Annotated in this window: 37 protein-coding genes, 1 other RNA gene and 2 pseudogenes; 16 read left to right on the top strand and 24 right to left on the bottom strand. The window is 71.3% G+C overall.

Annotated features, from left to right (window positions below):
- The 3 genes and pseudogenes from QT381_RS14140 to kgd all read left to right on the top strand — a co-directional run.
- Nucleotides 1–3,529, top strand: a 3,529-nt coding sequence (locus tag QT381_RS14140) for a multifunctional oxoglutarate decarboxylase/oxoglutarate dehydrogenase thiamine pyrophosphate-binding subunit/dihydrolipoyllysine-residue succinyltransferase subunit (RefSeq protein ID WP_289249680.1), incomplete at its 5' end; no start/stop codon positions are given.
- A gap of 28 nt (nt 3,530–3,557) precedes the next feature.
- Nucleotides 3,558–5,102, top strand: a complete 1,545-nt coding sequence (locus tag QT381_RS14135; protein ID WP_289249679.1) for a hypothetical protein — start codon at nt 3,558–3,560, stop codon at nt 5,100–5,102.
- Nucleotides 5,103–5,166: 64 nt separating this feature from the next.
- Nucleotides 5,167–5,724 (top strand): annotated as a pseudogene (gene kgd, locus QT381_RS14130) (multifunctional oxoglutarate decarboxylase/oxoglutarate dehydrogenase thiamine pyrophosphate-binding subunit/dihydrolipoyllysine-residue succinyltransferase subunit); the annotation flags it as partial.
- Between the two features lie 15 nt (nt 5,725–5,739).
- Here the strand turns inward: kgd and QT381_RS14125 are convergent.
- The 6 genes from QT381_RS14125 to QT381_RS14100 form a co-directional block, all read right to left on the bottom strand.
- On the bottom strand, nt 5,740–6,837 hold the full coding sequence (locus tag QT381_RS14125; RefSeq protein WP_289249678.1) for an FtsX-like permease family protein: 1,098 nt from the start codon (nt 6,835–6,837) through the stop codon (nt 5,740–5,742).
- Nucleotides 6,834–7,475, bottom strand: coding sequence for an ABC transporter ATP-binding protein (locus QT381_RS14120; RefSeq protein WP_289249677.1), 642 nt, complete (start codon nt 7,473–7,475; stop codon nt 6,834–6,836). Before QT381_RS14120 ends, QT381_RS14125 begins: the two co-directional genes overlap by 4 nt.
- Nucleotides 7,472–8,554 carry a peptidoglycan-binding protein gene (locus QT381_RS14115; RefSeq protein ID WP_289249676.1) on the bottom strand — a complete coding sequence of 361 codons (1,083 nt, stop codon included), beginning with the start codon at nt 8,552–8,554 and terminating at the stop codon, nt 7,472–7,474. Before QT381_RS14115 ends, QT381_RS14120 begins: the two co-directional genes overlap by 4 nt.
- Before the next feature lie 8 nt (nt 8,555–8,562).
- Complete coding sequence (locus tag QT381_RS14110; RefSeq protein ID WP_289249675.1) at nt 8,563–8,916, bottom strand: hypothetical protein; 354 nt, start codon at nt 8,914–8,916, stop codon at nt 8,563–8,565.
- Between the two features lie 391 nt (nt 8,917–9,307).
- Nucleotides 9,308–9,550: a zf-HC2 domain-containing protein gene (locus QT381_RS14105; RefSeq protein ID WP_289249674.1), complete on the bottom strand. Its 243-nt coding sequence runs from the start codon at nt 9,548–9,550 to the stop codon at nt 9,308–9,310.
- Nucleotides 9,547–10,218 (bottom strand): sigma-70 family RNA polymerase sigma factor, encoded by a 672-nt coding sequence (locus QT381_RS14100; RefSeq protein WP_289249673.1) that lies wholly within the window; start codon nt 10,216–10,218, stop codon nt 9,547–9,549. Before QT381_RS14100 ends, QT381_RS14105 begins: the two co-directional genes overlap by 4 nt.
- A 120-nt stretch (nt 10,219–10,338) precedes the next feature.
- Between QT381_RS14100 and aroA the strand changes: the two genes are divergently transcribed.
- From aroA to QT381_RS14075, 5 genes are all read left to right on the top strand, one after another.
- Nucleotides 10,339–11,790: a 3-phosphoshikimate 1-carboxyvinyltransferase gene (aroA, locus tag QT381_RS14095; protein WP_289249672.1), complete on the top strand. Its 1,452-nt coding sequence runs from the start codon at nt 10,339–10,341 to the stop codon at nt 11,788–11,790.
- Nucleotides 11,791–11,794: 4 nt separating this feature from the next.
- Nucleotides 11,795–12,853 (top strand): ribosome small subunit-dependent GTPase A, encoded by a 1,059-nt coding sequence (gene rsgA / locus QT381_RS14090; protein ID WP_289249671.1) that lies wholly within the window; start codon nt 11,795–11,797, stop codon nt 12,851–12,853.
- 137 nt (nt 12,854–12,990) lie between these two features.
- The gene (locus tag QT381_RS14085) at nt 12,991–14,226 is read left to right on the top strand and encodes a hypothetical protein (RefSeq protein ID WP_289249670.1); all 1,236 of its coding nucleotides are present in this window, start codon (nt 12,991–12,993) and stop codon (nt 14,224–14,226) included.
- Nucleotides 14,223–17,249, top strand: a complete 3,027-nt coding sequence (locus tag QT381_RS14080; protein WP_289249669.1) for a leucine-rich repeat domain-containing protein — start codon at nt 14,223–14,225, stop codon at nt 17,247–17,249. Before QT381_RS14085 ends, QT381_RS14080 begins: the two co-directional genes overlap by 4 nt.
- Before the next feature lie 78 nt (nt 17,250–17,327).
- A complete protein-coding gene (locus tag QT381_RS14075; protein ID WP_289249668.1) occupies nt 17,328–18,137 on the top strand; it encodes an inositol monophosphatase family protein in 810 nt (269 codons plus the stop codon).
- Between the two features lie 4 nt (nt 18,138–18,141).
- On the opposite strand, the gene QT381_RS14070 is transcribed toward QT381_RS14075, so the two are convergent.
- Nucleotides 18,142–18,336, bottom strand: a complete 195-nt coding sequence (locus QT381_RS14070; RefSeq protein WP_289249667.1) for a Txe/YoeB family addiction module toxin — start codon at nt 18,334–18,336, stop codon at nt 18,142–18,144.
- Between the two features lie 308 nt (nt 18,337–18,644).
- On the opposite strand from QT381_RS14070, the gene QT381_RS14065 reads away from it, so the two are divergent.
- The 4 genes from QT381_RS14065 to QT381_RS14050 all read left to right on the top strand — a co-directional run bounded on the left by QT381_RS14065 (nt 18,645) and on the right by QT381_RS14050 (nt 24,788).
- Nucleotides 18,645–19,943 carry an MFS transporter gene (locus tag QT381_RS14065; RefSeq protein ID WP_289249666.1) on the top strand — a complete coding sequence of 433 codons (1,299 nt, stop codon included), beginning with the start codon at nt 18,645–18,647 and terminating at the stop codon, nt 19,941–19,943.
- A gap of 107 nt (nt 19,944–20,050) precedes the next feature.
- Nucleotides 20,051–22,273 (top strand): glycoside hydrolase domain-containing protein, encoded by a 2,223-nt coding sequence (locus QT381_RS14060; RefSeq protein WP_289249665.1) that lies wholly within the window; start codon nt 20,051–20,053, stop codon nt 22,271–22,273.
- Between the two features lie 59 nt (nt 22,274–22,332).
- Nucleotides 22,333–23,652, top strand: a complete 1,320-nt coding sequence (locus QT381_RS14055) for a glycosyltransferase family 4 protein (RefSeq protein ID WP_289249664.1) — start codon at nt 22,333–22,335, stop codon at nt 23,650–23,652.
- A gap of 110 nt (nt 23,653–23,762) precedes the next feature.
- Nucleotides 23,763–24,788 carry a TIGR03617 family F420-dependent LLM class oxidoreductase gene (locus QT381_RS14050; RefSeq protein WP_289249663.1) on the top strand — a complete coding sequence of 342 codons (1,026 nt, stop codon included), beginning with the start codon at nt 23,763–23,765 and terminating at the stop codon, nt 24,786–24,788.
- A gap of 537 nt (nt 24,789–25,325) precedes the next feature.
- Here the strand turns inward: QT381_RS14050 and QT381_RS14045 are convergent.
- The gene (locus QT381_RS14045; protein WP_289249662.1) at nt 25,326–25,748 is read right to left on the bottom strand and encodes a VOC family protein; all 423 of its coding nucleotides are present in this window, start codon (nt 25,746–25,748) and stop codon (nt 25,326–25,328) included.
- A 302-nt stretch (nt 25,749–26,050) separates the two neighbouring features.
- On the opposite strand from QT381_RS14045, the gene QT381_RS14040 reads away from it, so the two are divergent.
- A complete protein-coding gene (locus QT381_RS14040) occupies nt 26,051–27,151 on the top strand; it encodes a 3-deoxy-7-phosphoheptulonate synthase (protein ID WP_289249661.1) in 1,101 nt (366 codons plus the stop codon).
- Nucleotides 27,152–27,273: 122 nt separating this feature from the next.
- On the top strand, nt 27,274–27,969 hold the full coding sequence (locus QT381_RS14035; RefSeq protein ID WP_289249660.1) for an RraA family protein: 696 nt from the start codon (nt 27,274–27,276) through the stop codon (nt 27,967–27,969).
- Nucleotides 27,970–27,989: 20 nt separating this feature from the next.
- On the opposite strand, the gene pdxH is transcribed toward QT381_RS14035, so the two are convergent.
- From pdxH to ftsE, 6 genes are all read right to left on the bottom strand, one after another.
- Nucleotides 27,990–28,640, bottom strand: coding sequence for a pyridoxamine 5'-phosphate oxidase (gene pdxH, locus QT381_RS14030; protein ID WP_289249659.1), 651 nt, complete (start codon nt 28,638–28,640; stop codon nt 27,990–27,992).
- A 144-nt stretch (nt 28,641–28,784) separates the two neighbouring features.
- Nucleotides 28,785–29,160, bottom strand: a transfer-messenger RNA (tmRNA) gene (ssrA, locus tag QT381_RS14025).
- 201 nt (nt 29,161–29,361) lie between these two features.
- Nucleotides 29,362–29,928 carry an ABC transporter ATP-binding protein gene (locus QT381_RS14020; protein ID WP_289249681.1) on the bottom strand — a complete coding sequence of 189 codons (567 nt, stop codon included), beginning with the start codon at nt 29,926–29,928 and terminating at the stop codon, nt 29,362–29,364.
- Nucleotides 29,929–30,371: 443 nt separating this feature from the next.
- Nucleotides 30,372–30,848: an SsrA-binding protein SmpB gene (smpB, locus tag QT381_RS14015; protein ID WP_289249658.1), complete on the bottom strand. Its 477-nt coding sequence runs from the start codon at nt 30,846–30,848 to the stop codon at nt 30,372–30,374.
- Nucleotides 30,849–31,679: 831 nt separating this feature from the next.
- Nucleotides 31,680–32,603 (bottom strand): permease-like cell division protein FtsX, encoded by a 924-nt coding sequence (gene ftsX, locus QT381_RS14010; protein WP_289249657.1) that lies wholly within the window; start codon nt 32,601–32,603, stop codon nt 31,680–31,682.
- Nucleotides 32,600–33,340 carry a cell division ATP-binding protein FtsE gene (gene ftsE, locus QT381_RS14005; protein ID WP_289249656.1) on the bottom strand — a complete coding sequence of 247 codons (741 nt, stop codon included), beginning with the start codon at nt 33,338–33,340 and terminating at the stop codon, nt 32,600–32,602. Before ftsE ends, ftsX begins: the two co-directional genes overlap by 4 nt.
- Nucleotides 33,341–33,613: 273 nt before the next feature.
- On the opposite strand from ftsE, the gene QT381_RS14000 reads away from it, so the two are divergent.
- Nucleotides 33,614–34,444 carry an SDR family oxidoreductase gene (locus QT381_RS14000; RefSeq protein WP_289249655.1) on the top strand — a complete coding sequence of 277 codons (831 nt, stop codon included), beginning with the start codon at nt 33,614–33,616 and terminating at the stop codon, nt 34,442–34,444.
- A gap of 42 nt (nt 34,445–34,486) precedes the next feature.
- On the opposite strand, the gene prfB is transcribed toward QT381_RS14000, so the two are convergent.
- Nucleotides 34,487–35,593, bottom strand: a complete 1,107-nt coding sequence (gene prfB / locus QT381_RS13995) for a peptide chain release factor 2 (protein ID WP_289249654.1) — start codon at nt 35,591–35,593, stop codon at nt 34,487–34,489.
- A gap of 13 nt (nt 35,594–35,606) precedes the next feature.
- Nucleotides 35,607–35,852 carry a hypothetical protein gene (locus tag QT381_RS13990; RefSeq protein WP_289249653.1) on the bottom strand — a complete coding sequence of 82 codons (246 nt, stop codon included), beginning with the start codon at nt 35,850–35,852 and terminating at the stop codon, nt 35,607–35,609.
- On the opposite strand from QT381_RS13990, the gene QT381_RS13985 reads away from it, so the two are divergent.
- Nucleotides 35,851–37,068 (top strand): MFS transporter, encoded by a 1,218-nt coding sequence (locus tag QT381_RS13985; RefSeq protein ID WP_289249652.1) that lies wholly within the window; start codon nt 35,851–35,853, stop codon nt 37,066–37,068. The two genes, QT381_RS13990 and QT381_RS13985, sit on opposite strands and share 2 nt — an antisense overlap.
- 1 nt (nt 37,069) lies before the next feature.
- Here QT381_RS13985 and QT381_RS13980 read toward each other — a convergent pair whose 3' ends face one another.
- The 8 genes and pseudogenes from QT381_RS13980 to QT381_RS13950 form a co-directional block, all read right to left on the bottom strand.
- Nucleotides 37,070–38,431 carry a hypothetical protein gene (locus QT381_RS13980; protein ID WP_289249651.1) on the bottom strand — a complete coding sequence of 454 codons (1,362 nt, stop codon included), beginning with the start codon at nt 38,429–38,431 and terminating at the stop codon, nt 37,070–37,072.
- On the bottom strand, nt 38,428–38,571 hold the full coding sequence (locus tag QT381_RS15810) for a hypothetical protein (RefSeq protein ID WP_502877549.1): 144 nt from the start codon (nt 38,569–38,571) through the stop codon (nt 38,428–38,430). The genes QT381_RS13980 and QT381_RS15810 overlap by 4 nt, the downstream gene beginning before the upstream one ends.
- 178 nt (nt 38,572–38,749) lie before the next feature.
- Nucleotides 38,750–38,962: pseudogene (locus QT381_RS15805) on the bottom strand (sigma factor); the annotation flags it as partial.
- Between the two features lie 69 nt (nt 38,963–39,031).
- Nucleotides 39,032–39,532 carry a pilus assembly protein TadG-related protein gene (locus QT381_RS13970; RefSeq protein ID WP_289249649.1) on the bottom strand — a complete coding sequence of 167 codons (501 nt, stop codon included), beginning with the start codon at nt 39,530–39,532 and terminating at the stop codon, nt 39,032–39,034.
- Nucleotides 39,529–39,990 carry a hypothetical protein gene (locus tag QT381_RS13965; protein ID WP_289249648.1) on the bottom strand — a complete coding sequence of 154 codons (462 nt, stop codon included), beginning with the start codon at nt 39,988–39,990 and terminating at the stop codon, nt 39,529–39,531. The genes QT381_RS13970 and QT381_RS13965 overlap by 4 nt, the downstream gene beginning before the upstream one ends.
- Entirely contained in the window at nt 39,965–40,348 is a 384-nt protein-coding gene (locus tag QT381_RS13960) for a TadE/TadG family type IV pilus assembly protein (protein WP_289249647.1), read from the bottom strand. Before QT381_RS13960 ends, QT381_RS13965 begins: the two co-directional genes overlap by 26 nt.
- A 7-nt stretch (nt 40,349–40,355) precedes the next feature.
- Nucleotides 40,356–40,529, bottom strand: a complete 174-nt coding sequence (locus QT381_RS13955; RefSeq protein ID WP_289249646.1) for a hypothetical protein — start codon at nt 40,527–40,529, stop codon at nt 40,356–40,358.
- Between the two features lie 732 nt (nt 40,530–41,261).
- Nucleotides 41,262–41,681, bottom strand: a complete 420-nt coding sequence (locus QT381_RS13950; protein ID WP_289249645.1) for a hypothetical protein — start codon at nt 41,679–41,681, stop codon at nt 41,262–41,264.
- Nucleotides 41,682–41,882: the final 201 nt, after the last annotated feature.

The following is a 41,882-nucleotide window of genomic DNA, read 5'->3' as shown; positions in this document are numbered from 1 at the left end:
CGCGGCACCCGCGCCCCCCGCGGCACCCGCGCCCGCCGCCGCGCCGGCCCCCGCCGCGACCCAGCCCGTCGCGCGCACCACCTCGCGCGAGCCGAAGCCCGCGCCGATCCCCGCCGACGCGCCCGCGACCTCCCCGATCGCGACGACCCCGTCCGAGCGCGAGAACGTCGTCGCACAGCTCAAGGGCGCCGCGAAGGCGATCGCCACCAACATGGACGCGAGCCTCACGGTGCCGACCGCGACATCCGTGCGCACCATCCCGGCGAAGCTGCTCATCGACAACCGCATCGTGATCAACAACCACCTGCGCCGCGCCCGCGGCGGCAAGGTGTCGTTCACGCACCTGATCGCCTGGGCGATCGTCGAGACGCTCATCGAGTTCCCGAGCCAGAACGTGTACTACGACGAGGTCGACGGCAAACCGAGCGTCGTGACGCCCGCCCACATCAACCTCGGCATCGCGATCGACATCCCGCGCCCCGACGGCACGCGCTCGCTCGTCGTGCCGGGCATCAAGCGCGCCGAGTCGATGACGTTCGGCGAGTTCCTCGTCGCGTACGAGGACGTCGTGGCGCGCGGCCGCACCGGCAAGCTCACCGCCGCGGACTACGCCGGCAACACCATCTCGCTCACGAACCCGGGCGGCATCGGCACCGAGCACTCGGTGCCGCGCCTGATGAGGGGCGCGGGCACGATCGTCGGCGCCGGGGCGCTCGAATACCCGGCCGCGTTCCAGGGCGCGAGCGCGACGACCCTCGCCGATCTCGGCATCGGAAAGACGATCACGCTCACCTCGACCTACGACCACCGCGTCATCCAGGGCGCGGGGTCGGGCGAGTTCCTGAAGCGCATCCACGAGCGCCTGATCGGCGGCCACGGCTTCTACGAGCGGATCTTCGCGGCGCTGCGCATCCCGTACGCACCGATCCACTGGAACGCCGACATCAACGTCGACCTCGCGGACGCCGTGTCCAAGACCGCGCGCGTGCAGGAGCTCATCAACTCGTTCCGGGTGCGCGGCCACCTCATGGCCGACACCGACCCGCTCGAGTACAAGCAGCGCACGCACCCCGACCTCGAGATCGAGTCGCACGGCCTGACCTTCTGGGACCTCGACCGCGAGTTCGTGATCGGCGGCTTCGGCGGCAAGCGCCAGGCGCTGCTGCGCGACATCCTCGGCATCCTGCGCGACTCGTACTGCCGCACGGTCGGCATCGAGTACATGCACATCCAGGACCCGGAGCAGCGTCGCTGGTTCCAGGACCACCTCGAGCGCGCCTACGTGAAGCCGGGGCACGACGAGCAGCTGCGCATCCTCGGCAAGCTGAACGAGGCCGAGGCGTTCGAGACCTTCCTGCAGACGAAGTACGTCGGCCAGAAGCGGTTCAGCCTCGAGGGCGGGGAGTCGTTCATCGCGCTCCTCGACGCCCTGCTGCAGGGCGGAGCGGATGCCGGCCTCGAGACGGTCGGGATCGGCATGGCCCACCGCGGTCGCCTCAACGCGCTCACCAACATCGCGGGCAAGACGTACGGGCAGATCTTCCGCGAGTTCGAGGGCACCCAGGACCCGCGGACCGTGCAGGGCTCGGGCGACGTGAAGTACCACCTCGGCACCGAGGGCACGTTCACGGCCGCGAACGGCAAGCAGATCCCCGTCTACCTCGCGGCCAACCCGAGCCACCTCGAGGTCGTCGACGGCGTGCTCGAGGGCATCGTGCGCGGCAAGCAGGACCGCGGTCCGATCGGGTCCTACCGCGTGCTGCCGATCCAGGTGCACGGAGACGCGGCGATGGCCGGCCAGGGCATCGTCGTCGAGGTGATGCAGATGTCGCAACTGCGCGCGTACCGCACCGGCGGCACGGTGCACGTTAACATCAACAACCAGGTGGGCTTCACGACGACCCCGACGGATGCGCGCACGAGCGTGTACTCGACGGATGTCGCGAAGACCATCCAGGCGCCGATCTTCCACGTGAACGGCGACGACCCCGAGGCCGTCGTGCGCGTCGCGCAGCTCGCGTTCGCCTACCGTCAGGAGTTCCACCGCGACGTCGTCATCGACCTGATCTGCTACCGCCGGCGGGGCCACAACGAGGGCGACGACCCGTCGATGACGCAGCCGCTCATGACGAACCTCATCGACGCGAAGCGCAGCGTGCGCACGCTCTACACGGAGGCCCTCGTCGGCCGCGGCGACATCACGCAGGAGGAGTACGAGGCGGCGCACCGCGACTTCCAGGAGCGCCTCGAGCGCGCCTTCGCGGAGACCCACGCGGCGCAGACCGGCTCGATCCCGATCATCACGGCCGACGGCAACGCGCCGACCGACCTCGAGCGGCCCGGGTCGCAGCAGGACGACAGCGCGGGCGAGCCGGCGGTCACGGGCGTCGCCACGAGCGTCGTGCAGCGCATCGGCGACGCGTTCGACAACCCGCCCGAGGGCTTCACGGTGCACCCGAAGCTGCAGGCCCTGCTCCGGAAGCGTCTCGAGATGACGCGCTCGGGCGCGATCGACTGGGCGATGGGCGAACTGCTCGCGCTCGGATCGCTCGTGCTCGAGGGCACCCCGGTGCGCTTCGTCGGCCAGGACACCCGGCGCGGCACGTTCACGCAGCGTCACGCCGTGCTGCACGACCGCGTCAACGGCCAGGAGTGGCTGCCGCTGCAGAACCTCTCCGACACGCAGGCGCGGTTCTACATCTACGACTCGCTGCTCAGCGAGTACGCCGCCCTCGGCTTCGAGTACGGCTACTCGGTGGAACGCCCGGACACGCTCGTGCTCTGGGAGGCGCAGTTCGGCGACTTCGTCGACGGCGCCCAGTCGGTCATCGACACGTTCATCGCCTCGGGCGAGCAGAAGTGGGGCCAGCGCTCGAGCGTCGTGCTCGTGCTGCCGCACGGCTACGAGGGCCAGGGCCCGGATCACTCGTCGGCGCGCATCGAGCGCTTCCTGCAGCAGTGCGCCCAGAACAACATGACCGTCGCCCGCCCGTCGACGCCGGCCTCGTACTTCCACCTGCTGCGCCGCCAGGCCTACGCACGGCCGCGCCGTCCGCTCGTCGTGTTCAGCCCGAAGGCCATGCTGCGGCTGCGCGGGGCCACGAGCGACGTCGCCGACTTCACGGCCGGCCGGTTCGAGCCCGTCATCGACGACGCCACGGTGACCGATCCGCAGGCCGTGAAGCGCGTCGTGCTGACGAGCGGCAAGATCTACTACGACATCCGTGCCGAGGTCACCAAGCGCGAGCTGACGGATGTCGCGATCGTGCGCCTCGAGCAGTTCTATCCGCTGCCCGAGGCGGAGCTCACCGCGGCCCTCGACCGCTACCCCAACGCGAGCGTCGTGTGGACGCAGGACGAGCCGGAGAACCAGGGCGCCTGGCCGTACCTCGGCTTCGACGTCGCCCGGCAGATCCACCGAGAGCTCACGGTCGCGTCGCGTCCCGCCTCCGCCGCAACGGCCACGGGCTCGTCGAAGCGCAGCGCGACGCAGCAGGCCGAGCTCATCGCCCGGGCGCTCACCTACTGACCCGCCGCCGGCATCCGGGGAGCCACGCGTGACCGACGGCCCCCGCCGGGCGGCGCTGCGCGAGGCGGCCGCCGCGGCGATCGCGCTCGCCCTCGCCGCGCTGCTCGCCGGCCACCTGGCGCTGTCCGATCGGTCCTGGCTGATCTACGCCGACGGGGACTCGATGCTGCCCGCCCTCCTGCAGGCGTCGCTGCGCGTCGGGCAGCGCCAGGACTGGGCGCTCAGCGCGCCCCTGTTCATCCCCGAGGTCGCCGCGTACCGCGCGGTCGCGGCAGTGCACCTGCCGGTCGCGAGCACCCTGACGATCGCGGGGATCGTCAACTGGTCGGCGCTCTACGCGGCGCTTCGGTTCGTCGCCGGAGCGAGCCGGCGCGCGGCGGCGCCGTTCTGGGCGCTCGGCGGCTTCACCACGATCGTCTCGCTCGCGCTGCTCGAGCGGTCGTCCGATCGCAACAGCCTCGAGAGCGTCTCGCTGCTGAGCACGGGCACGTACTACAGCGCGACCATCGTCGGGATGGTGCTGATCATCGGGATCGTCGTGCGTCTCGTGCCGGCCGTCGCCGTTCGGCGCGGCATCGCGCTGCTCGCCGCGCTGTTCGCGCTGACCGCGTTCCTCACGCTCACGAACCCGCTCGTCGTGCCGTGGTGCGTCGCGCCGCTCGCGTTCGTGGGCCTGGGGCTCGCCGCCCGGCGGCTGCTGCCCTGGAGCGCCACGGGAATCGGGCTGGCCGTGCTCGCGATCGCCGTCGCGGCCGGTCTCGCCGCCCGCCTTCCGTTCGCGAGCATGCTCGTCGAGAGCACGGATGCGATCTACCGGCCGGCGCTCATCGGCGAGTCGGCCGGCTACTACGCCGGGCTCGTCGCCGCACTCGTCGGCTCCTGGCAGGGCGCCCTCGAGGCGCTGCTCGTGCTGGCCCTCGTCGCGAACGCCGCCGTCGGCTCCGTCGTCGCGCTCCGCCGCGGCCGGACGCCCGTCGCGCTCGTCGCCACGATCGCGTGGCTCGCGCCCGTGCTCACCGTCGGCGGAGCGATCGTGGCCGGCACCGTCGCGGCCCGCTACCTGCAGCCGGTGTTCTTCCTGCCGGTCGTGGCGCTCGTCGTCGCGGGCGTTCCGCTGCCCGGGCCCGCGCGCGGCTGGCGGCCGGTCGTCGCCGCGGCGAGCATCATCCCGCTGATCACCGCGATCGCCTTGCTGCCGCCCGGCGCGCGGCGACCGGGCGCCCTGACCGAGACGCTCGGGTCGATCCAGTGCGTCGCCGACTGGGTGACGAGCTCGCGTCGCATCGGCGCGGGCACGTTCTGGACGATCCGGGCGCCGAAGGCCTACCTGCCGGATCCGCGGCAGCTCGTGCAGACGGATGCGAGCCTCAACCCCTACGTCTGGCTCGTCGACCGCGCCGACTACGACGGCCTCCGGTCCGTCTCGTTCCTCGTCAGCAGCGCCGATGCGGCACCCCCGGAGCCTCCGCGGGGCGAGGCGGCGCTGCCGACGCCCGACGTCATCCGGTGCGGTCGCTACACGATCACCGACTACCGCGACGCGGTGCTCCGGCTGGGCGCCCCGCGCAGCTGAGGCATTCGCGAGCCCGTCGGGCGCTCCGCGATCCGTGCAATTGCCAAACGGATAATGATCGGTCAACATGACCGTCGCCCGCCCGTCGACGCCGGTCTCGTACTTCCACCTGCTGCGCCGCCAGGCCTACGCACGGCCGCGCCGTCCGCTCGTCGTGTTCAGCCCGAAGGCCATGCTGCGGCTGCGCGGGGCCACGAGCGACGTCGCCGACTTCACGGCCGGCCGGTTCGAGCCCGTCATCGACGACGCCACGGTGACCGATCCGCAGGCCGTGAAGCGCGTCGTGCTGACGAGCGGCAAGATCTACTACGACATCCGTGCCGAGGTCACCAAGCGCGAGCTGACGGATGTCGCGATCGTGCGCCTCGAGCAGTTCTATCCGCTGCCCGAGGCGGAGCTCACCGCGGCCCTCGACCGCTACCCCAACGCGAGCGTCGTGTGGACGCAGGACGAGCCGGAGAACCAGGGCGCCTGGCCGTACCTCGGCTTCGACGTCGCCCGGCAGATCCACCGAGAGCTCACGGTCGCGTCGCGTCCCGCCTCCGCCGCAACGGCCACGGGCTCGTCGAAGCGCAGCGCCCAAGAGCAGGCCGAGCTCATCGCCCGGGCGCTCACCTATTAGCCGCCCGCCCGTCCACTAGGGAACACGAAGCTCCCGAATCGGTTCGCGTCGCGCCGCTACGAGGGCCGGGAGAAGTGCCGCAATGACTGCGACCGCGATGGCGAAGACGCCGATCGCCACGATGAAATCCAGGTCAGGAGCCGGGTCGCCGAGGGCAGCGATGCTGATCGTCCCAGCGAGGGACCCGACGGCCGCACCGACGACCGCGGGCGCCGCCGTCTGGACGAGCACAACGGTGACGATGAGAGAACGCGTCGCTCCGAGCGCCCGTCGGCGCCCGTAGTCTCTTCGCCGGAGCATGACCAGACCGAACAAGATGGCGGCCACGAGCACACCGGTTAGCCCGCAGATGAGGAGCACAAGCGTTCGGCCGAACTGCCCGAGCTGCCCCTCGACGGCCGCTCGGAGGGCGGCGAGGGCAGCACTGGTTTTCATGCTCACGGCGGTCGGGTCGTCGACCGCGAGCACGGACTTCGTCGCCGCCGCCACAGGCTCGACGAGATCCGGGCGCGAGGCGATGACGACGAGGATGGAAACCGGACCCACACGGCTCGCCGGCTCGGGAATGAACACCGCGGGTTCGAGGAAGCTCAGATAGTCCGGGAGGTTCAGCTTTCCGACGACCGCTATGTCCCCACCCGTTTCCGACACCGCACCTCCGGCCGGCTCGATGAGACCGAGCTCGCCGAGCGCGTCCTCCGAAGCCCATGCCGTGCTTCCCGGATCGACCGATGTACCTATTCCGAGGTCGTCGAGTTCGCTGCCCCAAACGTTCCTCGTGGGTACCGGCGTGCCGTCGGGGAAGGCCGCGTTGGTCACGTCGGTCACCGAGCCGAAGGCGGCCGCCCATTGGATGCCGTCGAGATGCGCGATGCGGTCGAGCACGGTCGAGTCCAACCCCGCGGCGGCATCCGCACTGATCACTATGGCTCTCGTGCCCGCCGAGTCGATCGAGCGCAGCACCGCGTCCTCCGCGCCGACCGTGCGTCCCGTGGTGAGCAGTACGGCGGCGCACATGCCCGCGATCATGACGATCGTGACGACGGACGCCACGCGCTGAGACCATGCCGAGGCGAGCGATTCCCGCACAAGCGCGGCGATCTGCCAGCTCATAGTTCGATCGTCCGGTCGCACTGCGCAACGAGGGCTGGGTCGTGCGTGACGACGACGACCGCTGCTCCCGTGTTCGCGTGAGCGTGGAAGGCGTTGACAACCACTCGCGCGGATGCCGGGTCAAGGTTGCCCGTTGGCTCGTCTGCAAGAAGCACTCGTGGCTCGCCCAGCAACGCTCGGCACAGGGCGATGCGCTGCGCCTGCCCGCCGGATACCTGTCCGGGCTTCGCATCGGCCCTGACAGCCACCCCGAACTGCTCCAGGAGCTCACGCCCTCGGACAAGCGCCGCATGGCGAGACTGGCCGCGGTAGAGCGCCGTCTCGGTCACGTTGTCGATGACCGTCCTGGTCGCGTCGAGAGCGGCGTCTTGGAACACGAAACCGTACGCCGAGCCTCGCAGGCGTGAGCGAGCTCCGTCGCGCAGGGCGCTCGCCGGCCGCCCATCCAGCACCACCTCGCCGTTGTGAGGCGCGAGCATGAGGCCGAGCAGGTAGAGCAGTGTCGACTTCCCTCTGCCCGACGGCCCCGTGACGGCGACTACTTCGCCCGCGTCAAACGCGGCCGACCAATCGGCCAGCAACGGCTGTTCGCGTGAGTACCCGAACGTCAGCTCCCGGGCCTCGAGGACAGCGCTCACTCGTCACCGGCGGGGATGCGCACCCTCGTGCCGACCTCAACGCCCTCGATCACACTCATCCCGCGTGCGGATTCGACCACCTCCACGGTGCGCTGCTTCCCCTTCCCGTCGATGACTACCACGGTGCCGTCGGCGAGGCTGCGGAGCGCCGCGGTCGGCACGACGGAGCCGCTCACGGTGGGCACCGTCACGACCTGGGAGAGCAGGAGGGTCTGCCCCACGGGTGGGACCTCGCCGCAGTGCTCTGCGCAGATCGGCCCGTCAGCGGCTTCGACAAGGGCGATGGTGACGGAGTTCGTCTCCTGGTCGCTGGTGCGATCGGCGGTCTCGGCCACCCAGGTCCCGCCGCTCGGGCTCGTCATGGAGACGCGAGCTCCGTCTGGGATGGTCGCAGCCTGGGCCGCGGTCACCGAGAGGTCGAAAACCGGTGACGTGGGAAGCTGCAGCAGCACGGGCTCACCGCCGGCCAGCCGTGCGCCGCGGGTCAGCAGCGTCGGGTCGAGCGCGACGCGCACGGGCAGCGTGTCCACGAAGATGAGGTCGCCGGGCTGCACCACGCCGTCGGCCGACACTCCGTTCGATCTCTGCCACGCCTTCGCCGCCTGCTCGGTCGACGCGGCGAAAGTGCCGTCTATGGCACCCGAATACAGACCAAGGTCCGCGAGCAACGTCTGGAACTGCTTCACGTCTTGTCCACTGACACCGCGGGCGAGCGCGCGGAACGACGGCACATGCCCCTCTGCTATCGACACGGGCCGGAGGTCGACCGAGAACAGCGCGTCGCCCGCGTGCACCATCGCACCAGCGTCGACATCGACTGACGTCACAACTCCGGACGCCGCATTGTCGGCGGTCGCGTCCGGCGTCCACTCGGCGGAAGCGTTCAGCGTGACGCTCGACCCGACCTCGCCAGGCGACACCTCGACGTACGTGAACGAGGTGTCGTCGATGGCCTCTGTCGGCGGCCTGAACACCGTGATGACCGCCCAGGCGACCGCCGCGCCGGCGACAAGCGATATCACTACGACGACCGCCCAGCGCCACCGATGTCGCCCCGGATGAGCCTGCGGGGTCACCACCGGGGCACTCAGAACTCCCACCGCGCCGGCGTGCACGCCTTCGCCGCCGCGGGCTGATTCGCGTCACCGACCGTCGCGTACGCCTGGTACATGCGCTGCTGCGTGTGATACGAGTCGAGGAACTGCTGCCTGCTCGGCGGCTCCGACGGAGCGAACCCCGCGGCTATCAGACACTTGTAATCGCGCACCTCCAGGTCGTACAGCTGGCTCAACTGCTCATCGGTGTATGGATCGTTGGCTCCGGCCTCATCCATGCAACGCGTCATGGTTGCGTTCGCGAGGTCGGCCTGGTCCGCGGGCACCTCGTGGCCGATGAGGCCGCCTTGGTGCGTGTACTCGACCGGGAATCCGGCGTCGTCCATGCACTTCTTAACGGCGCGGTTCAGAGCGGAAACGCCGACCTCGTCAGCGTCGACTTGACTGGTGGGAGTGCTGGTTGGGGCGCTCGATGGAGCGCACCCGGCGAGCACGGCGGGGACGAGAACGACGAGAGCGCACGCCCATCCCCACCGCGATCGCTCACTCGTCGAGAACACTTAGACCGAGCAACTGCCCGTCGCGGATACCGCCGCGGCGGGGAGAGCTGTCACCAGCACCGATGTGCACGATGTTTCCCTTTCATGGTCAGTACTACGAGAGGGCGCTGCTCCACCCTGCGGTGCGAATCGAATGCGGGGTCAGTCGCAACTCGTCACATCCGAGCATCCTCCACATCCGCGGACCGTTCCACCCCCCCGTTCGGGGGTCGGAGCGCTACATCGCCGCGCGGAGCTCGCGGATCTTGAGCAGCACCTCGGCGCGCAGCTCCTCGGGTGCGGTCTCGCTGCACGCGCGCTTCACAGCGGCGGTGAGCACGACGCCCACGGCGTGCTCGTGCGTGCAGTCCACGCAGTTCGCGAGGTGCTCCGCGACGTCCGCGGCATCCGGTGCCCGCAACTCGTGGTGCAGGAACTCCTCGAGCTCGGCCTTGGCCTTGTCGCATCCGCAGTCGGTCATCCCTTGCTCCTCGTTCTCGGCGGGGGGACCGCGATGCCCCGCTCGGCGGCGTAGTCGGCGAGACGCTCGCGCAGCAGTCGGCGGCCGCGGTGCAGCCGGCTCATGACCGTGCCGACGGGCGTCTTCATGATGTCCGCGATCTCCTGATAGCTGAACCCCTCGACGTCGGCGAAGTAGACCGCGAGGCGGAAGTCCTCCGGGATCGACTGCAGCGCATCCTTGACTGCGCTGTCGGGCAGGTGGTCGATCGCCTCGGCCTCCGCGGAGCGCGTCGACGTGTGCTGCGTCACCGACTCGGCGCCGCCGAGCTGCCAGTCCTCGAGGTCGTCGATCGTGCCCTGATAGGGGTTGCGCTGGTTCTTGCGGTAGCTGTTGATGAACGTGTTCGTCTGGATGCGATACAGCCAGGCCTTGAGGTTCGTGCCCTGCTGGAACTGTCGGAAGGCTTGGAACGCCTTCACGTACGTCTCCTGCACGAGGTCGGAGGCATCCGCGGGGTTGCGCGTCATGCGCATGGCCGCCGCATAGAGCTGGTCCATGAACGGCAGCGCCTGCTGCTCGAAGAGGGAGCGCAGCTCGTCGGCGCCGACCGGTGCGGCCGCGACCCGCAGGTCGGCCTCGATATCGGCCTCGAGATCGGCATCGGGGACGCCGGGGGTGTCGCTCATCGGCGCCCAGTCTAGGCGCGCGAGCACGGAGTCCATGAGGGCCGCAGGCGCCATCGCCATGGTCTCCTTCCGAGCCGTTCCGAGTCGCACCGGCCCGATCGCCGATACCCTGGACAACCGATGCAGGAGTTCAGGTATTCCGGGCGCGATTTCTCGCCGTACGACGACGAGGTCGTCGACCCCGACGAGACCGGGTGGGTCGCCCCGCGCGCGCTCGGACCACTCGGCGCACGGATGCGGCTGCCGGGCTCGAAGAGCATCACCAATCGCGAGCTGGTGCTGTCCGCGCTCGCGGACGCCCCCTCCCTGCTGCGTGCACCGCTGCTCTCCCGCGACACGCTCCTCATGATCGAGGGGCTCCGCTCTCTCGGCGTCGTGATCGAGGAGGTCGACGGCGACGGCGGATTCGGTCCCGACCTGCGCATCACGCCGCCCGCGATCCTCGAGGGCTCGACGTCGATCGACTGCGGGCTCGCGGGCACCGTGATGCGCTTCCTGCCGCCCGTCGCGGCCCTCGCCCTCGGCCCGGTCGCGTTCGACGGCGACGAGCACGCGCGCAGGCGCCCGATGCGCACGACCGTCGACGCGCTGCGGGCCCTCGGCGTCGACGTGTCCGACGACGGGCGCGGCGCCCTGCCGTTCAGCCTCTGGGGTCGGGGCGCGGTCGCCGGCGGCGAGCTTGCGATCGACGCATCGTCGTCGAGCCAGTTCGTCTCGGGGCTGCTGCTCGCCGCGCCACGCTTCGAGAACGGGCTGACGCTCAGGCACACCGGCGAGACGCTGCCGAGCCCCGCCCACATCCGCATGACGATCGACGCGCTGTCCGCGCGTGGCGTCGAGGTCGGCACGCCCGAGGACGGCGTCTGGGTCGTGCCGCCGCATCCGATCGCGGGTCGCGAGGCCGACGTCGAGCCCGACCTGTCGAACGCCGGCCCGTTCCTCGCCGCGGCCGCGATCGCCGGCGGCGACGTCACGATCGTCGGCTGGCCGACGGGCACGACGCAGGTCGGCGAGCGGATGCCCGACATCCTCGCCGAGATGGGTGCCGTCGTGTCGCGCGTCGGCGACGAGCTCACGGTGAGCGGGTCGGGCGAGCTGCACGGGCTGCACCTCGACGAGGCGAGCGAGCTCGCCCCCACCGTCGCGGCCGTCGCGGCGCTCGCCGACAGCGAGACGCGGCTCACCGGCATCGCGCATCTGCGCGGCCACGAGACCGACCGCCTCGCGGCCCTCGCGACCGAGATCACCGGCCTCGGCGGCGACGTGACCGAGACGGACGACGGCCTCGTCATCCGTCCGGCCGCCCTGCACGGCGGGGACTGGCATAGCTACGCGGACCACCGGATGGCGACCGCCGGCGCGCTCATCGGCCTCGCGGTCGACGGCGTCGTCGTCGACGACGTCGAGACGACCGCGAAGACCCTGCCGCAGTTCGTCGGGCTGTGGACCGCGATGCTCGCGACCGCATCCGTCGCTCCCGACCCGACCGGCGGGGCTCCGACCGGCATCGCGCTCCCGAGTGGCGGGGACTCTCCGACGGGCACGGCTTCTCCGACGGACACGGGGGCCTGACCGCGTGTCGTGGCTCACCGACGACCCGGACGACGAGGAGGCGTACGGCGAGTACGACGAGTCAGACGCCCGGGTGCGGCCGAACCCGAAGGGCAACCGGCCGCGCACGAAGACCCGGCCGACGCACGAGGCCGCTGTGCCGGGACGGGTGCTGAGCGTCGACCGCGGGCGCTACACGGTGCTCGTGGGCGAGGGCGCGGACCCGTCGGCGAACGGCGGCGAGCACGAGATCACGGCCACGACCGCGCGCGAGCTCGGCCGCGGCGCCGTCGTCACGGGCGACGTCGTCGACCTCGTCGGCGACACATCGGGCGACGAGGGCTCCCTCGCCCGGATCGTGCGCGTGCACGAGCGCCGCACCCTGCTGCGGCGCAGCGCGGACGACTCGGATGCGGTCGAGCGCATCATCGTCGCGAACGCCGACCAGATGCTCATCGTCGTCGCCGCGGCGGACCCGGAACCGCGCGAGCGCCTCGTCGACCGCTACCTCGTCGCGGCGTTCGACGTCGGCATCGTGCCCATCCTGTGCGTCACGAAGACCGACCTGCGCGACCCGGCCGACTTCCTCTCCGCGTTCGCGGGACTCGGCGTGCGCGTCGTGCTCTCGCGCAGCGACGACCCGCCGATCGCCGAGCTCGAGTCGCTGCTCGTCGGCCACGCCACCGTCACGGTCGGGCACTCGGGCGTCGGCAAGTCGACCCTCGTCAACGCGCTCACCGGCTCCGAACGCGCCATCGGCCGGGTCAACGCGGTCACCGGCCGCGGACGGCACACGTCGTCGTCGTCGTACTCCGCGCGCGTGACGGATGCCGCGGGCGCCACCGGCTGGATCATCGACACCCCCGGCGTGCGCTCGTTCGGCCTCGGGCACGTCGACGTCGCGCACGTGCTCGGCTCGTTCCCCGACCTCGCGGAGCTCGCCGAGGACTGCCCGCGCGGCTGCACGCACCTGCCCGACGCCCCGGACTGCGCGATCGTCGAGGCCGTCGAGGCGGGCCGGCTCGGCGCCGCGGGCGTCGCGCGCCTCGAGTCGTTCCAGCGGCTGCTCGCCGCCCTGCGCTGAGCCTCGCGAGCCGCATCCGCCGGCTGAGGAGGCGCGCCAGCGCCGCCATCCGCTGGCTGAGGAGGCGCGCCAGCGCCGTCTCGAAGCCCCCCGATCGAGGCCTTGCCCGGGTCCCGGCGTGACCATACGCTGCCCGCATGGTGCGACTGGTCTGGGTGATCGCCGTGAGCCTGGTGATCGCGCTGGCGAGCGCATCCGGCATCTCTCCGGGCGCATCGCCCGTCACGGAGTCGGCGAGCGCGGCCGGCACCGACCCCGCGCCGAGCTGGGCGGTGAAGAAGTGGGCATACTCCTGGGGGCACGAGAAGAAGTCCGTCTACACCGTCTACCTGGCCCGGGCCTACCAGAGCTCCCGCGGAACGCTGACCGAGAAGCAGTTCACCCGCGCGTTCACGCGTGCGGCGGACTACGTCGCTGCCGCCTCGAGCGGCAAGCTCACGTTCCGGCTCAAGGCGAGCAAGAAGAGCTGGGTCAGGGTGCCGCACCTGTGCAAGCTCTCGAACAAGGGCAACACCGCGGCGATCCTCGAGAAGGGTCGCGTCGTTCCGCGGTCGGCCTCCTACAAGTCCGCCACGCCCATCGGCATCGTGTACACCGCCGGGTGCGAGGGCACCCGCGGCTTCTGCCCGTGGGGATTCGAGACGACCCAGACGGACGAGGACGGCCTCGCCGCCGACCTCCTGGAGTATTTCAGCACCTACGTGGTCGGCGGCGGGATCGCCCTCAGGGCGAAGGTGAGCACGAACGCGCTCGCGTGTGCGACATCCGGCACGACGGTGCCCCTGAGCGCGCGGGTGCTCGCCGACTGCACCACGAGCGCGTACTACGGAGCACGCAGCGCCATCGACGCGTCGGCGGGCACCGGCACGAGCGCCATCGAGAAACGCGCCTGGGGTCTGCTGACGGGCCCGCAACTCGCCCGCGTCAGCCGAGGCAGTCGCACCGTCACGCTGGTCGCCAACGAGTCGACCGCATCCGGCGTGAAGCTTCTCGAGCTCGGAGCGCCCGGCAGGGCGCCGCACCTCTTCCTCGAGGCCGACACCGTGGGCGGCCGGCCCCAGCTGGTCTCGAGCATCGACCAGCAGCCGAAGTCGAGCACGACGTGGCTGCTCTCGCGCAAGCTCGACGTCACCGTGTCGAACCTCGCGACCAATCCGGCGGCCGCGACCGCCGTGGTCGCCGACGAGGACGACGAGGGCGCCGTCGAGACCGTCACCGACCCGGAGGCGGTGTTCGACATCCCGGACGGCCAGTCCTGGACCTCGCCCGCGCGGTTCGACAGGGGCAGGACGATGCCCGCGTTCCGCATCACCGCGATCTCGCGCACGAGCGGCTCGATCACCGTGCGCATCGAGACCGACCCGGCGGCGTGAGCGTGCGGTGCGGCGGCCCGACCCCGACGCGAGCGGGAAACGCGAGCACGCGCAGCATCCGTCGCGTCGTCGCAGGGGTCACCGGCGCGATGCTCATCGCCGCGACCCTCGTGATGGGGTCGCCGATGCCCGCGCAGGCCGCCGCCTACTGGTCGGACGGCACCGGGATCGAGTACGAGCTGCACGTCGCCACTCACACGGCCACGGTGGTCGGCTACTACAGCACCGTCACCACTCTCGCCATCCCGTCGACGATCACGGCCACGCCCGCCGACGCCTCGCTGCACGGTGACTACACGGTCACCTCCATCGGCCCGAACGCGTTCTACGACAACTCCAACTGCCGCGGCTACGCCTATTACTGCCTGACGAGCGTCACCATCCCGGACACTGTCACCTCGATCGGCTCCACCGCGTTCTGGCACAATCGCCTGGCGAGCGTGAGCCTCGCCACCGGGCTGGTCAGCATCGGCCCGAGCGCGTTCCAAGACAACCAGCTGACGAGTCTCACGCTTCCGTCGTCGGTCCGCACGATCGGTGCCTCCGCCTTCCAGACCAACCATCTGGGGAGCGTGGACCTGCCGATCGGGCTGCAGACGATCGGCGACTGGGCGTTCCAGCAGAACAAGCTGACCGCCGCCGCGATCCCCGGCTCCGTCACGAGCGTCGGCGCGGGCGCCTTCGCCGACAACCAGCTGACCAGCGTGACGATTCCCGACTCCGTCACCGCTCTGGCGCCGAAGGTGTTCGCGGCCAACTACCTTTCCGACGTCACGATCCCGCAGACGGTGACCACGATCGGGGACGAGGCCTTCGCCCTGAATCAGCTGACTGGCGTCACTGTCCCCGACTCGGTGACCGCGATCGGCGCCGCGGCCTTCAACAAGAACAGCCTGGTCAGTGCGCACATCGGCCGCTCGGTGACCTCCATCGGGGCGGACGCGTTCGCCTACAACGACACCCTGGCGAGCGTGACGAATGCCGACGGCGTCACCTCGAGCCAGTACGTCTATCTCGTGGCCGGCGGTGGCGCCACCATTCACCAGTACTTCGGCGACGACCCCGCGGTGGCCATCCCCGGCACCCTGGGCGGCGTTCCCGTCGTCACCATCGGCGACGACGCCTTCGCCTACCTGTCGGTGGCGAGCGTGACGATCCCCGACTCGGTGACGGCGATCGGCGTCGGCGCCTTCGGGTACGGCGAGGCGCTGACTTCGGTGAACATCGGCAGATCGGTGACCTCCGTCGGGGATCACGCGTTCGACGACCAGAGGATCAGCGCAGCGGTCATCCCGGATTCCGTCGTCTCGATCGGCGCCTCGGCGTTCGCCGACGGCTCTCTGACGGCCGTCGCGCTCGGCTCGTCGCTGACGACGATCGGCGATGACGCGTTCTGGGGCAACCACCTCACCGCCCTGGCGATCCCGGACTCCGTCGAGTCGATCGGCCGCGGCGCTTTCGGCTTCAACCAGCTCGCGAGCATGAGCATCGGCCGGTCGCTGACGGATGTCGGCACTGCCGCGTTCGGCAACAACCCGCTGACTTCCGTGAGCTATCCGGACGGCAGCGTCTCGCACGACTACCTCTATCTGGTCAAGGGTGGGACGGCGACGATCCTGCGTCCGCTCGGGACGCCGGGACCGACGGTCCCGGGCTCGCTCGGCGGCGCCCCCGTGACGGCTGTCGCGCCGTACGCCTACTTCACGACGTCGAATGTCGCCTGCCCCGGCCCGCAGACATCGGTGAGCCTCACGCTGCCGGATTCGGTCGTCACGATCGGCGAGGGGGCGTTCCAGTACTCCTGCCTCACCGACCTCCGCCTGGGAGCGGAGCTGACGACGATCGGGGACGGAGCGTTCAGTCACAACGCGCTCCCGACCGTCACGCTCCCCGCATCCGTGACATCGATCGGTTACGCGGCGTTCAATGGCAATCCGCTCACGAGCGCGACCAACCCGGACGGGCTGGTCTCGCACGAGTACGTCTACGCCGGCGCCGGCGGGGGCGTCACGGTCTACCAGTTCTTCGGCAGCTCGACGAACGTCGCGATCCCGGAAGCCTTCGGCGGTGTGCCGGTCACAGCCATCGGCGGCGGCGCATTCTCCGGACAGCCGATCAGCGGTCTGGTCGTCCCGGATTCGGTAGTCGCGATCGGCCGCGCGGCGTTCGAGTTCGATACCCAGCTGACCGAGGCGACGATCGGCAGCGGCGTGACCACGATCGATGACTCGGCGTTCTACGGCACGGTCAAGCTGGCGACCGTGCACTTCCGAGGCGATGCGCCAACGACATTCGGAACGGGCGTCTTCGACGGCGGGTCCAGCAGCCTCGTCCTCCACTACCTCTCCACGGCCAGGTGCTGGACCACGCCGTACTGGAACGGCTACTCGACGTCGCGCGACCCGGCCGACGGCCCCGACGGCAGCTGCGGCACACCCGAGGGCGGCTCAGGAGACAATCCCGGAGATGATCCCGGGAGCGGATCGGGGCCCGGCGGTACGGGCACCGATCCCGGGACGGGCGCGGGCCCCGATTCCGGCGTCCACGACACCGGCACCGGCACCGGCAGCGACACGGACACAGGCTCCGGCGACGCGGCCGACACCACCGGCGCTCCGGCGCCGGCCGACGCCGGTGGCGAGACCGATGAGGGCGCGGCAGGCACCAGTTCGGGAACGGGCTCCGGCACCGGCGCCGGCAGTGGTGCCGGCGCGGCGAGCCGCCGCGCCGTCCTCAAGCGATTCCCCGCCGGCTGGAAGCCGAAGTCGTTCGGGAAACGATCGGGCACGACCAAGGCCGGAAAGACGCTCAAGGTCACCAAGCCCAAGTTCCCGGCCGCGGGGCGGGCCGCCCATCTCGGGGTCACCTACCGGTGGCGGATCGGCTCGAAGGTCGTCGGGACGAAGGCGTCGCTGAAGCTGAAGAAGGCGTGGAAGGGCACCCGGCCCACGGTCACCGTCACGGTCGGAAAGGCCGGCTACGCGACGCTCTCGAAGACGCTCGCCTTCGGCCGGATCAGGTAGCCGCAGCGCGCGCTGTCGGGAGCGTCGTCGCGGTCATGGCCGCGGTCGCACGCCGGCGCCGCTCACTACGCTGAACGGGTGATCGAGTACTCCCTCGCCGACGACCTGGCCCTCGCCCTGAAGCTCGCCGGGGAGGCCGACCTGATCTCGCTCGAGCGCTTCCAGGCGCTCGACCTGCGCGTCACGACGAAGCCCGACCGCACGCCGGTGACGGATGCCGACCAGGCCGTCGAACGCAGCATCCGTGCGGGGCTCGCGGCCGCGCGTCCGCACGACGCGATCCTCGGCGAGGAGTACGGCACCGAGGGCGACAGTCGTCGGCAGTGGATCATCGACCCGATCGACGGCACCGCGAACTTCCTCCGCGGCGTGCCGATCTGGGGCACGCTCATCGCGCTCGCCGTCGACGGCAGGCCCGAGGTCGGGGTCGTGTCGGCGCCCGCGCTCGGCAAGCGCTGGTGGGCGGCATGCGGTCACGGGGCGTGGGGCCAGACTGCCGACGGCCACGCGCACGGACACGAGCCGCAGCGGCTGAGGGTGAGCGGCGTGACAGCGCTCGCCGACGTCGCGCTGAGCTACAACAACATCCAGGGCTGGGACGGCGCCGGCCGCCTCGACGAGCTCGTCGCCCTGCAGCGTGCGGTGTGGCGGGCGCGGTCGGTGGGCGACGCCTGGGCCTACATGCTCGTCGCCGAGGGCCACCTCGACGCCGCGGGCGAGTGGGACCTGAAGCCCTACGACATCGCCGCGCTCATCCCGATCGTCGAGGAGGCCGGCGGTCGCTTCACGTCGCTCGAGGGCGAGGCGGGGCCGTGGAGCGGCAGCGCGCTCGCCACGAACGGTCACGTGCACGAGGAGATCCTCGAGATCGTGCGGGCGCGCGGATGACCCGTCAGTAGTGATATCGGCACGCGGCGATGCGCACGCCATCGCCCGTGACTCGGTACACGAGCCGATGCTCGTCCGTGATGCGTCGCGACCAGCACCCCCGGAACCCGTGCTTCAGCGCCTCCGGCTTGCCGATGCCGTCGTTGCCGTTGCCGTTGCGCCGGATGTCACGAGACTGCGAGAACGAGATGGTGCGCACGCTGGACCGCACACGGATAATCGCCGCCGTAGTCGCGCAACTCGTGCATCGGTCCCGACGATCGCCATGCCTCGTCGTCGATCTCGACGTCGAAGAAATGGCCCACGCGATCGCCGGCCGACGGATAGAGGCTCATCGAAGACGCGGGGGTTCCGGATGCCTCGGGTGTAGTCGATCAACGGAAACGGCTCGCCCGCGAAGCGGAAGTTGACAAGCTCGTTACGACTCGCATAACCGCCAAGAGACGCCACGAATCGTGCGCACGCGTCGCCCCGGCCGACTCCGGCCGCCGGTAGGCTCTCATCCCCGTGTCACAACCCCGCCGCTCCCACTTCGTCGACCTCCGCCCGCTGCGCGAGTCACCGGCGTTCGCACGGCTGTTCGCGGGCTACACGATCTCGGGCATCGGCGCCCAGCTGACGATCGTCGCCGTCGGCCTGGAGGTCTACGACCTCACGGCGTCGACGTTCGCCGTGTCCCTCGTCGGCGTCGTCGCGCTCGTGCCGATGGTCCTCGCCGGGCTCTACGGCGGCATGCTCGCGGACGCGTTCGACCGGCGTCGCGTGCTGCTCGTCTCGGCGCTCGTCGCGTGGGCGGCGACGATCGGCATCGCGGCGCTGTCCTGGCTGAACGTGGAGTCGGTCGCGTCGCTCTACGTGCTCACGGCGGTCGGCACGGCGGCGACGACCGTCTCGGGAACGGCGCGCAGCGCGCTCGAGCCCCGCCTCATCCGTCGCGAGCTGCTGCCCGCGATGGCCGCGCTCAACGGCATCGCGACCGGGCTGTTCATCACGGTCGGTCCGGCGCTCGGCGGCGTGCTCGTCGCCGCGATCGACTACGACTGGACCTACACCGTCGACGTCGTGCTGTTCCTCGCGTCGCTCGCGGGCATCCTGTCGCTGCCCGCCGCGCCGCCGGAGGGCGAGCGGCACGCGCCCGGGCTCGAGTCGATCCGGCGCGGCCTCGCCTTCCTGCGCACCGCCGGCAACGTGCGCCTGTCGTTCGTCCTCGACCTCGTGGCGATGACCTTCGGCCGACCCCACGCGCTCTTCCCCGCCGCCGCGACGCTCGTCCTCGGCGGCGGCTCGGTGACCGTGGGCGTGCTCACCGCGGCCGGAGCGGTGGGGGCGCTGCTCTGCAGCGTGTTCAGCGGACGGCTCACCGGCATCCGTCGCCACGGCCTCGCCGTGGGGTGGGCGATCGCGGGGTACGGCGGGAGCATCCTGGGGCTCGGCCTCGTGCTGCTCGGCGCGGGGACGCGCGGAACGGATGCGGCTCCCGCCCCGGTCGCGCTCGTGCCGCTCGCCCTCGCCGTGCTGTTCATGGCGCTCTCCGGTGCGACGGACAACGTGAGCGCGATCTTCCGTGCGACGATCATGCAGTCCGCGGCGCCCGACGCGATGCGCGGCCGGCTGCAGGGCATCTACATCGCGGTCGTCGCCGGCGGCCCGCGCCTCGGCGACCTGTTCGTGGGACTCGTCGCCCTCGCCGGCGCGATCTGGGCGCCGCCGGTGCTCGGCGGGCTCGCGATCATCGCGCTCATCGCGCTGCTGCTGCGGGCATCCCCGGGCTTCCGCCGCTACGACGGCGCGCACCCGACCCCGTGACGCGCCGGGCCGCCCGCGCCGCGCCGCCCTCTGCGCCGGGCCGCCCGCGCCGCGCCGCACGGTCCCGTTCACGCGCCTGAAACGCGGACCGCGCTAGCGTCGGGCTCGTGATCGAGCGCGTCGACCCGTTCATCGGAACCGAGGCCACGGCGCTCCCCGCGCCCGCACCCGACGGCCTCGCTGCGACCTGGTGGTGGCCCAAGCCGCAGATCGGCAACACCCACCCGGGGGCGACCTACCCGCTCGGCATGGTGTCCGCGTGCGCGTACTCGGGCGCCTATCCGACCGGCTACGGGCGATACGACCTCGCCACCGAGGGCGTGCCGCCGACGATCCACGACGAGCAGCTCGCGAGCGGGTTCACGCACTTCCAGCAGTCCGGGACGGGCGCCATCCGCAAGTACTACAACTACTTCCGCGTGACGCCGATGCTCGAGCCGCTCGACGCCCTCGGCACGCTCTGGCCGCTCACCGACGAGGAGGCCGAGCCCGGCTGGTACGCGGGACGCCTCGGCTCGGGCGTCACCGCCGAGCTGACGGTCGGGCCGAAGAGCGCCGTGCACCGCTACACCTTCCCCCGCCACCACGACGCGCGGGTCGTCATCGACTTCTCGCTCGGCGGCCTCGCGATCCCGTACGGCGTGACGACGCCGCTGCGGGCGCACCTCGAGCAGGTCGGCCCGGGCGTCGCGCAGGGCGAGATCGTCGTCGAGGGCGCCCCGCTCGCGGTCTACGTGGAGTGCGACGCCGACGCCTGGCGCCAGATGCTCTGGTACGACCGGCGGCTCATGCCCGGCGGCACCCGACTCGACTTCGACTACATCCGCCCGACGACGCTGCGCACCTTCGGCCTGATGTGGGCGGGACCGAGCGAGCCCGGGCAGAGCGTCGAGCTGCGCTTCGGGTTCTCGCTGCGCGGCCCCCAGCAGGCGCGCGAGAACCTCTACGCGGACGGCGACCGCGACTTCACCTCGCGCCGCACGAAGACCGCGAAGGTGTGGAAGAAGCAGCTGCAGGCGATCACCGTCGACACGCCGTCGCCCGCGCGGCAGACCGTGTTCTCGACGGCCCTCTACCACTCGCTCATCAAGCCGTGCCTCGCGCCCGACGAGAGCCCGTTCTGGCCGCGCTCCGGCCCGTTCGTCTTCGACATCTCCACGATGTGGGACATCTACCGCACCCAGCTGCCGCTGCTCACCGCGCTGCAGCCCGAGCGCGCCGTCGAGCTCGCGAACGCGCTGCTGACCATCTGCGAGGAGGAGGGCAACTTCCCGATCGGATACCGGATGGCGAAGGGCTCCGACCGCTTCGCCCGCCAGGGCAGCGCGCTCGCGCACACCTTCCTCGCCGATCTCTGCCAGCTCGGCATGACGGGCATCGACTGGGACTCCGCCCTCGTGCACATGCACAATGACCTGCGGCGCACCTACGGCGAGGACTTCCTGCTGACCGGGACCGCCGAGCCGATCAGCCACACGCTCGACATCGCGTTCGGCTACTGGTGCACGGCGAAGGTCGCCGCGCAGGTCGGCGACACCGCCGTGCTGCGCGAGTTCGCGCCGCTCGCCGAGCGCTGGGTGAACGCGTTCGACCCGGCGACCGGTCTGCTCAAGGACTCGACGTTCTACGAGGGCACGAAGTACAACTACTCCTTCCGGCTCGTGCACGACATGGCCGCGCGCATCGCGCTCGCGGGCGGCGACGAGGCGTTCATCGCCCTGCTCGACCGGTTCTTCGGCTACGGAGCGGATGCCGTGGTGCAGCCCGGCGTGCGCCCGGGCGCGGACGAGCTGAAGACCGGGTACGCGCTCGGCCGCTTCGAGGGGCTCAACAACGAGCCCGACATGGAGGCGCCGTGGGCCTACCACTGGGCGGGCCGCCCCGACCGCACGGCCGAGGTCGTGCACGCGATCGTGCACGAGCAGTTCGGCACCGGTCGCGGCGGGCTGCCGGGCAACGACGACTCGGGCGGCCTCTCCTCGTTCTACGTCTGGGCCTCGCTCGGGCTGTTCCCGGTCGCCGGGCAGAACCTGTTCCTGGTGAACGCCCCGTCGTTCGCGGAGAGCCGCCTGCGCCTCGCCGACGGCGCCTTCGTCATCGAGACGACCGGGTTCGTCGAGCCCGTGCCCGGGGGTCCCGTGCAGTACGTGCAGTCCGCCCGGCTCAACGGCGCGCCGCTCGACCGGAGCTTCATCCGCGGCGACGAGCTGCACCGCGGGGGCCGCCTCGAGATCGACCTCGGCCCCGCCCCGTCGGACTGGGGGCGCGCCGGTCGACCGCCGTCCACATCCGTGACCTACACTGACCGCTCCGCCGTCGAAACGCGCTGACGCGGCGCACCGATTCCCACCGACCCGACCCACCCGATCCGCCACCGAGGGGGCCCGCCATGCCGAACCAGACCGATCGCCGACTCGTCATCGTCGTGCGCGCCGATCCGGTGATCTGCGGACACAGCGTCGAGGCCCGCAACCTCGCCGAGGTCGCACTCACCCGCGGCTTCACCGACGTGCGCATCGTCACCTGGCCGATCGAGCGGCTGCAGGCCGCCGGCCTGCCGCTCAAGCCGCTCGATCGCGTACTGCCGTACAGCCCCGGCATCACCGTCGAGCGCCCGGAGCCGGTCGGCGACTACAAGGTCGTCGACGCGCGCTACTACTCGGGGGTGGTCGGCCGTCTCGTCGAGCTGTTCACCGACGGCGTGCCCACCACGTGCATCTCGCTCTACCTCTCCCCGCACACGCTCGCAGTGTCGGATGCCGTGCGCACCGCCTGGTCCACCGGCCTTCCGGTCGACGTGTCCACGGTCGCCGAGGCGGTCGGCTCGGACGTCACGAACGTCGTGCGCTCGTGCGTCGCGAAGGGCGAGATGGGTGCGGCCGCGCAGATCCTCGCGAGCTACCTCGGGCAGGATCACCTCGTCGCGGTCTCCGAGTACACGCGCGAGCTCATCCTGTCCTCGGCGGTCGAGCTCGACGAGGCCGCGGGCACCCGGTTCGCACCCCAGCTCGCGAAGCGCGTCGACGTCTCGTACCCCGCGATCGACACGAGCGCCTACCTCGACCTCGACCCGGCCGAGTTCGAGCGGGTGCTGTCGGCGCGCGGGCTCGAGCGCGACGGCTACGTGCTGTTCCTCTCCCGGCTGACGGATGCCAAGGGCGTCGACGATCTCATCGACGGCTTCGCGCTCTCCGCGGTCCCCGAGCACGTGCGACTCGTGATCGCGGGCCGGGGACCCTCGGAACGGGCTCTGCGGGACCACGCGGCCGCGTCATCCGTCGCCCACCGCATCGAGTTCCTGACGGACGTCGACGACGCCGAGAAGCCGTACCTGATGGCCGGCTGCGCGGCCTATGCGCTGCCGACGAAGCCGCTGCCCGAGTTCGTCGAGACGTTCGGCATCGCGCTCGCGGAGAAGATGCTCGCGGGCGGCGGCCCGGTGATCACGACCGACACGGGCGGCGTGCTCGAGGCGGTCGGCGACACGGCGACGATCGTGCCGGTCGACGACCCGGACGCGATCGCGGCGGCGCTCGACGGGGTCTTCGCGCTCTCGCCGACCGAGCTGCTCGAGCGTGAGACCGCGGCACGCGCGTTCGCGCTGCAGTTCGACCGCGAGGTGGTCTTCGACCGGATGATGGCGGGCCTCGAGCGCGCCCAGCGCAACGTCACCGCCCCGCGCACGGAGCCCATCCGCCTGCCGATGTAGCGCCGCGTTCCCGCCCGAGCGGTCGCCTGCGTCGCGACCACTCGCCACTCGCGAACCGAACGCGGCCCCGCGAGACCACGCGCGGCGGGCCGGCTCGCTACCCTACGAACATGCGCTTCGACACGGTCGTCGGCGGCGAGACGGGTCACCCGGTCGCCCACGCCGACATGGCCCGCCAGGCCCGAGAGCTCGAACGGCTGGGGTACGGCGGCATCCACGTCACCGAGCTCACCCACGACGCGTTCGTGAGCGCGACCGTCGTCGCCCTCGCCACCGAGCGCGCCGAGGTCGGCACCCAGATCGCCGTCGCGTTCGCCCGCAACCCGATGACGGTCGCGGTCGCCGCCCGGGACCTGGCCGACCTGTCCGGCGGACGCTTCTCGCTCGGCCTCGGCACCCAGGTCGCAGCGCACATCATCCGGCGCTTCTCGATGCCGTGGTCGCGCCCGGCCGCGCGCATGGCCGAGTTCATCGCCGCGGTGCGCGCGATCTGGTCGTCGTGGCAGACCGGCGAGCGGCTGCGCTTCGACGGCGAGTTCTACCGCCACACGCTCATGACGCCGGCGTTCTCCCCCGGCCCAGCGCCGCACGGACTGCCGCCGATCCACCTCGCCGCGGTCGGCGAACGGATGGCGCACACCGCCGGCCGGCACGCGGACGGCGTGCTCGTGCATCCGTTCTCGACCCCGCGGTACCTGGCCGAGGTGCTGCTGCCCGCGGTCGACGAGGGGCTCGCGGCGGCCGGGCGCGACCGCGCGGACTTCGTCGTCAGCGCTCCGCCGTTCGTGGTGAGCGGTGCGACGGATGCGGATCGCGCCGCCGCCGCGGACCAGGTGCGATCGCAGATCGCCTTCTACGGGTCCACCCCGGCGTATCGCGGCGTGCTCGAGCTGCACGGCTGCGGCGAGCTCGCCGACGCCCTGCACGCGCTCAGCGTGAGCCGCGACCCGGACGCGTGGCGGCGCATGGCCGACCTGATCGACGACGACGTGCTCGGAGCGTTCGCGATCGTCGCCGCACCGGACGAGGTGCTGCCCGCGATCGAGCACCGCTACGCGGGCCTCATCGACCGCGCCGCCGTCGGCCTGCCCGCGGGAGTGCGGCCCGCGGACTGGGCGCGCGCCCTCGCGCCCTGACCGTGCCCCGCCGGTCGAGCCCACCCGCTGGTCGAGGAGCCCGCGAGCGCAGCGAGCAGGCGTCTCGAGACCACCCGCTGGTCGAGCTCCACCGCTGGTCGAGACCACCCGCTGGTCGAGGAGCCCGCGAGCGCAGCGAGCCGGCGTCTCGAGACCACCCGCGGAACCGCGTGACGAGCGAATGGTCTCGAGACGCGTCCTCGCTGCGCTCGGGCGCTCCTCGACCACCGGAATATACGGATTCGCTGCGCTCGGGCGCTCCTCGACCACCGGGGGACGCCGCACCCCACCCGCTGGCCGAGCCCCACCGCTGGTCGAGGAGCCCGCGAGCGCAGCGAGCCGGCGTCTCGAGACCACCCGCGGAACCGCGTGACGAGCGAATGGTCTCGAGACGCGTCCTCGCTGCGCTCGGGCGCTCCTCGACCACCGGGGCCCGCGTCCTCGCTGCGCTCGGGCACTCCTCGACCACCGGAATATACGGATTCGCTGCGCTCCGGCACTCCTCGACCACCGGGGAGCGTGGCCTCGCTGCCCTGGCTACGCCGCCGCGCCGCCGATGTTCACGAGCCAGCTGATGCCGAAGCGGTCGTCGAGCATGCCGAACTCGTCGCCCCACGGGGCACGCTCGAGCGGCACGCTGATCGTGCCGCCGTCGAGCAGACCGTCCCAGTACCGGTGCAGCTCCGCGGACTCCTCCGCCGAGCCGCTGATCGAGATCGCCGACGCGGTGGGCGCGGCCGGCAGCTCCATGTGGTTCGGGGTGTCGGCGGCCATGATCGTGAATCCGGCCGGCGTGGTGAGCTGCGAGTGCATCACGCGGTTCGCCTCGGCCGGGTCCTCGGTCATGCCGAACTCGCCGAACGTCGAGATCGTGAGCTCACCGCCGAACACCGATCGGTAGAACTCGATCACCTCGCGCGCGGTGTCGCGGAAGTTCAGGTAGGGGTTGAGCGTCGCCATGGTCGGCCTCCTCGTCGGCTGGTGAGGCAACGCTAGCGCCGCCCCGCGACACCGGGGTAGCCGCCCCACGACACCGGGGTGGCCGCCCCGCGAACGCCGCGGTGGACGGTGAGCGCCGCATCCGTGCTACGGTCGCCTCGTGCAGTTCCGCTGGTATGCGTATGACGTTGGCTCTCCTCGAGCCGACGGTCGCATGCGCTGACCGCGGAGGAGCAGAGCCAACGGGCACGGAGCGATCCGTGCCCTTCGTCCTTAACAGGCGTGGCTCGCTCGGGTCCCGCCGCAGACCCGGGAGCCCGACCATGAGCACCACCCTCGCCGCGCCGTCCACGACGCCGACGTCCACCTCCGACCTGCGCATCGCGGGGTTCGAGCCGCTGCCGCGCCCGCGCGACCTCACCGCGCGCCTGCCGCTCGGCGACATCCGTGCCGCGCTCGTGGCGCGCAGCCGCCGCGAGATCGCGGACGTGCTCGCCGGCCGCGACGACCGCCTGCTCGTGGTCGTCGGCCCGTGCAGCGTGCACGACCCGGATGCGGCGCTCGCGTACGCCCGCCGTCTCGCCGCCGTCGCCCGGCGGCACCGCGACCGCCTGCTCGTCGTCATGCGCGTGTACTTCGAGAAGCCGCGCACGACGGACGGCTGGAAGGGCCTCATCAACGATCCGCACCTCGACGGCTCGCACCGCGTCGCGGACGGGCTCGCGATCGCCCGCCGCCTGCTGCTCGACGTGCTCGACACCGGGCTGCCGGTCGCGTGCGAGTTCCTCGAGCCGACCACGCCGCAGTACATCGCGGATGCCGTGAGCTGGGGCGCCATCGGCGCGCGCACGACGGAGAGCCAGGTGCACCGGCAGCTCGCGAGCGGGCTCTCGATGCCGGTCGGCTTCAAGAACGGCACGGACGGCGACCTGCAGGTGGCCGTGGACGGCTGCACGGCGGCGAGCCGCCCGCAGGTGTTCCTCGGCACCGACGACGAGGGGCGCGCCGCGATCGTCTCGACGCTCGGCAACGAGGCGGTGCACGTCATCCTGCGCGGCGGACGCGGCGGCCCGAACTCCGACAGCGCCTCGGTGACGGATGCCGCCGCCCGCGTCGCGCGGGCCGGCTTCGCACCGCGGGTGGTGGTCGACGCGAGCCACGCGAACAGCGGCAAGTCGTGGGAGCGTCAGGTCGAGGTGGTGCGGGAGCTCGCCGACCAGGTCGCGGCGGGCGATCCGATCGCGGGGGTCATGATCGAGAGCTTCCTCGTCGAGGGACGGCAGGAGCTCGACGCCGTGCCGCTCGTCGTGGGGCGCTCGGTGACCGACGCGTGCATCGGCTGGGCGGACACGGCGACGCTGCTGGGCGAGCTCGCGGCCGCCGTCGAGCGCCGCACGGCCGCACCGGTGCTCGTCGCGCGGTAGATCTCGCGGTGGTCCGGTTCGCGAGGCACGGCATTCGGGTGTGGAGCATCTCGCGAAACGGCCGCGCGATCCTGGAGGAACCCCGCACAGACGAGTCGCGCACGATCTGGGAGCGTGATCCCATGAGTGACGCAGCATCCGTGCCCGCCCTGCCGACCGCCGCGATCGCCGACGCAGCCCTGCGGCTCGGCGTGCCCGTCGGCCACGCCCCTGCCGCGTTGACGCCCGTGCTCCCGGGACGGACCTTCGCGGGGGTCGCCGCGCCCGTCACCCACCTCGGCAGCGTGGATGTGATCCTCGAGGCGATCGACGACGCGCCGGCCGGCGCCGTGCTCGTCGTCGACAACGGCGGACGCGACGACGAGGCGTGCGTCGGCGACCTGCTCGTGCTCGAGGCGGAGCGCGCCGGGCTCGCGGGCATCGTCGTCTGGGGGCGGCACCGCGACACCGCGCAGCTGCGCGAGATCGGGCTGCCCGTGCACAGTGTCGGTGCGCGCTCCACCGGGCCGCTGCGCGTGCCGCCCGCCGGGCGCGCCCTGCGCACGGCCGTGCTCGACGGTGTCGTCGTGACGGATGCGCACGTCGTCTTCGCGGACGACGACGGCGTGCTCGTCGCGCGCGCGGCATCCGTCGACGACCTCGTCGGGGCGGCGCGCGCGATCGTCGCGACCGAGGCGGCGCAGGCCGAGCGGATGCGGTCCGGCACGAGCCTGCGCGAGCAGCTTGACTTCGCCGGCTATCGCGCGGCGCAGGCATCCGACCCGGCCCTGACCCTGCGCGCGCACCTCGCCGCGCGCGGCGGCGCGATCGAGGTCTGACGCATCCCTCGCGGGTCGCGTCACGGCTGCAGGCGCACGACCTCCCAGGGCTCCCCCTCGGCCGCGCGCGAGAAGCGCACGCGGTCGTGCAGGCGCGAGCGGCGGCCCTGCCAGAACTCGATGCGCGACGGGATGACGCGGAACCCGCCCCACTCCGCCGGCCGCGGCACGGCCCCGCCCTCCGGATGCGCCCGCTGCTCCGCGTCCATCGCCGCCTCGAGCGCCGCGCGCGACGCGATCGGCTCCGACTGGCGGCTCGCCCGCGCGCTCGTGCGCGAGCCCCACGGTCGCGAGGTCCAGTAGGCGTCGCTCTCGGCATCCGTCGTCGGCTCGACCGTGCCGCGCACGATGAGCTGCCGCTGCAGCGGATACCACGGGAACAGCAGCGAGACCACCGGATGCGCCGCGATCGCCCGGCCCTTCTCGCTCGTGCGGTGCGAGAAGAACACGAGACCGCGGTCGAGGCCGCGCAGCAGCACCGTGCGGCTGCTCGGGTCGCCGTCCGGGTCGACGGTCGAGACGACCATCGCGTTCGGCTCGCTGACCGCGGACTCGGCGGATGCGGCATCCGCGAGCCAGCGACGCGCGGTCACGAGCGGGTCGGCGTCGAGGTCCGCCTCGGCGAGCGCGCCGAGCGCATAGTCCGTGCGGCGCACGAGTGGGTCGGTCATGCACCCATCGTGCCCGCGATCGCCCGACCGGTGCGCGATCGGCGGCGATCGCGGGGATCAGCGGCGATCGCGGGGATCGGCGGCGATCGCGGGGATCAGCAGCAGCATCCCTCAGTGCGCGACAGCGCCCTCCGCGGCGCTCGATGGTGGAGATGCGGGGAATCGAACCCCGGTCCATCGCTCCAGTCCCGCGCCTTCTACGGGTGTAGCTCATGAAAGCGTTCTGCTCGGCTCCGACCTTTGCCATGAGCAGCTAGGTCGACGAGCCCAGTCGAAGTGAAAGTCCCGGACGGCGCTTCGGCGCCGCCGTCCAGCAAGCCTCGCAAGATGATGCCGGAACCCGGGTACGAGGCCTCCCCGGGCCGACAGACCTCATGTGTGCGCTTGCTTAGGCAGCAAGGGCGAGGTCAGTGCGCTTGTAATTGGCACTTGTGTTTTCCAGAGATCGTTAACGAGATAACCCTGGATCCTCGACCCGCTTCTCGTGGTTGTGCAGACGATGTCGAAACCGATCATCCCCATGCGGCCGGAAGGGGTCGCTGTCGCGCGCTGTGGAATTGTCAAGGCAGGTGCACCGAACGGATGCCGCTGCCGCACCGCCCGTGGGCGGCTCACCAGCTTAGAACCTCCGGCCGCCGCGCGCCATTCCCGATTTCGCGGGCATTCCTATGTGAGGCACCTCGTTCCCGATCCGCTCGCGATCGGTTCGCTCGCGATCGGTTCAGTCGAGTCGAGTCACCCCGTCGGCCGTCTCGATGAGCACCGGGTCGTGCGCGGCCACGAGCACGGTCGTGCCGTCGTCGGCGAGGTCGCGCAGGATGCGGATGACGGCATCCGCGCTCGCCCGGTCGAGGCTCGCCGCCGGCTCATCGGCCATCACGACCGCGGGCGACCGCAGCAGCGCCCGGGCGAGGGCGACGCGCTGGCGCTCGCCGCCGGAGAGGCGTTCGGGCCGGTGCCCGGCGCGCGCGCCGACGCCGAGCCGGTCGAGCAGCTCGCGCGCGCGATCGGCGAGCTGGCGCGTGCGGCGGTCGGGCACCGCCGGCAGCAGCACGTTCTCGAGCGCGGAGAGTCCGGACACGAGCACGCCGCCCTGGTCGAGGTATCCGACGTGGGCCCGCCGCCGGCGGGTGACGAGATCGTCCAAGAGCCCGGTGATCTCATCACCCGCCCAGCTCACGCTGCCGGTCGTCGGCGGCACGAGCCCGGCCGCGACCCGCAGGATGCTCGTCTTGCCCGACCCGGACCGCTCGGCGAGGCAGTGCATGACACCGGCCTCGAGGGTCAGGTCGTAGTCGTCGACGATCGCGAGCGGTTCCGCGCCCGCAACCCGAGCGAGTTACTCGAAACGTGCCGGAATTCCGGCCGATCTCGGGTAACTCGCTCGGGTGAGAGACATCCCCTGGGAAACGCGCTCGGGCGAGGTTGGGCGCCCGGCAATTTGCTCGGACGAGTGAAGCCTGGGCGCACGCGCTCGAGCAAGCGGCAACCCGTGGGCAGCGCGATCGGGTGACCGTCGACGGGCAACCCACTCGGATGACGACCGGCGCTGGGCAACGCGCTCGGGTGACGACTGGCGCTGGGCGACGCGCTCGGAGTGACGACCGACGCTGGGCAACGCGCTCGGGTGACGACCGACGCTGGGCAACGCGCTCGGGTGACGACCGACGCTGGGCAACGCGCTCGGGTGACGACCGACGCTGGGCAACGCGCTCGGAGTGAGCGTCGGGCCTACTCGCCGCGGTCGCTGCGGGTCGCGATCGCGCGCTCGGCCTCGCGCCGGTCCTGGCGCTCGCGCAGCGCCTGACGCTTGTCGTACTCGCGCTTGCCCTTCGCGATCGCGAGCTCGACCTTCGCGCGGCCGTCGTGGAAGTAGATCCGCAGCGGAATGAGCGTGTAGCCGCCCTGCGCGACCTTCTGCGAGATCTTGATGATCTGCGCCTTGTGCAGCAGCATCTTGCGCTTGCGGCGGGTCGCGTGGTTCGTCCACGAGCCGGAGCCCCACTCCGGGATGTGCACGGAATCGAGCCACGCCTCGCCGCCGTCGATGAAGCCGTAGCCGTCGACGAGCGACGCCCGGCCCTCGCGCAGTGACTTCACCTCAGTGCCGGAGAGCACGAGGCCTGCCTCGAAAGTGTCCTCGATGAGATAGTCGTGGCGGGCACGACGGTTGGTCGCGACGACCCGCTCGCCCTGTTCCTTCGGCATGACTCCCCCTCTCGCGAACGCGCACCCGGATTCGGGCAGCCGTCGAGTCTACCGCGGACGCCGCGCGCCGTGTCCACGCGCCCACCCGACGATCGCGACGTCCCACCCAATGCCCAACCCCCCACCGCCCGACGATCACGGCGCGCTGCCCGAAACCCCGCGCCACCGCTCGACGCCGCCGGTGATCGCCCGAGGCCGCCGGCCGGTACCCGTCATGCGCCGGTCCGCCCCCGTTCAGAACTCCGGAGGAGTTTTGGGTGCCCCTCGGCGCGCCCCCCAAATCTCGGCGGCGCCGCGGGCTCGGGGAACGCACCCATGAGATTTCTCAGGAGTTCTCAACGGCGGGCAGGCGGATAGGCGGCCCCACCGCCCCGACGCCCGCGACCCTGCGGCCCGACGCCGCCCAATCCACCGCCCGACGCCGCCCAACCCACCGCCCGGGGCCGCCGGTGTCCCCCGAGGCCGCCGGTGCCCGTCATGCGCGGGTCCGCCCCGTTCAGAACTCCGGAGGAATTTCGGGTGCCCCTCGGTACGGCCCCCAAAACTCGGCGGCGCCGCGGACTCGGGGAACGCACCCATGCGATTTCTCAGGAGTTCTGAACTGGTGCCGAACAAACGCCCGCCGCACAACGCGCCCGCCGCGCAAAAAACGTCCGTCGGGCAGAACATCCGCCGCGCAGTGCCCCTCCGTGCCGATTGGCGGCACGCGGCACACCTGCCCCGCGACCCGGCAGCCGGGCTGAACGCCCGCCGCGCAGCCCGGCAGCCGCGGCCCGGCCACCCGAGGCGCAGCACCGCAGCCCGGCCCGCGCGATACGCGAACCCGGCCGCTCAGACGCGCAGGTACCGGCTGATCGCGAAGCCCGCGGACGCCGCCGCGAGCACGACGCCGACGACGATGAGGATCGGTACGACGATGAACGCGTCCCCGACCCCGATGAGCGCGACGGTCGAGGTCGCACCGAGGGCCTGGCGCAGGTAGCCGCGAACGAAGAACTGCACGATCGCGACGATCGCCCCACTCGCGAGCACCGACCCGATGACCGCCGCGAACACGCCCTCGAGGATGAACGGTGTCTGGATGAACCGGTTAGACGCGCCGACGAGCCGCATGATGCCGAGCTCTCTCCGCCTCGAGAACGCGGACAGACGAATCGTGGTGGCGATGAGCAGCACGGCCGCGACGAGCATGAGGGTGGCCAGGCCCACGGCGGTGTACGACGCGGCCGAGAGGATCGCGAAGATCTGGTCGAGGTACTGCCGCTGGTCGTCGACGGACTGCACGCCCGGGAGCCCATTGATCGCCTCGACGATCACGGCCGCCTGGGATGGGTCGACGAGTTGCACGCGGAAGCTCTCCGGCAGCAGGTCGGGGGTGAGGTAGTCCGAGATCGACGAGTCGGAGAACTGCTGCTTGAAGTTGTCGTAGGCCTGCTTGTGGTCTTCGAACTGCACGTTCTTGACGTAGGGCTTGAGCGCGTCCGAGTCCAGCTGCGCCTGGATCGCGGCCTTCTGGTCGTCGGTGGTCTCGGTGCCCGCGCACGGGTCGCCGCTGTCATTGACGGTGCACAGGTAGACGGCGACCTGCGCGCGGTCGTACCAGTAGCCCTTCATCTGCCCGATCTGGAACTGCAGCAGGATCGCCGCGCCCACGAAGGTCAGCGAGATGAACGTGACGAGCACGACGGAGATGACCATGGAGACGTTGCGGCGCAGACCCGACGCGGCCTCGCGCAGCACCAGGCGGAGTCTCACGCGGTGACCCCGCCCGCGGCACCGCCAAGGCCGAAGCCCTGAACCGGGATCGCCTGGGTCTGGTACCCGCCGCGGCGTTCGTCACGCACGATCTGCCCGCTGATGAGCTCAATGACGCGCCGCTGCATCTGGTCGACTATGCCGGCGTCGTGCGTTGCCATCACGACCGTCGTGCCGCCGAGGTTGATGCGTTCGAGCAACGTCATGATGCCCGCCGACGTAGACGGGTCGAGGTTGCCCGTCGGCTCGTCCGCGAGCAGGATGGCGGGCTTGTTGACGATGGCGCGCGCGATCGCGACACGCTGCTGCTCGCCGCCCGACAGCTCGTGCGGGAACCGGCCGCTCTTGCCGGCGAGTCCGACCATCTTGAGCACGTCCGGCACCGCCTCCTGGATGAAGCCCGCGCTGCGGCCGATGACCTGGAGGGCGAAGGCGACGTTGTCGAACACGTTCTTCTGCGGCAGCAGGCGGAAGTCCTGGAACACCACGCCGAGGTTGCGCCGGAAGTAGGGCACCTTGCGATTCGACATGCGGCTGAGCTCCTGCCCGAGCACGTGGATCTGGCCGCGCGACGGCTTCTCCTCCTTGAGCACGAGGCGCAGGAAGCTCGACTTGCCGCTGCCTGAGGCACCGACGAGGAACACGAACTCGCCCTTGTTCACCTCGAGGCTGACGTCGCCGAGCGCGGGACGGCTGTTGCCGGCATAGAACTTGCTGACGGAGTCGAAGCGGATCATCGCGCTCCACGCTAGGCGCGCTCGCAACGGATGCCGCGGAGCGACGCGCTCGCACTCCCTGGGAGTTCGCGCACCCAGGGAGTTCGCGCGCCCAGGGAGTTCGCGCGCCCAGGGAGTTCGCGCACTCGGGAGTTCGCGCACCGGGCGTGAGCACGCGCACCCTGGGAGTTCGCGCACCTCGGGAGTCCGCGCACCCGGGAGTCCGTGCACCGGGCGCGAGCGCACACACCCGCCGCCCGGTGTACCGGAGGCTGCCTCCGCTAGGCTGACGGCATGACAGAGCAGAAGAACTGGTTCATCACGGGCACCTCGCGCGGCTTCGGTCGCGAGTGGGCCCTCGCCGCGCTCGAGCGCGGCGACCGGGTCGCGGGCACGGCGCGCGACACCGCCACCCTGCAGGACATCGTCGAGCGTTTCGGCGACGCGTTCCTGCCGATCGAGCTCGACGTCACCGATCGCGCCGCCGGCTTCGCCGCCGTGCAGCGCGCGCACGAGGCGTTCGGGCGTCTCGACGTCGTCGTGAACAACGCCGGCTACGGGCAGTTCGGCATGGCCGAGGAGCTCAGCGAGCACGAGCTGCGGGCCCAGATCGAGACGAACGTCTTCGGAGCGATCTGGATCACGCAGGCCGCTCTTCCGATCCTGCGCTCGCAGGGCGCGGGCCACATCCTGCAGGTCTCATCGATCGGCGGCGTCTCCGCCTTCGCCAACCTGTCCGCCTACCACGCGTCGAAGTGGGCGCTCGAGGGCTTCAGCCAGGCGCTCGCGCAGGAGGTCGCCGAGTTCGGCGTGCACGTGACGCTCATCGAGCCTGGCGGCTTCTCGACCGACTGGTCGGGTCCGAGTGCGAAGCACGCGACGCCGCTGCCCGCGTACGACGCCGCGCGGGAGCGCCGGGCGCAGCAGCGCGCTCAGCAGTCCGCCGCGGGCGCGGGCGACCCGGCGGCATCCGCTCGGGCGCTGCTCGAGGTGGTCGATGCGGCCGAGCCACCGCTGCGGGTGTTCTTCGGGACGCGTCCGATCGAGATCGCGAAGGCCGACTACGCGTCGCGCATCGCGACCTGGGACACCTGGCAGCGCGTCGCCGAGCTCGCCCAGGGCTGACCGCCGCGGATGCCGACCCGCGTCGGGCGCTGACGGCGCGGGTCAGGCGTTCTCGGCGGTCTTGCGCCAGCGGATGCCGGCGTTGATGAACCCGTCGAGCTCGCCGTCGAAGACGGTGGCCGGGTTGCCGACCTCGAAGCCGGTGCGGAGGTCCTTGACGAGCTGCTGGCCGTAGAGGAAGTACGACCGCATCTGGTCGCCCCAGCTCGCGGTGATGGTGCCGGCGAGCTCCTTCTTCTTCGCGGCCTCCTCCTCGCGCTGCAGCAGCATGAGGCGGGTCTGCAGCACGCGCATCGCGGCCGCCCGGTTCTGGATCTGGCTCTTCTCGTTCTGCATCGAGACGACGATGCCGGTCGGCAGGTGGGTGATGCGCACGGCCGAGTCGGTCGTGTTGACGCTCTGCCCGCCGGGACCGGACGACCGGAACACGTCGACACGGATGTCGCCCTCCGGCACCTCGACCTGCTGGGCCTCCTCCATGACGGGGATGACCTCGACGGCCGCAAAGCTCGTCTGGCGCTTGTCGGCGCCGCCGAACGGGCTGATGCGCGCGAGGCGGTGCGTGCCGGCCTCGACGCTGAGCGTGCCGAACGCGTAGGGCGCGTCGATCTCGAACGTCGCCGACTTGATGCCGGCGCCCTCCGCGTAGGAGGTGTCCATGACCTTGACCGGGTACTTGTGCTTCTCCGCCCAGCGCAGATACATGCGCATGAGCATCTCCGCGAAGTCGGTGGCGTCGTCGCCGCCGGCGCCCGAGCGGATGGTGACCACGGCCCCGCGCGAGTCGTACTCGCCGTTCAGCAGCGTCTGCACCTCGAGCTCGTCGAGCACGGTCTGGATCGCGTCCATCTCGGCGAGGACTTCGGATGCCGCGGCAGCGTCATCCTCCTCGCGCGCGAGCTCCGCCATCACCTCGACGTCGTCGAGACGGCTCTCGAGGTCGGTGACGCGCTTGAGCTGGGTCTGCGCGTGGCTGAGCGCGGAGGTGACCTTCTGCGCCGACTCGGGATCGTCCCAGAGGTCGGGCGCGCCGGCCTTCTCGCTGAGGTCGGCGATCTCCCCGCGCAGCCGGTCGACGCCGACCACTGCGGTGATGTCGTCGAGAGTGGAGCGCAGCGACGCGAGCCGCTCGGAGATGTCGAGTTCCATGGCGGCGTACAGCCTACCGGCGCGGGAAGCGCTCGCCGCCGCCGGTCGAGGAACGCCGCCGGCGCGGGCAGCGCTCGCCGCCGCCGGTCGAGGAACGCCGCCGGCGCGGGTAGGGCTCGCCGCCGCCGGTCGAGAAGCGCCGCCGGTCGAGGAGCGCCGCCGGCGCGAGCGGCGCTCGCCGCCGCCGGTCGAGGAGCGCCGCGAGCGCAGCGAGCGTCGCGTCTCGAGACCACGGTTGGCGTACCGTGAGGTAAGCCATGACGATCGACGCCCCGTTCCGCTTCCGCTCGATCGTCCTCCCCGCCCTCGCCCCGACGGTGCTGTTCGCGATCGGCGAGGGCGCGATCATCCCGGTGCTGCCGGCGATCGCGGGCGACCGGGGCGCGGGCCTCGCCGCCGCGGGCTTCGTCGCCGCGATGATCACCGTCGGCAACCTGCTCGGCGACGTGCCGAGCGGCAGCCTCATCCACCGCTTCGGCGAGCGCCGGGCGATGCTCGGCGCGAGCGTGGTCGCCGCGATCGGCCTCGTCATCGCGCTCCTCGCGCCGAACCCGTGGGTGCTGGGCGGCGGCATCCTGCTCGTCGGCCTCGCGACCGCGATCTTCGCGCTCGCGCGGCACGCGTTCCTCACCACGTTCGTGCCGATCACGCACCGCGCCCGGGCGCTGTCGACCCTCGGCGGCACGTTCCGCTTCGGCTACCTCGTGGGGCCGTTCCTCGGCGCCGCGGTCATCGGCCTCACCGGCGTCACGGAGCTCGCGTTCGTCGTGCACCTCGTGTGCGTCACGGCCGCCTTCATCCTGCTGATCGTGCAGAAGGACCCGACCGAGCGCATCACCGCGCTCCGCCTGGACCGCGCGACGGATGCCGAGTTCGAGCACCGCGGACTGGCCGCGACCCTGTGGGCCAACCGCCGCATTCACGGCACGATCGGCGTCGGCGCGATGGCGCTCGCGGCGCTGCGCGCGAGCCGCGGCGTCGTGCTGCCGCTCTGGGCGGTGAGCATCGGGCTGAACGAGGTGCACACCTCGGTCATCATCGGCATCGCGGGCGCCGTCGACGTCGCCCTGTTCTACGCCGGCGGCCAGCTCATGGACCGCTTCGGCCGGGTCTGGACCGCCGTGCCCTCGACGCTCGGGCTCGCGCTGTGCTTCCTCGTGCTGTCGGTCACGCACGACCTCGACGCCCGGCTCGGCTGGTTCATCGGCATCGCGCTCGCGTGCTCGCTCGCGAACGGGCTCGGCGCCGGCATCCTCATGACGCTCGGCGCAGACCTGTCGGACCCGCGGCATCCGGCGACCTTCCTCGGCGCCTGGCGCTTCCAGACCGACTCGGGCGGCGCGCTCGCGTCGGTGCTCGTCGCGACGATCACCGCCGCGATCGCCCTGCCGGTGGCCGTGGCGACGGTCGGCGTCGTCGGGGTCGTGGGCGCGGGCTTCCTGTACCGCTACGCGCCACGCCGGCCGCGGGCGTGAGTCACGCCTGGCACGGTGTCCAGGCGTCGGTCGGCGCGCCCGGCGCTCCGAGCGACGCGTCGATCGGCACCACCGCGATCGCGACGACAGTGCCCGCGGCCGCCGTGTCCCAGTGGCCGGTGCTGACGTCGATGACGACCTTGCCGGCTGCGCCCTCGATGACGTAGAGGCGCTCGCCGTTCGTCTCCTCGACCGCGTCGAACGAGTCGTAGGTCGCCTTCACGCGTGCTTCCGAGTCACCGACTCGGATGCCCGACTTCGTCGGGATGCGCTCGTCCCGCACCACGATGAATTCGAGTGGGCTCGCCTTCTCACCTCCGTCAATGCGCACGGTGAACGCCGGCCCGCCGCCGTCGTCTCCCCCACCCGTTGCGAAGTCACCCATGGGGGTGAACAGGCCGTGACCGGCTGAGCATCCGGAAGAATCCCACGTGACGAAGCCGTTGTCGTCCGGGATCGGCTGCCCGATACGCAGGGGACCGAGCCCCTCGCTCGTCAGGTAGGGCGGATTCGCGGGCGTCGCCGCGGCATCCGGGTCATCGGCCACGGCGGTGCCGGTCGTGTTCGGGATGACAAGCGGACGGATGCGGTCCTGGTTCGCGACCACGTCGGCGAGGAAGTCGGGTTCATCCGTGCCAGGCTCCGCGTTCACGAACACCCATACCCAGAAGCCGTCGGCGAACGCGTAGCCGCCCGGATAGCCCTCGCGCTCGTCGTACCGGATCCAGCCGTCCTCCTGGCGGGAGTCGATTCCCTCGGCGTCGAGCGCCGCCATACGGGATGCGGCGTCCGCTGCCGAGATGGCGCCCGACGCCATCACTCCGCTGACTTCCATCGCCGAGGACGTGCTCCACGCGCACACGAGGCCGCCCGACTGGATGAACGGGTAGACCCCGTTGTCGACCTCATCCTTCTTGATGTCCGGGTAGTTCGCGACGAACTCGAGCGGATCGATCCACGCCTGGGCGTCGGCGTCGCCGGTCAGCACCGCGCGGCACGAGGTCTCGTCCGCGATCGACGTGCGGGGATCGGCGTCGGGCGGGGCCGAGCCTGTCGGCGTCGAACTGGGCGTCGGCGTCGCGCTCGGCGCGGGCGTCGCGGTCTCGGACGGCACGGGTGCTACCGCGGGCGGCGTCACCTCGCGCGCGTCGCGGATGCCGAGGCCGACCACGAGCGCGAGAACGGCGAGAGCCGCCGTCGCTCCGACGCCGACCGACCACGCGACGAGGGGACGGCGGAGCGTACGGGCGCCCGACGCGGGATGGCCGACCACCGCATCCGCTCGCGGTTCGAGCGCGAGGTCCCATTCGCGCGGGTCGCGCAGACGGGCGAAGCCGTCTTCCGGAGTGTCGATGGGGCTCATGACTGCTCCTTCCGAAGGGCTTCGAGACGCGGGCTCGCTGCGCTCGCGCGCTCCTCAGCCGGCGGGTCGAGCGCCGCGCGGAGGGTCGCGAACGCGTGCTGCGCCTGGCTGCGCACGGTGTGGATCGAGATGTCGAGCATCCGGGCGATGACGGCGTCGGAGAGGTCGGCGTGGTAGCGCAGCACGACGACCGCGCTGCCGCTCGGGCAGAGCGCGCACGAGCTCGAAGAACGCGCGCGTCTCGTCGTGGCGCAGGTAGCCCGCGTCGTCCACGGGACGCTCGGGAGGGGCATCCGTGAGCACGTCGCGCCGCTTGCGGATGACGTCGATCGACCGGTTGGCGACGGCGCGCTTGAGGTAGGCGACGGGCTGCGCCACCGGCCACGCGGACGCCGCGGCGATCAGCACGCCCTGCACGACGTCCTCGGCGTCGTGCCGGTTGCCCGTCATGAGCACGGCGAGGCGCAGCAGGGCGGCGCCACGCTCGGCGACGAGCGCGGTGTACCGCTCGTCGGCTCGCCATCGCGTCATCCGTCACCGCCTCTCGAGAACTATGACGGATGACGCGGCGAGAAGTGATGCAACATCACGCGGATCTGATCAGCGCAGCACCGAGCGCGCCGTCGACGTGACCGTCACCGCGATGCCGTCGGGCACGAGCGGCGCGAGCACGGGCGGCCGCCAGCGCGCCGAGAGCGTGACGCGCGCCGAGCCGCCGTCGGCGACCGCCTCATCGCAGGTCAGCGTGTCGAAGGCCTGCGCGGCGGATGCCCCGGTCGAGCGCTCGGCGAGGTAGTCGAGCACGGCCGCGCGCACCTCGGCGCTGTCGAGCCCGACCGCGAGCTGCCCGCCGTCGGCGTGCACGTCGTCGAGGGCGAACGACTCGGCACCGACGAGCGCGGCGGCGTCGGCGACCGTGAACAGCCGCTTGCGCTCCAGGTAGAGGCTCGTCGCGGCCGTCGCGAGGAACACGACCGCGAGCGCGAGCGCCGCGCACGCGACCACGAGCGGCAGGATCGAGCCTTCGTCCGCGCCGAGCGCCGCGCGGATGCGCCCACTGCGCGCCGAGCAGGACGTCCGCGCGCGGGCCGCCCGCGTCATCCGTCGCTCCGGAACCTCGACACCTGCTCGGTCGCGCTCGCACCCACCGGCACCGCGGTAGCGACGTTCAACCGCAGCACCGGCGGCACGAGCGGCAGGGCGACGGATGCCCGCACCCGCACCGTCACGAACGACCGGCTCGCGAGGCAGTCGGGCTCGCTGCACGCCACCTCCACCCGCGCCGACCCGGAGTCGAGCCCGAAGTCGTCGAGCGCGAGGTCGACGGCGCGCTGCGCCGCCGCTCGGGCCGACGCCGCATCCGCCTGCTGCACGAACACGCGCGCCGCCTGCCGGGCGCCGCCCTCGACGGCGAGCGCCGCGCCCTGCACCGCGGAGACGACGAGCACGAGGTAGACGAGCGGCACGAGCAGCAGCACGCCCGCGGTGATGAGCTCGATCGACGCCGATCCCGTGTCGTCGCGCCGTCGCCCGTCAGCGCACGACCTCGACCGCCGCATGCCCGCTCACCTCCAGGCCGTCGCCGATGCCGATGAGCCCGAGCAGTGGCAGCGGCGTGCGCACGGTGACCTCAGCGACAGGGATGCCGCTCTCGTCCGTGCGGGTCGCGGTGACGTCGCGCGCGTAGTCCGGGCCGAGCGCCGTGCCGATCAGGTCCCGCGTGCGGGCAGCGCCGTCGGCGATGGTGTTGCCGGCGAGCGCGCCGTAGCGGGCGCCCTCGGCCGCCGCGTCGATGACCGTGTTGCGCACGTGCAGGGCGAGCCCGAGCTGCAGCACGCCGAGCGTGAGCACGACGAGCAGGCCCGCGACCATGACGAACTCCGCGGGGGCGCTGCCCGCGTCATCCGCTGCCCGCATCTCGCGGTCAGAACCCGGTGACGCGGTCGATCGCCTGCTGGAACACACCGCTGAGCGCCGGCCCGGCGAGGCCCCAGATCACGATCACCAGGCCCGCGGTCATGAGGGTGATGAGCACCCAGCCAGGAACGTCGCCGCGATCATCGTCGAGGCGGGATAGGACGGAGCGGATGCGCGACACGGCACCTCCCGAAGGGTCGATCAGCGAGGATGCGCAGGATCATGCCGCGACCCCCGTTGGAGGGGTGCGCGCTCTCCACAGCCCACAGCGTTCGACGCGCACACGTGATCCACCAGGGCACCGGTCCGAACCGGGCCCTACGGGCTCATCGCCCGTTTGTCGCCGCCATCGCGAAGCGGGGGATGGACCTGGTCCGATCGCCAGGGCGAGAGCGCGGAGTGTTCGCAAGAGCGGAGTGTTCGCCAGAAATTGAAGGGCTACGCGAGCCAGTCGATCACGAGGCCCGCGCTACTCCCGGCGCACTGGACATCCTCGATTGACTAGGCGCCTTCGTGGACATCGCGCGAGCGCGCCCTCGCAGTCGGCTTCCATCGGTCGAGTGCGACGAAGACCCTTCTGTGAAATCCAGATTTGTCCGGTTGCGACGTGTCTGGCTTTCGGTAACGGCGACGACCAGCACCCTCCTCTCCCCGACGGGAGCATCGCCGATCGAAATCACCGCCCTCCGAAGGTGACGACGACTCCACGATATTCGCGCCGTTGACCTGCTGCGAAAATGCCGGACGAGAACGAGAACGAGAACGTTCGACCCGCGGCACTGGGTCCGCCACGAAGCGACGTCAGGTAATCGGAAACGCGCCCTTGGTGCAAATGAGGCACCGCCCGAAACTATCTCCTCCGCGTAAGCGGAACAGATGGTCCCGGGCGGCGTCCGATCACGCTAACGAACACTCACTCGTTCGATCCCTCGATCACGCGAGGGACCCAATAGACGGGGTCGACGGCTCGAACGGAACCGTCCGCATCCCGCACGACCTCGACCTCACTGCTGAACGCCTCCTTGTTCGCGAGAGTACCTGTGACCGTGACCACCTTGCCTCCCGACGAGGTTGAACGCACCTCCGAAGAAGCCGTTTCTGTCACTGGCAGACTCTTTATTCCCGCTTTCAAGGATATTCGACACATCGATCGATCGCTAGCCCAATGTTCGCACCAATCCCTGAAATCAGACATGCTGGTCAAAGTGCTCAGATCCTCGGCACCATCTTCGACAGCTTGAATCGCGGCACTAGCGCTAACCGGCTGAACATCTTGTTTCGCGCAACCAGTTGAAGCAATCACTACGCCAATCATGATGCTCACACCGGCCACGGCGGAATTCTTTCGCCGCGAGGCGGAGGACGTCACGAGATTCTGGCGACGTAACAGCAACATATTCATCGGCGAAACGGGCTCTTCGGACATTCGGTGGGGGTGGGGCTCGCTGGGTGATGGTCGGCGGGTAGGGGTCGAGGTCTCCGAGGATCAGTAGCGCCAACCGCTGATTCCGGACCGAGGACCTCGACGTGTCTC

It is taken from the genome of Galbitalea sp. SE-J8, from assembly GCF_030345695.1.
Lineage (GTDB): Bacteria > Actinomycetota > Actinomycetes > Actinomycetales > Microbacteriaceae > JAUASV01.
The sequence above is the reverse complement of the archived record's forward strand: the minus strand, read 5'-3'. Positions and strand labels throughout refer to the sequence as shown.

Coding starts and splice junctions, on each gene's coding strand:
- QT381_RS14125 (WP_289249678.1), bottom strand. CDS start 6,837: ATGAGCTGGCAGATCGCCGCGCTTGTGCGGGAATCGCTCGCCTCGGCA.
- QT381_RS14110 (WP_289249675.1), bottom strand. CDS start 8,916: ATGGACGACGCCGGATTCCCGGTCGAGTACACGCACCAAGGCGGCCTC.
- QT381_RS14105 (WP_289249674.1), bottom strand. CDS start 9,550: ATGACCGACTGCGGATGCGACAAGGCCAAGGCCGAGCTCGAGGAGTTC.
- QT381_RS14100 (WP_289249673.1), bottom strand. CDS start 10,218: ATGAGCGACACCCCCGGCGTCCCCGATGCCGATCTCGAGGCCGATATC.
- aroA (WP_289249672.1), top strand. CDS start 10,339: ATGCAGGAGTTCAGGTATTCCGGGCGCGATTTCTCGCCGTACGACGAC.
- QT381_RS14085 (WP_289249670.1), top strand. CDS start 12,991: ATGGTGCGACTGGTCTGGGTGATCGCCGTGAGCCTGGTGATCGCGCTG.
- QT381_RS14055 (WP_289249664.1), top strand. CDS start 22,333: ATGCCGAACCAGACCGATCGCCGACTCGTCATCGTCGTGCGCGCCGAT.
- QT381_RS14050 (WP_289249663.1), top strand. CDS start 23,763: ATGCGCTTCGACACGGTCGTCGGCGGCGAGACGGGTCACCCGGTCGCC.
- QT381_RS14045 (WP_289249662.1), bottom strand. CDS start 25,748: ATGGCGACGCTCAACCCCTACCTGAACTTCCGCGACACCGCGCGCGAG.
- QT381_RS14040 (WP_289249661.1), top strand. CDS start 26,051: ATGAGCACCACCCTCGCCGCGCCGTCCACGACGCCGACGTCCACCTCC.
- QT381_RS14035 (WP_289249660.1), top strand. CDS start 27,274: ATGAGTGACGCAGCATCCGTGCCCGCCCTGCCGACCGCCGCGATCGCC.
- pdxH (WP_289249659.1), bottom strand. CDS start 28,640: ATGACCGACCCACTCGTGCGCCGCACGGACTATGCGCTCGGCGCGCTC.
- smpB (WP_289249658.1), bottom strand. CDS start 30,848: ATGCCGAAGGAACAGGGCGAGCGGGTCGTCGCGACCAACCGTCGTGCC.
- ftsE (WP_289249656.1), bottom strand. CDS start 33,340: ATGATCCGCTTCGACTCCGTCAGCAAGTTCTATGCCGGCAACAGCCGT.
- QT381_RS14000 (WP_289249655.1), top strand. CDS start 33,614: ATGACAGAGCAGAAGAACTGGTTCATCACGGGCACCTCGCGCGGCTTC.
- prfB (WP_289249654.1), bottom strand. CDS start 35,593: ATGGAACTCGACATCTCCGAGCGGCTCGCGTCGCTGCGCTCCACTCTC.
- QT381_RS13985 (WP_289249652.1), top strand. CDS start 35,851: ATGACGATCGACGCCCCGTTCCGCTTCCGCTCGATCGTCCTCCCCGCC.
- QT381_RS13990 (WP_289249653.1), bottom strand. CDS start 35,852: ATGGCTTACCTCACGGTACGCCAACCGTGGTCTCGAGACGCGACGCTC.
- QT381_RS13980 (WP_289249651.1), bottom strand. CDS start 38,431: ATGAGCCCCATCGACACTCCGGAAGACGGCTTCGCCCGTCTGCGCGAC.
- QT381_RS15810 (WP_502877549.1), bottom strand. CDS start 38,571: ATGCTCGACATCTCGATCCACACCGTGCGCAGCCAGGCGCAGCACGCG.
- QT381_RS13970 (WP_289249649.1), bottom strand. CDS start 39,532: ATGACGCGGGCGGCCCGCGCGCGGACGTCCTGCTCGGCGCGCAGTGGG.
- QT381_RS13965 (WP_289249648.1), bottom strand. CDS start 39,990: ATGCGGCGGTCGAGGTCGTGCGCTGACGGGCGACGGCGCGACGACACG.
- QT381_RS13960 (WP_289249647.1), bottom strand. CDS start 40,348: ATGCGGGCAGCGGATGACGCGGGCAGCGCCCCCGCGGAGTTCGTCATG.